Annotated in this window: 56 protein-coding genes and 1 riboswitch (2 of these 57 only partly in view); of the genes, 41 read left to right on the top strand and 15 right to left on the bottom strand. The window is 43.4% G+C overall.

The features are described from left to right. The 15 genes from eutS to B5D59_RS16370 all read left to right on the top strand — a co-directional run. Positions 1-75 carry the end of an ethanolamine utilization microcompartment protein EutS gene (gene eutS, locus B5D59_RS16435; protein WP_009499212.1) on the top strand. It extends 267 nt beyond the left edge of the window, so the window shows 75 of its 342 coding nt (coding positions 268-342); its start codon lies beyond the left edge, outside the window; it ends in the stop codon at positions 73-75. Between the two features lie 12 nt (positions 76-87). Further along, complete coding sequence (locus tag B5D59_RS16430) at positions 88-585, top strand: EutP/PduV family microcompartment system protein (RefSeq protein WP_009499211.1); 498 nt, start codon at positions 88-90, stop codon at positions 583-585. 393 nt (positions 586-978) lie between these two features. Further along, on the top strand, positions 979-2424 hold the full coding sequence (locus B5D59_RS16425) for an ethanolamine ammonia-lyase reactivating factor EutA (RefSeq protein ID WP_040759975.1): 1446 nt from the start codon (positions 979-981) through the stop codon (positions 2422-2424). Positions 2425-2438: 14 nt separating this feature from the next. Further along, on the top strand, positions 2439-3803 hold the full coding sequence (locus tag B5D59_RS16420) for an ethanolamine ammonia-lyase subunit EutB (RefSeq protein WP_009499209.1): 1365 nt from the start codon (positions 2439-2441) through the stop codon (positions 3801-3803). 7 nt (positions 3804-3810) lie between these two features. Further along, positions 3811-4809 carry an ethanolamine ammonia-lyase subunit EutC gene (gene eutC / locus B5D59_RS16415; protein WP_009499208.1) on the top strand — a complete coding sequence of 333 codons (999 nt, stop codon included), beginning with the start codon at positions 3811-3813 and terminating at the stop codon, positions 4807-4809. Between the two features lie 13 nt (positions 4810-4822). Then, positions 4823-5467 carry an ethanolamine utilization microcompartment protein EutL gene (gene eutL / locus B5D59_RS16410; protein WP_078818696.1) on the top strand — a complete coding sequence of 215 codons (645 nt, stop codon included), beginning with the start codon at positions 4823-4825 and terminating at the stop codon, positions 5465-5467. Positions 5468-5543: 76 nt separating this feature from the next. Further along, entirely contained in the window at positions 5544-7016 is a 1473-nt protein-coding gene (locus tag B5D59_RS16405) for an aldehyde dehydrogenase family protein (RefSeq protein ID WP_171805961.1), read from the top strand. A gap of 23 nt (positions 7017-7039) precedes the next feature. After that, entirely contained in the window at positions 7040-7324 is a 285-nt protein-coding gene (locus B5D59_RS16400; RefSeq protein WP_009499205.1) for a BMC domain-containing protein, read from the top strand. A gap of 208 nt (positions 7325-7532) precedes the next feature. Continuing rightward, entirely contained in the window at positions 7533-8414 is an 882-nt protein-coding gene (gene pduL / locus B5D59_RS16395; protein WP_009499204.1) for a phosphate propanoyltransferase, read from the top strand. Positions 8415-8430: 16 nt separating this feature from the next. Continuing rightward, positions 8431-8736 (top strand): EutN/CcmL family microcompartment protein, encoded by a 306-nt coding sequence (locus B5D59_RS16390; RefSeq protein ID WP_009499203.1) that lies wholly within the window; start codon positions 8431-8433, stop codon positions 8734-8736. After that, positions 8711-9046, top strand: a complete 336-nt coding sequence (locus tag B5D59_RS16385) for a BMC domain-containing protein (protein WP_009499202.1) — start codon at positions 8711-8713, stop codon at positions 9044-9046. The genes B5D59_RS16390 and B5D59_RS16385 overlap by 26 nt, the downstream gene beginning before the upstream one ends. Before the next feature lie 171 nt (positions 9047-9217). Then, positions 9218-10165: a malate dehydrogenase gene (gene mdh, locus B5D59_RS16380; RefSeq protein ID WP_009499201.1), complete on the top strand. Its 948-nt coding sequence runs from the start codon at positions 9218-9220 to the stop codon at positions 10163-10165. Positions 10166-10278: 113 nt separating this feature from the next. After that, the gene (locus B5D59_RS16375) at positions 10279-12381 is read left to right on the top strand and encodes a methyl-accepting chemotaxis protein (protein ID WP_078818695.1); all 2103 of its coding nucleotides are present in this window, start codon (positions 10279-10281) and stop codon (positions 12379-12381) included. 407 nt (positions 12382-12788) lie between these two features. After that, on the top strand, positions 12789-12962 hold the full coding sequence (locus B5D59_RS18340; protein WP_171805952.1) for a hypothetical protein: 174 nt from the start codon (positions 12789-12791) through the stop codon (positions 12960-12962). A 347-nt stretch (positions 12963-13309) separates the two neighbouring features. Beyond that, positions 13310-14056 (top strand): IclR family transcriptional regulator, encoded by a 747-nt coding sequence (locus B5D59_RS16370; RefSeq protein WP_078818694.1) that lies wholly within the window; start codon positions 13310-13312, stop codon positions 14054-14056. Between the two features lie 687 nt (positions 14057-14743). Here the strand turns inward: B5D59_RS16370 and B5D59_RS16365 are convergent. Continuing rightward, on the bottom strand, positions 14744-15394 hold the full coding sequence (locus B5D59_RS16365) for a DedA family protein (protein ID WP_078818693.1): 651 nt from the start codon (positions 15392-15394) through the stop codon (positions 14744-14746). A gap of 212 nt (positions 15395-15606) precedes the next feature. Then, positions 15607-15782, top strand: a riboswitch (cobalamin riboswitch). A gap of 173 nt (positions 15783-15955) precedes the next feature. On the opposite strand from B5D59_RS16365, the gene B5D59_RS16360 reads away from it, so the two are divergent. The 15 genes from B5D59_RS16360 (at position 15956) to B5D59_RS16290 (ending at position 31979) form a co-directional block, all read left to right on the top strand. Beyond that, a complete protein-coding gene (locus B5D59_RS16360; RefSeq protein ID WP_176132617.1) occupies positions 15956-17371 on the top strand; it encodes a ribonucleoside-diphosphate reductase subunit alpha in 1416 nt (471 codons plus the stop codon). 77 nt (positions 17372-17448) lie between these two features. Next, on the top strand, positions 17449-18564 hold the full coding sequence (locus B5D59_RS16355) for a CdaR family transcriptional regulator (protein WP_078818691.1): 1116 nt from the start codon (positions 17449-17451) through the stop codon (positions 18562-18564). Positions 18565-18727: 163 nt separating this feature from the next. Beyond that, positions 18728-19852, top strand: a complete 1125-nt coding sequence (locus tag B5D59_RS16350; protein WP_078818690.1) for a YibE/F family protein — start codon at positions 18728-18730, stop codon at positions 19850-19852. Further along, on the top strand, positions 19849-20610 hold the full coding sequence (locus tag B5D59_RS16345) for a YibE/F family protein (protein WP_078818689.1): 762 nt from the start codon (positions 19849-19851) through the stop codon (positions 20608-20610). Before B5D59_RS16350 ends, B5D59_RS16345 begins: the two co-directional genes overlap by 4 nt. Positions 20611-20844: 234 nt before the next feature. Further along, complete coding sequence (locus B5D59_RS16340) at positions 20845-22257, top strand: FAD-linked oxidase C-terminal domain-containing protein (protein ID WP_078818688.1); 1413 nt, start codon at positions 20845-20847, stop codon at positions 22255-22257. Further along, on the top strand, positions 22250-23563 hold the full coding sequence (locus B5D59_RS16335; protein WP_078818687.1) for a (Fe-S)-binding protein: 1314 nt from the start codon (positions 22250-22252) through the stop codon (positions 23561-23563). Before B5D59_RS16340 ends, B5D59_RS16335 begins: the two co-directional genes overlap by 8 nt. 235 nt (positions 23564-23798) lie before the next feature. Then, entirely contained in the window at positions 23799-24848 is a 1050-nt protein-coding gene (locus B5D59_RS16330) for a DctP family TRAP transporter solute-binding subunit (RefSeq protein ID WP_009499188.1), read from the top strand. Between the two features lie 18 nt (positions 24849-24866). Continuing rightward, a complete protein-coding gene (locus B5D59_RS16325) occupies positions 24867-25352 on the top strand; it encodes a TRAP transporter small permease (RefSeq protein WP_009499187.1) in 486 nt (161 codons plus the stop codon). Further along, a complete protein-coding gene (locus B5D59_RS16320) occupies positions 25349-26671 on the top strand; it encodes a TRAP transporter large permease (RefSeq protein ID WP_078818686.1) in 1323 nt (440 codons plus the stop codon). Before B5D59_RS16325 ends, B5D59_RS16320 begins: the two co-directional genes overlap by 4 nt. 18 nt (positions 26672-26689) lie before the next feature. Next, a complete protein-coding gene (locus tag B5D59_RS16315) occupies positions 26690-27448 on the top strand; it encodes an SDR family NAD(P)-dependent oxidoreductase (RefSeq protein ID WP_040759966.1) in 759 nt (252 codons plus the stop codon). Next, positions 27441-27914 carry a PPC domain-containing DNA-binding protein gene (locus B5D59_RS16310; RefSeq protein WP_009499184.1) on the top strand — a complete coding sequence of 158 codons (474 nt, stop codon included), beginning with the start codon at positions 27441-27443 and terminating at the stop codon, positions 27912-27914. The genes B5D59_RS16315 and B5D59_RS16310 overlap by 8 nt, the downstream gene beginning before the upstream one ends. Positions 27915-27920: 6 nt before the next feature. Next, complete coding sequence (locus B5D59_RS16305) at positions 27921-29402, top strand: class I adenylate-forming enzyme family protein (RefSeq protein WP_078818685.1); 1482 nt, start codon at positions 27921-27923, stop codon at positions 29400-29402. Beyond that, positions 29399-30532, top strand: coding sequence for a thiolase C-terminal domain-containing protein (locus B5D59_RS16300; RefSeq protein ID WP_078818684.1), 1134 nt, complete (start codon positions 29399-29401; stop codon positions 30530-30532). Before B5D59_RS16305 ends, B5D59_RS16300 begins: the two co-directional genes overlap by 4 nt. Before the next feature lie 4 nt (positions 30533-30536). Further along, positions 30537-30839: a Zn-ribbon domain-containing OB-fold protein gene (locus B5D59_RS16295; RefSeq protein WP_040759965.1), complete on the top strand. Its 303-nt coding sequence runs from the start codon at positions 30537-30539 to the stop codon at positions 30837-30839. Positions 30840-31016: 177 nt separating this feature from the next. After that, a complete protein-coding gene (locus B5D59_RS16290) occupies positions 31017-31979 on the top strand; it encodes a bile acid:sodium symporter family protein (protein WP_078818683.1) in 963 nt (320 codons plus the stop codon). A gap of 116 nt (positions 31980-32095) precedes the next feature. Here the strand turns inward: B5D59_RS16290 and guaC are convergent, their stop codons facing one another. From guaC to nhaC, 10 genes are all read right to left on the bottom strand, one after another. Further along, complete coding sequence (gene guaC / locus B5D59_RS16285; protein ID WP_078818682.1) at positions 32096-33079, bottom strand: GMP reductase; 984 nt, start codon at positions 33077-33079, stop codon at positions 32096-32098. A 186-nt stretch (positions 33080-33265) separates the two neighbouring features. Then, entirely contained in the window at positions 33266-34030 is a 765-nt protein-coding gene (locus B5D59_RS16280) for an ABC transporter permease (RefSeq protein WP_009499178.1), read from the bottom strand. Further along, the gene (locus B5D59_RS16275; protein ID WP_009499177.1) at positions 34027-34923 is read right to left on the bottom strand and encodes an ABC transporter ATP-binding protein; all 897 of its coding nucleotides are present in this window, start codon (positions 34921-34923) and stop codon (positions 34027-34029) included. Before B5D59_RS16275 ends, B5D59_RS16280 begins: the two co-directional genes overlap by 4 nt. Continuing rightward, positions 34907-35134 (bottom strand): PLDc N-terminal domain-containing protein, encoded by a 228-nt coding sequence (locus B5D59_RS16270; RefSeq protein ID WP_009499176.1) that lies wholly within the window; start codon positions 35132-35134, stop codon positions 34907-34909. Before B5D59_RS16270 ends, B5D59_RS16275 begins: the two co-directional genes overlap by 17 nt. Then, entirely contained in the window at positions 35131-36231 is a 1101-nt protein-coding gene (locus B5D59_RS16265) for a helix-turn-helix domain-containing protein (protein ID WP_040759964.1), read from the bottom strand. Before B5D59_RS16265 ends, B5D59_RS16270 begins: the two co-directional genes overlap by 4 nt. A gap of 193 nt (positions 36232-36424) precedes the next feature. Beyond that, complete coding sequence (locus tag B5D59_RS16260; RefSeq protein ID WP_078818681.1) at positions 36425-37105, bottom strand: DUF3169 family protein; 681 nt, start codon at positions 37103-37105, stop codon at positions 36425-36427. Then, the gene (locus B5D59_RS16255; RefSeq protein ID WP_009499173.1) at positions 37102-37308 is read right to left on the bottom strand and encodes a helix-turn-helix transcriptional regulator; all 207 of its coding nucleotides are present in this window, start codon (positions 37306-37308) and stop codon (positions 37102-37104) included. Before B5D59_RS16255 ends, B5D59_RS16260 begins: the two co-directional genes overlap by 4 nt. A gap of 195 nt (positions 37309-37503) precedes the next feature. Continuing rightward, positions 37504-38100: a GNAT family N-acetyltransferase gene (locus B5D59_RS16250; RefSeq protein WP_009499172.1), complete on the bottom strand. Its 597-nt coding sequence runs from the start codon at positions 38098-38100 to the stop codon at positions 37504-37506. A 404-nt stretch (positions 38101-38504) separates the two neighbouring features. After that, on the bottom strand, positions 38505-39137 hold the full coding sequence (locus B5D59_RS16245) for a DUF421 domain-containing protein (protein ID WP_078818709.1): 633 nt from the start codon (positions 39135-39137) through the stop codon (positions 38505-38507). 213 nt (positions 39138-39350) lie between these two features. Then, on the bottom strand, positions 39351-40727 hold the full coding sequence (nhaC, locus tag B5D59_RS16240) for a Na+/H+ antiporter NhaC (RefSeq protein ID WP_078818680.1): 1377 nt from the start codon (positions 40725-40727) through the stop codon (positions 39351-39353). 391 nt (positions 40728-41118) lie between these two features. On the opposite strand from nhaC, the gene cypC reads away from it, so the two are divergent. Together cypC and B5D59_RS16230 are read left to right on the top strand one after the other, a co-directional pair. Next, on the top strand, positions 41119-42360 hold the full coding sequence (gene cypC, locus B5D59_RS16235; protein WP_078818708.1) for a CYP152 family fatty-acid peroxygenase CypC: 1242 nt from the start codon (positions 41119-41121) through the stop codon (positions 42358-42360). A gap of 88 nt (positions 42361-42448) precedes the next feature. Continuing rightward, entirely contained in the window at positions 42449-43957 is a 1509-nt protein-coding gene (locus B5D59_RS16230; RefSeq protein ID WP_425441361.1) for a DASS family sodium-coupled anion symporter, read from the top strand. Positions 43958-44646: 689 nt separating this feature from the next. Here the strand turns inward: B5D59_RS16230 and B5D59_RS16225 are convergent. From B5D59_RS16225 to B5D59_RS16215, 3 genes are all read right to left on the bottom strand, one after another. Beyond that, a complete protein-coding gene (locus B5D59_RS16225) occupies positions 44647-45906 on the bottom strand; it encodes an erythromycin esterase family protein (RefSeq protein ID WP_078818679.1) in 1260 nt (419 codons plus the stop codon). Positions 45907-45981: 75 nt separating this feature from the next. After that, positions 45982-47496 carry an APC family permease gene (locus tag B5D59_RS16220; RefSeq protein WP_078818678.1) on the bottom strand — a complete coding sequence of 505 codons (1515 nt, stop codon included), beginning with the start codon at positions 47494-47496 and terminating at the stop codon, positions 45982-45984. Positions 47497-47630: 134 nt separating this feature from the next. Further along, positions 47631-48764 (bottom strand): bifunctional cystathionine gamma-lyase/homocysteine desulfhydrase, encoded by a 1134-nt coding sequence (locus tag B5D59_RS16215; protein ID WP_040759960.1) that lies wholly within the window; start codon positions 48762-48764, stop codon positions 47631-47633. Between the two features lie 189 nt (positions 48765-48953). On the opposite strand from B5D59_RS16215, the gene B5D59_RS16210 reads away from it, so the two are divergent. The 3 genes from B5D59_RS16210 to B5D59_RS16200 are packed head-to-tail and all read left to right on the top strand — an operon-like array spanning position 48954 to position 51236. Further along, the gene (locus B5D59_RS16210; RefSeq protein WP_009499161.1) at positions 48954-49799 is read left to right on the top strand and encodes an amino acid ABC transporter substrate-binding protein; all 846 of its coding nucleotides are present in this window, start codon (positions 48954-48956) and stop codon (positions 49797-49799) included. Further along, positions 49789-50505 (top strand): amino acid ABC transporter permease, encoded by a 717-nt coding sequence (locus B5D59_RS16205; RefSeq protein ID WP_009499160.1) that lies wholly within the window; start codon positions 49789-49791, stop codon positions 50503-50505. Before B5D59_RS16210 ends, B5D59_RS16205 begins: the two co-directional genes overlap by 11 nt. Next, a complete protein-coding gene (locus B5D59_RS16200; RefSeq protein WP_009499159.1) occupies positions 50502-51236 on the top strand; it encodes an amino acid ABC transporter ATP-binding protein in 735 nt (244 codons plus the stop codon). Before B5D59_RS16205 ends, B5D59_RS16200 begins: the two co-directional genes overlap by 4 nt. A 55-nt stretch (positions 51237-51291) precedes the next feature. Here the strand turns inward: B5D59_RS16200 and B5D59_RS16195 are convergent, their stop codons facing one another. Continuing rightward, on the bottom strand, positions 51292-51615 hold the full coding sequence (locus tag B5D59_RS16195) for an MGMT family protein (protein WP_078818677.1): 324 nt from the start codon (positions 51613-51615) through the stop codon (positions 51292-51294). Between the two features lie 381 nt (positions 51616-51996). Between B5D59_RS16195 and kynU the strand changes: the two genes are divergently transcribed. The 6 genes from kynU to B5D59_RS16165 all read left to right on the top strand — a co-directional run. After that, positions 51997-53268 carry a kynureninase gene (gene kynU / locus B5D59_RS16190; RefSeq protein WP_078818676.1) on the top strand — a complete coding sequence of 424 codons (1272 nt, stop codon included), beginning with the start codon at positions 51997-51999 and terminating at the stop codon, positions 53266-53268. Further along, entirely contained in the window at positions 53265-53897 is a 633-nt protein-coding gene (gene kynB / locus B5D59_RS16185) for an arylformamidase (RefSeq protein ID WP_009499156.1), read from the top strand. Before kynU ends, kynB begins: the two co-directional genes overlap by 4 nt. Next, positions 53894-54712: a tryptophan 2,3-dioxygenase gene (gene kynA, locus B5D59_RS16180; RefSeq protein ID WP_050804721.1), complete on the top strand. Its 819-nt coding sequence runs from the start codon at positions 53894-53896 to the stop codon at positions 54710-54712. Before kynB ends, kynA begins: the two co-directional genes overlap by 4 nt. Before the next feature lie 66 nt (positions 54713-54778). Then, positions 54779-56422: an S-layer homology domain-containing protein gene (locus B5D59_RS16175; protein WP_176132616.1), complete on the top strand. Its 1644-nt coding sequence runs from the start codon at positions 54779-54781 to the stop codon at positions 56420-56422. Positions 56423-56558: 136 nt separating this feature from the next. Continuing rightward, complete coding sequence (locus B5D59_RS16170; protein WP_009499153.1) at positions 56559-56978, top strand: MarR family winged helix-turn-helix transcriptional regulator; 420 nt, start codon at positions 56559-56561, stop codon at positions 56976-56978. 12 nt (positions 56979-56990) lie between these two features. Further along, positions 56991-57671: the 5' portion of an MFS transporter gene (locus B5D59_RS16165; RefSeq protein WP_009499152.1), read on the top strand. The gene runs 516 nt beyond the window's last position; the window shows 681 of its 1197 coding nt (coding positions 1-681); its start codon is at positions 56991-56993; the stop codon falls past the right edge of the window.

Below are 57671 nucleotides of genomic sequence, written 5' to 3'. Positions count from 1 at the left end.
ATGGCCATGCAGGAGATCAATCGATTTTTATCCGAAATGCTTGGTTATACACCTTCTGCTATTACGAAATCATAAGGAGTGGTGCCGATGAAAAACAAGGCAATGCTAGTCGGTGCGGTTCGAGCAGGGAAGTCTACGTTGACAAATGCCTTGTTAGGTCGTAAGGTCGAAGCGGTCAAAACGCAAACGCTCAATTATTACGATTGGATTGTCGACACTCCTGGCGAGTACACGGAAAACCCGATGTTTTATAAAAATATTATGGCAACCGCGTTAGAGGTGACACATGTACTGTATCTCCAAGACGCGACCAGTGAAAAGCTGATTTTTCCACCAGGTTTCAGTATGGGAATCTCTAAGCTGCCAATTGGTGTCATTACAAAGTGTGATCATCCAAAAGCCGATATTGATCGAGCACTCGGCATGTTGAAAATTGTCATGAATCAAGGGCCGATTGTTGTTACCTCCTCGGTGACAGGTAAGGGGATTGCCCATTTGAGAGAACTGACGAAATTGAACGACCTGGCTGCCATGCGGCAATATGTACAGCAAACAGATGACGAGCACTTATTATTCCTAGGTTGATACTCTTTACACGTATCAGAGAATTTGATATAGTAGGGCTCATACAAGTGAATAAAAACGGCAATGACGCCTTTACGTCCCACGGGTTTTCCATGGGTCTGTAAAGGCGTTTTTTATATCAAAAGTAAAAAGCGTCGTATAATCTTGACAGGCACTGGAGAACTTATCGACAAAGGTGCGTTTTTTTGCACCCTTTCGAAAAGGTCGAAGTGACCCGAGGGACTGGCGCTTTGAACTGGATGGTAAATCAAAAGTGAGAAGCGCCGTATAGTCTCGACAGGCACTGGAGGACTTATCGACAAAGGTGCGTACTTTGCACCTTTACGAAAAGGCCGAAGTGACCCGAGAGACTGGTGCTTTGAACTAGGTGGTAAATCAGAAAGAGGTGTGGGAGTGAGCAATTTCAATAAGCACGAGACAATCATCAGTGCAGGCATTGACATTGGCACAAGCACGACAAAGCTGATTATCAGTCGATTTTCTTTGCGAAATGTCGCAGGGGCGACGCATGTGCCGAGAATTGAAATAACAGACAAAGAAATATTGTACAAAAGCCCAGTCTTCCGTACACCGTTGCAAGATGCGGTAACGATTAACGTTAGAGGTGTCCAGGAGATTATTCGCTCTGAATATGAAAAGGCTGGCATTCAGCCGGCTCAAATAGAGACAGGCGCTGTCATCATTACAGGCGAAACGGCTACCAAACGAAATGCCAGTGAGATGCTTCATCAGTTATCAGATGAAGCGGGAGATTTCCTTGTTGCAACAGCAGGACCTGACCTAGAAGGAATCATCGCGGCAAAAGGTTCAGGCAGCTACGAAGAGTCGGGCAAAGGTGGCCGTGTCATCGCCAACATCGACATTGGCGGCGGGACAGCCAATATTGCGGTATTTCAGGACAAACAGTTGCTTGGCACGTGCACGATGCACATTGGCGGGCGATTGATCGAATTCGAACAAGGCAAAGTGCGAACAATCTCTCCGCCTGTTGAACGATTGCTGGAAGAGCAAGGCTACACTTTGCAAGTTGGTGATCCACAAGATGCAGCAGCAGTTGAATTCGTCACAACGTATATGGCAGAGGCGATGGCGCGCATCTTGAAAAAAGAAGTGCATGCACAAGATCATGTATTATTGCTAGGTCATGAACCGAATTGGAAACAGCCTGTTGATACAATTGTTTTTTCGGGCGGGATTTCCGAGTGTATGTATCGTCATGCTTCAGATGAAGAGCAGGTTGCCCGGTACGATGATATTGGAATTCAGCTTGCAGAGGCGTTATTGCGCAATCAATCACTGCAAATTTTTGAATGGCAAGAACCAATTGAGACTGTGCGTGCGACGGTGTTGGGTGCAGGAACGCAGACGACTGAGATTAGCGGAGCGACAATCCAAGTTGCGCCACATGAATTGCCACTAAAAAATATACCGATCTATCAATATGACTTTGAAGCGGATTTAGAGGCGGGTTTATCTAACTTTGAAAATGCGGTTCAACAAGCGGTTGCTTTATATGACTCCGCGAAAGAAGGACAAAATTTTGCGCTGTATTTATCCAATTTGCCGTATCTCGGGTTTCGAGACGTGCAAACATTAGCAAAAGCAATTGTGCAGATCATGAATCAACGACCACGTCCTGAACAGCCCATCATTTTGGTAATCCAGTCGGACCATGCCAAAGTGCTTGGTCAGACATTAGCGGCGTTGAAAGTAAAACAAAGCATTATTTGCATTGACCAAATCAATGTGGAAACAGGCGATTATATTGACATCGGGAAAGCATTAACTTCAGGTGTCGTGCCTGTCGTGGTGAAGACATTAACCTTCCACACAACGTAAAGGAGGCCTCGAACGTGAATTTATCGACCACTTTAGGCGGGGAACGATATGTGTTCAACGACTTAAAAGAAGTGCTTGCAAAAGCAAATGAAGAGAAATCTGGCGACCGTTTGGCAGGAATTGCAGCGGAAACCGTCCAAGAGCGTATTGCGGCAAAAACAGTTGTCAGTGAGCTACTAGTGAGTGATATTCGTAACAATCCATTGATCCCGATTGAAAGCGACGAAGTCTCACTCATTATTGAAAATGATATTAACGAGAAGGTCTATGGTGAAATTCAAAATTGGAGTATCGCAGAACTTCGTGAGTACATTTTAAGCAATGAAGTCGGCGACCGCGAACTGAAACGTCTTAGCCGCGGTTTGACATCGGAAGTCATCGCAGCTGTCACCAAGCTAATGTCCAATTTGGACTTGGTACACGCGGCAAATAAAATTGAAATCTTGTCGACCTGTAATATTACGATTGGTCAAAAAGGAACGCTTTCGTCTCGATTACAGCCGAATCACCCAACAGATAATATCGATGGAATCATCACTTCACTAAAAGAAGGATTATCTTATGGGATTGGCGATGCGGTTATCGGAATTAATCCGGTAGATGATTCTGTTGAGAGTGTAAAACGTGTCTTGCATGCTACGAAGGATTTCATCAATGAGTGGGAAATTCCCACCCAAAACTGTGTGTTAGCGCACGTTACTACGCAAATGAAAGCAATTGAGCAAGGTGCACCTGCCGATATGATTTTCCAAAGTATTGCGGGAACTGAAAAAGCACATCGTTCATTTGGTATTTCGGCAGAGTTAATCGCTGAAGCAAAAGACTTGGCGATGAAACAAGGAACAGGTACGGGCCCGCAATTGATGTATTTCGAAACTGGGCAAGGGTCTGAGCTATCAGCAGAAGCGCATTATGGTGTGGACCAAGTGACGATGGAAGCTCGTAACTACGGCTTCGCGAGACACTACGATCCATATATTGTCAACACGGTGGTTGGATTTATTGGACCGGAGTACTTGTATAACAACAAGCAAGTAATCCGTGCAGGTCTGGAAGATCATTTCATGGGCAAGCTTCACGGTCTGCCGATGGGTGTAGACATTTGTTATACGAATCATATCAAAGCAGATCAAAACGATATTGAAGATTTAAGCATCTTGCTGACTGCAGCAGGCGTGAATTTCATTATTGCAGCACCGATGGGCGATGACGTTATGTTGAATTACCAGTCCATGAGCTATCACGATGTCGCTACAGTGCTTCAGACATTAGGTAAAACTCCAGCACCTGAGTACTTGCAATGGCTTGAGAAGATGGGGATTTACGAAAATGGAAAACTGAGCAAGCGTGCAGGCGATCTTACTATGTTCAATCGATAGGAGGTGGATGGATTTGAACGAAGAATTAATTCAGCAAATCACAAAGATGGTTGTTGAAAAACTTGAGGCAGCTAGTGGCGGACAAACGTCACAGCAATCTAGCAACGAACAAAAAGTACAGCTCTTTTCACAGGAACCGATTGGCCATTTGGCAGCTGAAAGGCCGCAACAATCACCAAGCGGTGCAGTAACGTTCCATAGTACGACGAATGAAGCGAAGCCGCAACGAAATATTGCGACTGTCAAACCGAAACCTACTACGGCATACGGCAAACCAAAAGCCGAAACGACTACTCCAACAGAAGATCAATTGGCGGAGTATCGTAAAAAGACTCCTGCTCGCATTGCAGTAGGTCGTGCGGGTTCTCGTCCCAAAACGAAAACGTGGCTGCAGTTCCGACTGGATCATGCGGCGGCAGTAGATGCGGTGTACGGAGAAGTGCCGGATGAGCTACTCGATCGTTTGGGATTATTCCAAGTGCATTCAAAAGTAGCGGACAAGGAAGAATATATCCGACGTCCTGATCTCGGCAGAAAGCTTTCCGATGAAGGAAAGGCATTGATTCAAGAGCGTTGTAAAACATCACCGGTTGTTCAAATTGTAGCTTCTAACGGTCTGAGTGCAAAAGCGATTGAGGAAAATCTTGAAGATGTCTATTTGTCGCTTGAGCAATCACTCAACAACTTGAATATCGATATGGGTACAACATTTTATGTGGATAAAGGGCGAGTCGCTGTGATGGATGATATCGGTGAAGTGTTGAAACCGGATGTCGTTGTCATGTTAATTGGAGAACGTCCTGGGCTTGTTTCTGCTGAATCACTGAGTGCTTATTTATGTTATCAGCCAAGACATGGCACGATTGAGGCAGATCGAATGGTTATCTCGAATATCCACAAAGGCGGGATACCTCCTGTCGAAGCCGGTGCATATCTAGGAACGGTTATTCAAAAGATCTTGAAATATGAAGCAAGCGGAGTGGCGCTTGTTCAAAAAGAAGGCTAAGGAGGCGGATCGGATGAAGATTCTTGCGGATATATTGTCGATGCAGGTCATTCCGAACGTCAGCGATGATCTGGCGGAAAAGTTCCAGCTTAAGCCGTATCAACGCAGTTTGGGTTTAGTGACAACCACTATAGATGATGTGGGCTATACAGCGATTGATGCGGCGACGAAGCACACGGATGTAGAAGTCGTCTATGCAAAAAGTTTTTATGCAGGGGCTGCTCATTCATCCGGACCGCTATCTGGTGAGTTTATCGGAATTATTGCCGGACCCTCGCCAGAAGAAGTAAAAAGTGGTCTGGATTCGATTCGGGTTACCATTGAACATGAAGCATATTTTGAAGCGATCAATGGGAATCCTGACCATGCATTTTATGCACATACCATTTCCAGTTGCGGAAGTTATTTAGCTGAAATGGCGGGTATTCCAATCGGACAATCATTGGCCTACTTGATTGCACCGCCAATCGAAGCCATTATCGGCTTGGATGCTGCATTAAAAGCGGCAGATGTAACGCTGTGTGAACTATACGCTCCTCCCTCCGAAACGAACTTCGGCGGAGGCTTATTGACAGGTAGTCAATCTGCCTGCCAGGCAGCTGCCGACGCGTTTAGAGAAGCTGTACAGAACATGGTAAATGATCCGATGAGTTATTGAATTCACGGAATTAACTAGGAAGGAGTGTTTTGGCTTGGTTCAGTTAGTAGATAAAGATTTATTGGCCCTGCAGCAAATGCGCTCGGCCGTTCAAACTGCAAAAGAAGCACAAGAAAAATTCATGAGCTACACCCAAGAGCAAGTCGATAAAATCGTCAAAGCGGTTGCAGATGCAGCCTTTGAACAATCTGGTCGTCTCGCTCAAATGGCAGTAGAAGAAACTGGCATGGGGGTAGCAGCTCATAAGAAAATCAAGAACGAAGTCGGTTCTCGTGACGTTTATGAGAGCATTAAAGATTTAAAAACGGTCGGCATCGTCAAAGAAGACCATTTAAATAAAGTCGTGGAAATTGCAGCTCCGTTTGGTGTGGTTGCAGCGATTATCCCGACAACAAATCCAACGTCCACTGCGTTTTTCAAAACGTTGATTTCTTTGAAAACACGTAACGCGATTGTTGTAAGCCCTCACCCATACGCAGTAAAATGTACACAGGAGGCACTTAAAGTTTGTGATGCAGCAGCAGTTGCCGCAGGTGCTCCGGAAGGTTTAATCCAATGTTTGACGCTCGCCTCTATGGAAGCGACACAGCAATTGATGTCACATAAAGATGTCAATCTGATTGTGGCAACGGGCGGCAGTGCGCTAGTAAAAGCAGCATATAGCTCTGGAAAACCAGCATACGGTGTAGGTCCAGGGAACGTTCCAGTCTATATTGAGCGTTCTGCAAAAATCGAAAAAGCTGTCAAAGATATTGTCGACAGTAAATCATTCGATTACGGCACGATCTGTGCGACAGAGCAAGCGATTGTCGTAGATAAGCATGTTGTCGATCTTGTCACTCGTGAGTTGAAGAAAAACGGTGCATATATCTTAACGGATGAAGAGAAGAAGGTCATGGAAGGCGTTATCTCACCGGCACCGGGCAAAATTAATCCGAAAGTAGTCGGTAAGAGCCCGCAGTTCATTGCGAGCCTTGCAGGTATCTCCTTACCAGAAGGCACTCGCCTGATCATTGGTATGGAAACAAAAGTCGGTAAGGATGTTCCGTTTTCATTGGAAAAACTTTCACCGATCTTTGCGATGTATATCGTGGATGGCGTGAAGCATGCGAAGGAAGTATGTCTCGATTTGCTTAACCTCGGCGGACGTGGACATAGCTTGTCGCTCCATACGGAAATCGACGCGGTAGCGCGTGAATTTGCGATGGAAATGCCAGTATCACGTATTATGGTAAACACGATGTCTTCTGTCGGAGCAGTTGGTGGAACGACGGGTCTGATGCCATCATTTACATTAGGTTGTGGATCATTCGGTGGGAATATTACATCGGATAACGTAACGGCGAAGCATTTATTGAATATTAAACGGATGGCGTACGGCACAAAAGAAGTCCAATTGCCGAAGCATTCCGAAACAACAGTAGCAAGCACGAAGGATGAGCTTGTCTCAGAAGTCATCAATAATGTTTCATCTTCAACAAACAGTAATATTGATCCAGCGTTAGTGCAAAACTTAGTCAGTGAAATTGTTAAACAACTTACAAAATAAAACCCTATTAGGAGGAAACAATTATGAACAGAGAAGGTACAGCATTAGGAATGGTAGAAACTAAAGGTTTAATCGGTGCAATTGAAGCAGCAGACGCAATGGTGAAAGCAGCAAGCGTTAACTTAGTCGGCAAAGTACATGTCGGCGGCGGAATTGTAACTGTATTGGTACGCGGTGATGTAGGAGCAGTTAAAGCAGCAACAGACGCAGGTGCAGCATCTGCACAACGTGTGGGCGAATTGCTTTCTGTTCACGTAATCCCAAGACCACATAACGAACTTGAAATGATCTTGCCAAAAAGCGAATAATTCATCTGAATTCAATAGAATTCAGATGAAGCCTCCGGCGGATGTCACGAATTTTGAAAGGAGTTAAAAGGAACGCAGTCTAAGGTCGCCGCGTCCTGCGGCAACGACTGCATGATCTGCATCATGCAGACCTCAATTCAAAATTCAGACGCAATTACGCCGAGGCGTAATTGATTTTGTTCGGAAACAACAGAAAGGCGTGAACTAAATGAATCAGCAATTGATTGAACAGATTGTCGGAGAGGTTCTCGGACAGCTGGGGAAAAACCCTACTCAATTGCCGGAACGAGCGGTTCCCATTGCGGTTTCCGCCCGTCACGTACATTTACAGCCTGAACATGTGGAAGTATTGTTTGGCGCAGGGTATGAATTGACACAACGGTCCGAGCTTTCACAGCCGGGCCAATTCGCCGCAAATGAAACGGTGATGATTGCGGGACCTAAAAGCAGTATCGAACGTGTGCGGATTTTAGGACCTGTCCGAAAAGCGACCCAAGTTGAGGTCAGCTTTACGGATGCCATGAAGCTCGGCGTCAAGCCCCCACTTCGGGAATCCGGCAACATCGAAGGATCGGCACCGATTACATTGATCGGTCCAAAAGGCAGTGTGCATATTGAGCAAGGCCTCATTATTGCGCAATCGCATATCCATATGGGGACCCAAGATGCGCAGCGTTTTGGCGTTCAAGATGGTGAGTACGTCACAGTGGAAGCGGATGGAATCCGTCCGATTTCATTCCGTAATGTACGGATCCGAGTGAATGAACGCTATCGTTTGGAGATGCATATCGATACGGACGAAGCGAATGCCGGGTTTATTACACAAGGGACGATCGGTCGTCTGGTAAAACCAAACGAGGCGACTGAACCTGTTGCTTGTTCATTACCTGTATCGACGACAGTGAATGCCCCTAGTCCGGCAAAGACAGTTGCTCCAAAATCATATGAATTTACAAAGAAGCTCTTATCCACTGAGGATCTAGCTGCAATTTCAGAAGATGAGATTATAGTTCCAAAAGGTACGATTGTCACAGCGCTTGCAAAAGATACTGCTCGGGAACTCGGAAAAACGATAACCGTCAGAAAGTAGAAAAAGGTGATTATGCATGCGAATGGGGAAAGTGATCGGTAATGTGTGGGCAACTCGCAAAGAAGATGGACTGGCAGGGCTTAAGCTATTGATTGTCCAACCAATTGATGCATATGGCAGTAATATACAGACCCATTTGGTAGCCGCCGATCGGATTGGGGCAGGAATTGGCGATGAGGTACTCATTACAAGTGGAGGCGCCTCACGTTTCATTTTGCCGAAAGAGAACCCGATTCCGATTGATGCGGTTATTATCGGAATTATTGATTCGACAGAAGTAAAGAGAGGTGAGATACATGAGTCAAGCGATCGGAATGATTGAAACAAAAGGTTTAATTGGATCGATTGAAGCAGCAGATGCGATGGTGAAGGCGTCGAATGTGGAAGTAGTATCACAGGAAATGGTCGACGGCGGAATTGTGACGGTCATCGTTCAAGGTGACGTCGGGGCAGTTCAAGCAGCTGTCGATGCAGGACGAGACGCAGCATCACGTGTTGGCGAATTGCTTGGTGCGCATGTAATCCCGCGACCAGACGATTCAGTATATGGCATGGTGAAACCACCTGCGCCGGCTGTTCCAGAAGTGAAGAAAGTAGCGGAACCGAAGGCGAAAACACCGAAGAAAGACTAAGTTGTATTGGCTTATGAGCGCGAACGCGTCTTTATGGGCAGTGATCGTGTACTTATGAGCGAGTTTTTGCTTTTATGAGCGGATAAACATTTTTATGAGCGCTTGCGTTGTCTTTATGAGCGCAAGCGTTTGCTCTACACAATGCATTCTATTTAGAAAGGAGTTATTTCCATGGCTTTCAAAAGACATAAAATTGCAGTTATCGGAGCAGGTCACACAGGTTCGACTGTAGCATTGATGGCTGCCCAGAAAGAATTGGGCGACGTCGTCTTAGTCGATATCCCGGATCTCTCCAATCCGACCAAAGGGAAGGCATTGGATCTCCTCCAAACTAGCCCTGTCCAGCAATTCAACTCTCGAATTACAGGGACATCTAATTATGAGGACATTCAAGACGCTGCCATGGTCATCATTACAGCAGGAGTGGCGAGGAAACCAGGCATGAGCCGGGATGATTTAGTCGCGACCAATGCAAAAATCATGCGTTCTGTTTCCGAACAAGTGAAACGCTACGCACCAGAAAGTACTGTGTTAGTTTTGAGTAACCCGGTCGATGCGATGACTTACGTTTGTTACAAGACGACTGGTTTCCCTAAAAACCGTGTTATCGGTCAATCAGGCGTGCTCGATACTGCGCGTTTCAATGCATTCGTCTCAGAAGAATTAGATATTTCTGTTGAGGATATTTCTGGTTTCGTCTTAGGCGGGCATGGAGACGATATGGTTCCTCTTGTTCGGTATTCCTACGCAGGCGGTATTCCATTGGATAAAATTATTCCTTCTGATCGTCTGGAAGCAATTGTCGAGCGTACGCGAAAAGGCGGCGGGGAAATTGTGGGATTGCTAGGGAACGGCAGTGCATATTATGCACCTGCAGCGGCTTTAGTTGAGATGGCGGAAGCAATCATCAAAGATAAGAAACGAATTTTACCGTCCATCGCGTACTTGGAAGGCGAATACGGCTACCAAAACATCTATTTGGGTGTTCCAACGGTCCTTGGCGGGAATGGAATAGAAAGTGTTATTGAACTTCCACTGACAGTGGACGAGCAAAAAGCACTGGATCATTCGGCAGACTCTGTGAAGTCAGTCATTGAAATTTGCGAACGTCAAATGTAATAACGAGTCAACAAAAAATATCTCTCTAAGTCGAAACTTAGAGAGATATTTTTACGCTTTAATTTAGATAAGAATGAAGAACTAATGAACGAGTTATCAGGAGGTCCTACCAGTTGTCGAAATTTAAAAGTATTGCTTGGAAATTGTCTGGAATTATTATTGGGGTATTTGTGCTTTTATTCTTAATTTACACACTGAGCACAAGCACAATTTTACATAAACAAAGTACGTCGGATGCCGAAGAATATGCAGTGGAAAATACACAGTTAAATGCAAAAAAACTGAGTGAACGATTTAATAAGACAAATGAAATGTTGCACACGACAAAGCATATTTTAGAGACATTGCAGTCACAAGGAAATTTAACGACAGATGAAATCCTTGCTATCATTCAAAATAACTTAAAAAAGAATGCGGATGCAATGGGGATGTCAGCAATATTCGAAAAAGGCTTTATAACGTTAGATGAACAGTTGAATCAAAGTTTAGTCGATTCTCAAAAACGCTTCATACCATATCTATACAAAGAAGGCAGCAGTATTAGCGTAGAGGCGCTTAGCGAGTATGAGACGCCTGGTGTAGGAGATTGGTATTTGATTCCGAAATCAGAAAACCGTGCCATCATGACTGAACCATATGAGTACAAAGTTGGAGGTCAGAACATCCTCATCACGACTTTGTCTGTGCCGCTAGTCAGTGAAAACGGTCAGTTTTTCGGCGTGTTGACAACAGACTTATCTATTGAGTTTTTAAATGAACTCGTAAATGAAATAAAGCCTGAAGGCGGGTATGCTTCCATTATATCCGAGAAAGGGAATTTAACAGCCAGTAGTTTAAAGGATGAACTAGTTGGAACGAACATGAAACAGCTTATCGACTGGGAACCTGTTAAGCAAAAGCTCGACAATTATGAAACTAGTAAATTATATATAGAATCAAGTTTATTGAATGAACAAGCCTTTAATACTTTCGCACCAATCGTACTCGATCAAATCGATGAGAAATGGTCTGTGGAAACAGTTGTGCCAAAGTCAAAAATTCTAGAAACATACAATAAAATTTTATGGATTACCATCGGAGCAGCAATTTTGATGATCATTTTAATGACTACTGTCACAGCAGGATTCATTTTCAAACAGCTAAAACCTTTATCTTCTCTGCAACAGTCCATTGAAGCAGCTGCAAAAGGGGATATGACGCAGAATGTGGGAGAGCAGTTGATCCGCAATGATGAAATCGGCGCAGTATCCATGGCATACAATAATATGCTCGATCAAACCAATCACGCCATTCATGCTGTCCGTGAAGCAGCCACCCGTCTAAATGAATCATCCACACATGTTCATCAGGCATTTGAGGAAATTGTGGCGGCTAGTGAAGAAGTTTCATTGGCAACAAATGAAATTGCACATGGTGCTTCCAAGCAATCTGAAGATACCGAGGAAACGAGCAACCGAATGTCCGAATTGGCTGATCAAATTAGAGCACTGTCTGAGTTGTCCGGTAACATGAATCAGTTATCCGAACAGACTGTTTCCTCAACGGAAATTGGGATGAACGAAGTGATTAAGTTGCGCGAACATAATGCATCCGCAAATGAAATGACAGAAAAAGTTCAACTTCAAATGGAGACGCTGTCGAATAAAATTGGTGCCATCAATCAAGTAATCATTTCGATTCATGATATTACTGCACAAACGAATCTACTCGCGCTAAACGCCAGTATAGAAGCGGCGAGAGCGGGTGAGCATGGTAAAGGATTTGCAGTTGTGGCAGAGGAAGTACGGAATCTCGCTGAACAGTCACAAAAAGAAACAAGTGTTATCCAAGGGATCGTTCAGGAAATTGTAGACGAATCTAAGCATACGACAGAAGTGATCGCAACAAATATGCAAGTGATGGTAGAACAAAACCAATCCGTCACGAGTACAGAAGCATCCTTCTCGCAAAATGTCGAATTGACGAACCAAATGCGTCAAGCGATTATGGAATTGAGTGCGGAGTTGGAAGAAATGCTTGTACACAAAGATCAAGCAATGCTGGCCATACAAAGCGTCTCTGCAGTATCAGAAGAAACCGCAGCGTCCGCTGAACAAGTCAGCGCCTCGTCCGCCGCTCAGCAAACCGAAGTAGAGCGTGTAGCAGACTCGACTAATCGAATGAAAGAAATTGCTGAAGAGTTGCAGACAGTGGTAGACCGCTTTCGATTAGAATAGGAAGTAAATAAATTTAAAAAACTGTTCACTATCCATGAATTTAGGTAGTGAACAGTTTTTTATTCTTCTGTAGGAAAGGAAAGTAAGTAAACTCCCATTTAGCAGAAGCCTAAAAAATATGCTAGTGGTAATTTAATTAGGTAATTTTCTTGTGGACTTTTAGGTAATTCTTGAGTATAATAGACTGAATAGGAAGAATTAAAATGTGCAAGTGATTATGCAAGCAGAAAAACAAGGAATTCCATGTATCTTTATTTTTTAATGTAAGCGCTGTCATTTCGGGTATGTTTAGGAAGACTGAGTATTTTAACGAGTGTGGAGCTACATTAAATAAAGATAAAAGTGGTTTTCAAATTTACTGTTCTTGCATATACTATGCAAAATACAAAAAAGCAGGAGGTCATCCTATGAAAAACAACAACAACTCTCACCAAGCATCTTCACTACCCGAGCAAAATGAGCAATTTTATTTAATCACAGGCTATTCGGAAGGTGGCTTCATCCATGGCATTACATGGGAAGAAGCTTACATTGAAGGACTAGCGGAGTGTGGCTATTTATGCGATCAGCAGATGATGTAAGTGGCAGTATAGAAAGCTCCATACAGGGTGCCTAGCAAGAAACAAAGGTGTTTGTCCAAACATTCACGTTTGTTTTGCGCATAGGCATCCTTTTTATTGTCTCTTCATATACCAAGTCTCCTCATTCCTCAGTTTTAAACTCCCTTTTTCACTACTCCAAATCCTTAAAATGCCCCGTGGAACAGGCAACCTAAATTTCCTGACATCACCGAAAATCCTTCTGTTCTCAAGTAGTAAAAAAATTATAGTCTCTTTACCATAATGTGAATTTTCACACTATGAAAAACTTTAAATTTGCTATACAATGAATAATAAAATTCCGACATAGTTGATGAGGAGGAATATAGATGATTGCATCCATAAGAAAAGCTTGCCAAGTAATTAGCTGTTTTTCAAATGACGATCCAGCTCTTGGCGTTGGAGAAATTGCTGAGCTACTAGATATGCCTGTCAGTACAACGCATCATATTGTCAGTACTCTGTGCAAAGAAAATGTTTTAATGAAAGACCATCAGAAAAAGTATCGATTGGGCTGGAGGTTGCTTGAATGGAATAATCATGTAATGTTCCAGCAAGACGTTTACGACAAGGCAATGCCTTTTGTGAAAGACCTCATATCCCAGTATAAAGGTACTGCCCATATTGCGATGTTTGATAAAGGGACAGTTGTATTTGTGTTGCGTGTGTCCTCCCATGACGCTTCCTCTATCCAAACGTATTTAGGATCAAGAAAACCATCTTATGCAACGAGTTCGGGGAAAGTACTCTTGGCAAATAACCCCGCTTATTTAAAAGAAACAGTGGCTCAGGGCTTGGCACATGATGGCCCAAATACAATTACAGATATAAGCAATTTAAAGAAAGAGCTAGCAGATATACGCACAAAAGGATATTCAATTAGTGACAGTGAAAACTCTGACGGCATGTACGGCATTGCTGCACCTATTTTTTCTTACTCTGGCGGAGTAATAGCAGCCGTGAATTTAGTAGGGTTATCCTCTTATATGCAAGGAACTCAGCGCACACAGATGATCCAAAGCGTTATGAACACAGCGCAATTGATTTCAAAGGAATTAGGATATATTGAAATTTGATAATTCTATTGCTAAGTCTATTGTAAAAGTTATTTGTATTTCTAAATGGAGAGAATACAGTAATGTCATGCGCTCTTAAAAGACATTAAATATTCTGTCTATTCCACATTATGAAAAAACACAAGGTAAACCACTCCGGTATTCTGTTAAATTTAATTTATAAATTTAGGATAAGGAGTGAGGAAAGTGGAAAGTACGAAACAAGCAGAGCAGGTAATGAGGGTAAGAGATACTAAAATAGTAAATTCTGAGAAGCAAGTAGAGGGAAAAAGCAAATGTGGAAATGAATGTGAAAATTGTAAAATTTGCTTCTACCAAAGAGAACGGGAGAACGAAGTATAGATATAATAATTGTTGATATGTAATAGAAATTTAAAAGTTCTCGCTGCATCATTGTTCGGTATAATAAAATATGTTAATACGTTAGAGTTATTCAGCGAAAAAATAACTCGGTATTTAAGGTAACTATTTCGCACCGTAGGTAACCAAAAGACGATTGGAAAAAATAGACTCCAACAACCACCATTCTTAAGGCAGCGGTTGTTAAGAGTCGTATAGATGGTTATAAAGAAGTAGAGAAATTCACGATTATCAGTAACGACCATTCTCTGTTAGAACCAATCTGTACTGCTCCATCGTTCAATTTTTGGTGTGCACTATTTACACAGAACTTGCTTCAACGATTGCTCAATTCTTTTGTATTTGGAAACGACTCTTTGCAAAAGAATAGAAGACTGGCAGAACTGAGAGAAAAATTACTGACAGAATAATGGTTGAGAAATTATTTTTAACAAACGGGATATTTCCAAACAGGTAACCAACTGTTGTAAATAGTCCCACCCATAGTACAGCACCAATTACATTGTAAGCGAAGAAATATCGATAGTTCATTCGACTTGAGCCTGCAATAAACGGTATAAACGTACGGACAAATGGCATGAAACGAGCAATGACGATCGTTTTACCACCATGCTTATTAAAGAAATCCTCAGCTTTTCTCATCTTTTTCTGGTCAATAAATTTACCCATCCGTCTATTTTGAGTGATTGCTGTTCCTACTGCTTTACCGATATGATAATTTATTGTATCCCCTAATACTGCGGCTACAAAGAATACTAAGATTAATAGGACAATATTAAATGCATCCATCGCAGCGAGAGCACCAGCTGCAAACAAAAGTGAATCACCCGGCAAAAAAGGGAAAATAACAATACCTGTTTCAACAAACACAATTAAAAATAGAATAACATAGGACCAATTTCCAAAGTTTTGAATAATTTCAATCAAGTGTTCATCAATGTGTAAGATAAAGCTTATTATGTTTTGGATGAATGTCATTCCTATTCTCACTTTCGAGTAGATTATTTTTTTCTCTTAAACATACGAGTCAACCATAGATATTATACTTCTTTTTCGCATGCTTGTCATGAATAACTCAATTGTGATGCAGCCTCCAAATGATCACACTCCTTAAACGAAAGGTAAGGCAACAACTATTTCTACCACCTCTCCGACTATTCATGGTAAACTAGAATAAATAAAATACTAAATGAGTTTGCACGATGCGTTGGTACCTATCAAGGTGTAAAAGGGAATCCGAAAATCGGAGCTGTCCCCGCAACTGTACACACGGACGACCGCTGAGAAAAGCCACTATGGAGACATGGGAAGGCTTGGCGGAAGGATGAAGTGAAGCCAGGAGACCTGCCAGACATCGTCAAAGCAACACTTTCTTCGGGGGTTGAGAGGTGGGGGCAAAAGGGTCTCTGCGGTTCATGCGATTTGCATGAAGTTCTTTAGAGCTGCCTATTTTTGTTTCCTCAATCACAACTATTACAATCATCCTGCCGAAGAGCCAGGATGATTGTTTTTTTGTTGTATAGGAAAGGAGACGGCGAAATGAGAGTTCTCGAACAATCAGACGAACGTACACATGAACGTGCGTTGCTCGAAGTTTTGTATAGACAAGCGGAACAATTGCACAAAAAGCCAGCATACCAAGGATTTCATCAAGTAGTGCGGAAGCTGGTGAGTGACGGTTTATATGGAAGCTGGATCAATCACTATTCATCCAATGAAATCAAATGGCTAGGATTGCAAATTATGCCGGAGCGAGATCAATTGCTATCCGCTAAACAGCTTCTTCAGTATATGAAAGAATTTGTCACTTGCAATCATTATGATCGAAGACTGGGACTGCCGCAAGAACGGCTGATGCTTATTGCGATGGCAGCCATGCGGGATGAAACTGTGCAACGGTTGCAAAAAGTACGAGAAGCCTATTGGGTCTTGAGTATGGGGTATGTGACGTTACCGGATGATATCATGGCGTTTTTCGGCAAGACATTCTATCCAGGGCAACCTGTACGTCGTCTTCATTCAATGAATCTCTTGGATTCACGGATTCCATCATTTTTGGCCAGTCAAGTGAAGGAAAAGCACGTCCGTATTCCTACTACATTTATGGAACAGGTGAAGGCATGTGGATCTTGGCTCGTATTTGATATGGAGGAAGTACGTCGCGTGATGAATGGTTCTCTGCAGGACGTCGGCAGTGAGTCGTTCCGTCGGGCCGTTGCGAACCCATCCATCACGCACAAAAGGCTTTCCGCTATCGGACTGATGAAGCAGCTGTTAGCTAGTGACGGCATCGTTTTCCATTTTGACGATGACTTTCAGCGTGGAACAAAAGGATTGCATTCGCATATCCAGCTGTCGAAAGTGCTACGGAGAAACATCTTGGCTCGTGTTTGTGGAATTCATGTCCGTTTGCTTAATGGCATCTTGGATGTATGGGAACGAGAAGACAATAGACGAGATCTGCAAATTGAAGCAGCCGGATGGGAAGAAGCGCTTGCAGATCAACGAATTAGCTTACATTCGGAACAGGCAGTGTCATTCATTGAAGAACTATCTGAAGAAATTAATCTACATGTGATAAAAACTTCATTGCAACTGGCGAAGGAAAAAGGTCCGTATCTTCAATTTGAGGGCTCAGATTGGCAGAGTGGAAGCTACTTTGAACAACGTAGTTATACAACAGAAGAGTGGCAAAAAGTAAGGAATGAAATTGCAGGGAACGGAATCCGGAACGGCTGCTTACGGAAGGCGTCAGATACTGAAAATTTGTCTGGATATTCCTTAACAAAGCACCAACAATTGTCGATGATTAACCGGCTTGCGGTGCAACAGAACCACACGGATGTCGGCGGCTCAATCACATTGGAGAAGTCTGCTTTCATAGAAACGGCAGAACTTTTGCAGTTGCTCATGAAAGCGTGGAACTGCGGAATCAAAGAAGTTTATATAAAGTAATGGTCCCGCCTATTGAGATGAAGACTGAACTGGCGTAAAGTTAAGATAACTAGCAGTTTTCATCCGAGGTGAGGTAGATGTTCCAGTTTGATACACTAGGGCAGGAAATGGTGAAGGAATTTTCGAATTTAATACAGCAAGAAGTGATTTTAACGGATCGGAGAGGCTTCATTCAGGCCAGCACGGACGTTACACGGCTCAATCAGTTCCATGAAGGCGCATTACTATGCATTCGCCAAAAGGAAATGCTCTATATGGCAGATGAGGAAGTAGAACGGTTGCGTGGTGTACGTAAAGGTATTGTGCTGCCAATCCTCATTGAAGGTGAGCCGATTGCCGCGCTTGGTATCACAGGCGAACCTAAGATGATCCGTCCGCAAGCACAGTTGATCTTACGGGTGGCAGAACTATTTATCCAAGATTCATTGAAACGAAAGCAGAAAGATGAAAAAGTACGGGACATGGAGTTTTTCGTATTTGATTGGCTGACGGGTACGAGAAAAGATGAACGGTTTATGGAAAGAGGTACACTGCTTGGAATTGACGTTACGCTTTATCGGCAGGTAGCGGTTCTGGAAGTGGTCGATTTACTAGAGCAGTTTTCGGTTGAGGAAATGGAAACATTTGCGTCCATTCAGAATATCCATGATTCCATGAAAATGATCCGCTGGGCACAGAATAAAATCTTGTTGTTGCTTCCAGAAATGAATCAAGAGACGCTTGAGCATGAATTGAAGTTCTTATTGCTTCATATGAAACGACGCAAAAAAATACAAGTTGTTGCAGGGATTGGTGCGCCAACACATTATTTTGACTTAGCCAAATCATTCGCACAAGCAGAACGTGCAGTCAATGCCTCCAAAAAATCGGGCGAGATTGTCTTCGAACATGAGCTGCGTCTCGAAATTATTTTGCAAAGCATCCCAGAAGCCGTGCGTGCGGATTTTTTGGGCCGCACGGTAGCTCCACTTATTAAAGAAGAAGAGCTGATGAACAATTTGAAAATCTGGTTTTCAGAGAATCAATCTATGCAAAATACAGCACAGCGTTTGCATATCCATAAGAACACATTGTCTTATCGTCTGCAAAAAATCGAGCAGTTAACGGGGTTATCTGTATGGAGTACACATGATGTGTTTTTACTGTACTTGGCATTGTGTTTGATGGAAGAGCAATTGTCAAATAATGAATGAGTGAAAAGTTTGCTTCATTTCCTTTATGGGAATGGGGCTTTTTATCGTTGGCAGCCTACTCATATAGTCTTTTAAGAAACAATGATCGTTTTTGTGAATTATACGTCCTATACATGGTAGGCTTACTATGTGCTCTATCCTTTAAGCAGTGGAGGGATTGTGGATGATAAATAAAACTAGAAACAGGACGACTAAACGCTGGATCCTATATATCCTTCTATTATTTTGCTTGGCCTCTTCCCTTCTATTTGTGAATGACAACTATTCATTTTATGATCGTCCAATTGCTCAAGTGGTTCAAACGACATTGGAAGATACAACGAAAACGAAGGATATGCATGGCAATGAAGATACTCTGTTTACTCAGCATATCGTAGCTATATTAAAAAATGGGGAAGAGAAGGGTCAGCAAATTCATTTAACGAATCAGTATTCCACTTCAGGAGCATATGATCAGCAATATCATATAGGAAATAAACTGTTTGTCTCCATTGATTCGGAGACCGGAGAGAAAATAGCAGGCAGTATCACAGATGTAAAACGTGATCAATATGTGCTGGTTGTTGCTTGGATTTTTATCTTTACGTTATTGATCGTTGGACATAAGCAGGGCCTGCTTGCGATTGTCAGTTTTGTGATCAATGTCCTGCTGCTGTCTTTCGCCTTAGATATTTATGTACATTATTCACGGGTCAGTCTGCTGCTGATTTGTGGGATATGCATTCTTTTATTTACCGCCATATCGTTATTGCTCGTTAGTGGCTTCAATGAAAAAACGTATGCAGCGATTGTGGCGACGCTCATCGCAACAGTGGCATCGCTGTCTATTACTTCTCTTGTCATCTGGCTCACGTCGGGAAGCGGTCTGCGCTATGAGGAAATGCAGTTTTTGACGCGACCGTATCATACAGTGTTCATGGCAGGACTGTTCATCGGTTCGTTAGGCGCCATTATGGATGTTGCGATTACGATGTCTTCCTCGATCTTTGCCTTATATGAAAGAGACCACGATATATCGATCAAATCGCTGAAGACTTCTGGAATGGATATAGGGAAAGATATTATGGGAACGATCACGAGTATTTTATTTTTCGCTTACATCAGTGGTTCGATTCCAATGCTGATTTTGTATTTGAAAAACGCCTCTCCATTGGGTTTTGCTCTTTCGATGAATCTTTCATTGGAATTGGCCCGTGCACTGGCTGGCGGAATAGGGATTGTTCTTACGATACCGATTGGTCTGTATACGACAGTATTTTTCGTTAAGCGAAAGAAGGCGAGAGTATGAACGTATTGGTATGGCTCGCAGCGATTTTACTTCTATTGATGGTATGGGTGGGTGGAAAACAAGGAGCTAGATCTTTTCTCTCTTTATTCTTGAATTTTGGGGTCATATTTCTAACTGTGATGTTTATGATGGATCCGGCTGTCAATCCGATTTTGATCACATTCATTGCGAGCATATTGATTGGCTGTGTTAGTCTATTTTTTATTAATGAAGTGAACGGTAAAACGACGATCGCGTTTATTTCTACTATGGTCACCATCGTAATTTTATTGGTTTTCATTGTGATCGTATCGCAGAAATTAATGATTCAAGGTTTTGGTGAAGAGGAGGAAGAGGCGATTAGCGGTCTGTCCCTTTATATTGGTGTGGACTTTATGAAGATTGGAGCTTCCGTTATTATCATGAGTACAATCGGTGCCATTATGGATGTGGCCATTTCGATTGCTTCGTCCATGCATGAAATATTTAAACACAATCCACTCCTCAGCAAAAAAGAGCTGTTCAAATCTGGAGTCAGTATTGGCAGGGACATATTAGGAACCGATACAAATACATTGTTCTTTGCGTTTTTCGGAGGATATTTGGCATTGCTTATTTGGTTTAAAGATCTGAACTATTCCATTGGAGAAATCGTCAATTCGAAAATATTTAGTTCTGAGATGATCTTGATACTTTGTGCAGGAATGGGGGTCGCCTTGGTGATACCGATTGCTTCCTGGATCAATGCGTATTTTTTGGTCAAGACAAGAGAAAAGTAGGAAGAATTAAAGCGAGAGAAGCCCTTAATAGCTTCTCTTTTTTACATTTGAAAATGTAAGCGTTTACTGTCCGTAGGTGGAATGATTTAGTTGTTTTCATGCTTATATTTGTACCTTTGCACAAGAATCCAATGAAAATTAAATACAACATTGTACTTTTGTCTATATGAATTAAATAGTTAGACTATTAGAATTAGACTAATAAGTTGGATTTTTTGAAAGGGAGGGGGTTGGGTGGATACTCACGTGCTGGAGCGATTGGTCGCCATTACAGGAACCTCGCATGCCAAAACGACGGTTGCGCAGAAGCTTGCTTACTCTTATGATGCGACTGCAAACTTTCAGGCCATGCCGGATATCGTATTGTCGCCTTCTTCAATTGAAGACATAAAAGAGATCGTCAAAGTTTGTGCGAAGCATCAGATACCGATTGTCTCTCGAGGATCCGGAACCAATTTGGCAGCAGGCACGACACCGACATCTGGCGGAGTGGTACTTCTATTTAACCGGATGAACCGAATCTTAGAGTTGGATCAAGAGAATCTTACAATTACAGTGGAGCCCGGTGTCATTACGCAGGCGATCAATGAAAAGGTCGCGTCGAGCGGTCTGTTTTACCCGCCTGATCCGAGTTCGATGAGTATTTCCACGATTGGAGGCAATGTCAGTGAGAACTCAGGGGGGCTGCGAGGGCTAAAGTATGGCGTGACACGAGATTACGTCAAAGCCTTGAAAGTCGTCTTGCCCACTGGTGAAGTGATTACGACGGGCGGTAAGTTAGCGAAGGACGTAGCGGGTTATGATTTGACGAGTTTATTTGTCGGATCGGAAGGAACGCTCGGTGTCATTGCGGAAATTACGCTTGGTTTGATTCCTGAACCTGAAACGAAGAAGACGCTGCTGGCATTTTATAATGAATTGGAACAAGCCGCCGAGACCGTGTCTTCCATTATTGCAGCGAAGATTGTGCCGGCGACTCTTGAATTCATGGATAAAGGGACCATTCAAGCAGTGGAGGATTTCATGCATATCGGCCTGCCGGCGGATTGTGAAGCGATGCTGCTCATTGAACAGGATGGTGATCCGGCAGTAGTCGAAAAGGATATGGCGCTCGTCCATCAGCTCTGTTTGGAACTTGGCGCCACGTCCGTGCAAATGGCAAAATCAGCTGAAGAAGCGGCACAACTCAGTATCGCACGTCGGGTTGCATTATCTGCACTTGCTCGATTGCGGCCGACGACGATTTTGGAAGATGCGACGGTACCACGTTCCGAGATTGCCAAGATGGTTAAGACAATTCAACAGGTAGCGGTCAAATACGACTTGCTAATTTGTACGTTCGGACATGCAGGGGATGGCAACTTGCATCCAACCATTTTGACAGATGAACGAGATGAAGAAGAGATGAGCCGAGTGGAAGCTGCATTTGCTGAAATCTTTGATCGTGCTATTCAGCTGGGCGGCACGATCACAGGTGAACACGGTGTAGGCGAAATGAAATCCCCGTATCTTGAGTGGAAGATTGGTTCTGAAGGTATGGCGGTCATGAAAAGCATCAAGCAGGCAATGGATCCGCTTAATATTATGAATCCAGGAAAGATGTTTGCGAAGGATACGAAGAAAAGGATTGTGGTGCAACATGAGTAACGCACAACCCGAAGCAATCCGCCAAGCGTTTGTCACCCACGTAGATGAAAATCGGCTGATGGACTGTATGCGATGTGGGTTTTGTTTGCCTGCCTGTCCTACATATATTCATTCAGGGTATGACGAAACACAATCACCGCGTGGACGTATTGCTTTGATGAAAGCCGTACGAGATGGAGTCATTGCGTGGGACGGTTCAGTTGAGGAGGCATTTGATCTCTGTCTTGGTTGCCGCGCGTGCGAACCAGCTTGCCCGGCGGGTGTCCAGTACGGTACGTTGATTGAAGAGACGCGTGATGCAATCGTCTCAGCTAAGCAGCTTTCTGTGCAGGAGAAAGTCATCCGAAAAGGCGCGTTTGATCATTTATTCGCCGACCAGAAGCGAATGAAGCAGGCAGTGGGGCTTGTAAGGTTTTATCAGAAATCCGGTTTGCAAAGCATTGTCAGAAAAGTTGGTTTTCTGGATCTTTTTCCATCTATGATGCGAGACATGGAAAAGGTCCTGCCTGATCCACCGAAACGGCCGAAAGTGCTCGTTCATTCAGAAGAAAAGAAGACCAAGGTGGCATTTTTTACTGGCTGCTTGATGGATACGATGTTTCAGGAAACGAATCGACATACGATCGATTTGCTGGAGTATTTAGGCTGCGAGATTGTTATCCCGAAAAACCAGCAATGCTGTGGTGCGTTGCAAGGTCATAGTGGGGAGATGGATCGTGCGAGCCGCAATGCGCGAGTTAATTTAGAAGCATTTGATGCTGACAATGTAGACTACATTGTCAATAATGCAGGCGGCTGCGGGGCATTTTTAGCGGAGTATGATCGTTTATTCGAAAAGGACAAGGTGCTCTTGGAAAAAGCCGAAGTGTTTGTTGCAAAACAAATCGATATCTCCTCCTTGCTCATGCAATTGGGCATTGTCGAGAAACTGGCTGCGCGTCCAGCTTCCGAAATAAAAGAATTGATCACCTATCAAGACTCTTGCCACCTGTGTAACGTCAATGGTGTCATCCATGAACCAAGGCGGATTTTACAAGCAATTAACGATACAATATTCGTGGAATTACCCGGCGCCCGCCTATGTTGTGGCTCCGCCGGTATATATAATTTATTGCAGCCCGAGATGGCGATGACGATCCTGGATGCCAAAATGGAAGAAGTACGAGAAATCGAAGCAACCACCATCGTCACAACCAACCCCGGTTGCTTGCTGCAGATGAAAGTAGGTGTGGAGAGAGAAGGGTTAGCACAAACTTCGAGAGCTGTACATATCGTTGATTTAGTACATGAGAAGCTATTTAAGTAAGTTAAATAGACTAAATTTTTTTGCAAGGACAGATACTAGTTGATTGTAGTGGGAGGCAGCCTAAAATCGCCGCGTCCTGCGGCAAAACCGACTCCAGCGGGAATAGCATGAGTCTTGAGACCCCGCAGGTAGCGAAGCGGACGAGGAGGCTCAAGCCATGCCCGCGGAAAGCGTCCGTCTGGAACGGAAATCAACGGTGTTTGGATGACTGTACTTAGATAAAAACTAGGGGGAAATGAAGATGAAAATGAAGAAAAAAAGTGTATTGGGAGCTATCGGCTTATCGGCTATGCTCATGTTGGCGGCTTGTTCGTCGGATAAAGAAGGGTCAACTTCCGCTGACAGCAGCGGTGCAGATTCAGATGGGAAATCCTACAAACTGAAAATGTCTGTAACGGTCAATGACTCATCCACTTGGTATCAAGCGGCAGACAAACTGGCGCAAGATTTAGATGAAGAGACAGATGGCCGAATTAAAATCGAAGTCTTCCCGAACGAACAACTATCAAATGGAGATCAAGGCAAGGGTGTCGAGCTTCTGACAAAAGGGCAGACCGATTTAAGTCTTCACTCCACAATCATTTACTCCATTTTGGATGACCGTTTCGGAGTAGCGAGCGCACCATTCCTATTTAAAGATAAAGACGGCGTTGACAAAGTGTTTAACGGTGCAGGCGGCGAAGCTATTGCAGAAATTCTGAATGAAAAGAACGTAGAGTTACTAGGGTTTGGTGAAAATGGTTTCCGTCAAATTACGAACGGTAAACATGAGATTAAGACACCGGCTGATATGAAGAGTCTGAAGATTCGAATTCCTGGAATTACGATGTATACCGACTTGTACCGTACATTAGGTGCTGACCCGACGACTATGGCATTTTCAGAAGTCTTTACGGCTTTGCAGCAAGGAACAATTGACGGACAGGAAAATCCAATCGACGTTATCCATTCCTCTAAATTGGATGAAGTACAGGATTACTTAACGACTTGGAATTACTCTTACGATCCATTGGTGCTTGGAATTAACAAAAAGTTGTTTGATTCCATGAGTAAAGAAGATCAAGAGCTAGTTAAGAAGTTAGGTAAGGAAGCAGCGGAATATCAAGTAGAATTGGCACGTGAAAAAGAAGCGAAGCAAATTGATGAACTGAAGGATGCAGGCATGCAATTTTATGCACCGACTGATGAGGAGTTGGCGCAATTCGCAGAAGCAGTACAGCCTGTTTACGATAAATACGAAGACATTTGGGGCAAGGATCTGTTAGACAAGTTCCGCGACCAATAAAAACTGGAGGGTGGATGTATGGGAAGAATACTCAATAGATTAGAAGAGTGGATTGTTGTCATCGTGTTGTCCATCATGTCCACCATTGCATTCGTAAATGTGCTTTCCAGAGGATTTGCCAATTATTCATTTTCCTTTACAGAGGAAATCACGGTCAATTTGTTTGTCATGTTAACATTCGTCGGAACGGCCATTGGTGTGCGTGAATACGCGCACCTTGGTTTTACCTTACTTTATGATATGGGAAATAGATTGCTGAAGAATATTATTACGATCTTGGTAGGTTTAATGATGGTATTATTGTTTGTTATTCTATTATATTTCGGGATTAAGATGGTGCAGTATCAGGTGGATATGGGTCAGAAGACACCTTCACTTGGATGGCCGCAATGGTGGTTCTCGACATCGATGCCAATTGGGGCACTGTTTTGTTTGATTCGTTCAATCCAAGTAACGATTACTGAATTCCGTGAGCAAAATGGGAAGGGAGAGCAGCCATTATGACAGCTTTAATTTTATTCGGCTTGTTTTTCATTCTCGTCATGCTTCGAATGCCGATTGCTGTAGCCCTTGCCATCTCGTCCATTGCGGTGCTATTTACGGGAAGCGGCTTGTTTGGCTTGGAATTGGTAGCGGATATTATGTACACGAGTGTAGCAAAGTTCACGTTGCTTGCAATTCCATTTTTTATTTTAGCGGGCGTTATTATGGAATACGCGGGGATTTCCAAACGTTTGATAGATTTTGCTCAAGCGTTGGTCGGTCACCGGAAAAGTGGAATCATCTTTGTGACAGTCATGACCGCAATCTTTTTTGCGGCTATTTCGGGTTCTGGACCTGCAACTGTAGCAGCAATTGGTGGCATTCTCATTCCCGGCATGGTGAAAAATGGATATAAGGTAGAAACAGCTGCTGGCTTAGTTGCAAGTTCGGGAGCCATTGGAATTATTATACCGCCCAGCATTGCATTTATCGTTTTCGCAGTGGTAGCTGGTGATCAGATTCCGGTTTCAATTGGCCGTCTGTTTATGGCGGGTGTGATTCCTGGATTACTTTTAGGTCTCGGTTTCATCCTCGCAGCAATGTTTGTCAGACGTGGTCAGGAAAAACAGGAAGGTCCAGTGGCGGCTCAGCAGAAAACTGAACCAGCGACAGGCAAAGAACGTTTTCAAGCGTTTATAAGTGCGATTTGGGGCTTGTTGATTCCGGTAATTATTTTGGGCGGAATTTACGGCGGATTTTTTACACCGACAGAAGCTGCGGTTGTTGCAGTCTTTTATAGCTTATTCATTGGATTTTTCATCTATCGTGAATTGACGTTGAAGAAACTGTACGATATTTTGGTTGCGGCGGGTGTTCAGACAGCAGTTGTCATGTTCATCGTTAGTGCGGCCAGTGTCTATGCGTATATTATTACGACAGAGCAGATCGCCAGCCAAGTTTCTGACGTAATGTTAAGTTTTTCGGATAATAAAATTATTATTCTACTATTAATTAATATGATTTTATTGATTGCTGGAATGTTTATCGATGCAATCTCTGCGTATTACATTTTCGTTCCAATTTTATTGCCGATTGTGTTGATGTTCGATGTAGACCCAACCGTGTTCGGTGTGTTTATGACCGTCAACTTGGCGATTGGGCTCTTTACACCACCTGTAGGTCTCAATTTATTTGTGGCCGCCGGGATATCGAATACATCGATTGGGCAAATATCGAGAGGGGTCTTTCCTTTCGTTGTCTCTTCCGTAATCATCTTGTTGCTCATTACGTTTATTCCGCAAATATCAACATTTTTACCAGACCTATTAAATATTAAATAGAGTAGTGGAGGGGTGCTTGTGAAACTGAAAGGACAGACGGCAATCATTACAGGGGCGGCTAGTGGAATTGGTGCCCAGACGGCCCTCCTTTTTTCGCAAGAAGGGGCCAATGTTGTTTTGGTGGACTTGAATAGCTGCAGTAAAACGCTTGCAGCTATTCAAGAAACTCGAAAAGATGCAGTCTTTTTGGAGTGCTTAGGAGATATAAGAGATCCGGAGTTTGTCAGCGCGACCATTGCCAGAGCTTCTGATAAGTTTGGAGAATTGCATATTTTAGTGAACAATGCGGGAACTTGCAGTCGGCTAGGATTGGATACGATGACGCTGGATATGTGGGATCGCGATATGGAAACGAATGTAAAGGCTGCGTTTTTATTCATTCAATCGGTTGTCTATCCACATATGATCGAGCAGAAATACGGGCGCATCATTAATATCAGTTCCGTTTCAGGGCTTAACGGAGGCGTGACTTCAGGAGGTAAGAAGGACGGCAGATCTGGACCAGCCTATTCCGCTTCAAAGGGTGCAATCATCGCATTAACTAAATGGGTGGCCAAGGAGCTCGGTGAGCATGGCATCACATGTAATTCTGTAGCACCTGGCGCAACGGAAAGTGCAATTACAGCAGGCGTGGAATACGATGTCGGCGGACAAGCGATTAAACGGATTGGTACACCTTCCGATATTGCTGAGGCTATTTTGTATTTTGCAACATCCGAATCAGGCTACACAACAGGACAAGTTTTGAAAGTAGACGGGGGATACAGTTTTGGATAATCGCATTCAAGCGGTGTATGACAACAAAACTCATCGCATTATTGGCCGTTTGAAGAAAGAAATCGATTTATTTGAAGGCATTATTGAAGTATGTAAGGAATATGGAGTCGAGGCAGCTCAGTTTCAATGTATGGGTTCCCTCGCACATGCGACAATTGTACAACCGCATCAAAATGAGGATAAGAGCTTACAATACTCCGATCAAATCGTGACAGATACACCTGTTGAGTTGCTGTCTGGTACAGGGTTTCTCGGTTATAGTGCGGAAGGGGAGCTAGACATCCATTTCCATGGCATATTCGTTGACTGTGATAAGAAGATTAACGGCGGTCATTTCATCCGAGGCAATAATCCAGTTGCGATTACGGTAGAGTTTATTGTATTTCCAGTATTCGACGTAAATATGCAGCGGAAACCGGATGAGATGTTGGGCATACCACTGTTTCACTTTTTAAAGAAGGAGTGAGAAGATTTGGAAACAATCGGAAAACTGGCAATGAAATCGGCAGCTGCGTATCCGAATAAGATAGCGGTGAAAGATGAGCAACGATCAATTACGTATAAAGAAATGATGGACCGAGCATTTGCGCTTTCTGCGTATTTCGAGAAGATAGGATTAAAAAAAGGAGATCGTTTTGCAATTCTGATGTCGAATCGTCTGGAGCATATTGAGCTAGACGTAGCGGCAGCCATTTCTGGCGTCATCAAAGTCCCGTTAAATTATCGGCTTCACCCGAAAGAACATGAGTATATGCTGGAAGATGCCGATGTGAAATTGATTATCGGAGAAGAGCAATTAATCCGATCAATTGATGTGGTATTGGAAGTGTTGCCAATTGGAGAGGTATACGAAAAAACGATTGAGAGCTGCCAAGGCGCTCATTCAATTGCCGAAGTAGATGAAGATGATACATTTGCCATCATGTATACCTCGGGCACTACAGGAAATCCGAAAGGTGTTATGTTGAGTCATCGTAACGTCATTTCAGGTGCATTGTCGCTCGCGTTGGCATGTGAAACGGATTATGACGATGTCATTGGTCACGTTGCTCCATTGACGCACGGCAGTAATTTCCTTTCGCATGTCGCTTGGCTGTATGGTCTGACGCAAGTGGTATTCAGTAAGTTTGAACCGGAAGAGTTTGTACTGGACCTGAAGAGAGAGAATATCACCGTTATCTTCTTAGTGCCAACGATGGTAAATTTGATGGTCCAACATCCAAAATTTGAACCGAAAAATCTTTCCACGCTGAAATCGATCAATATGGCAGGATCGGCAATAGCCGCGAGTAAACTTGAGCAAGCACTCGCTTTGACGGGACCTATTTTCGCGCAGACATTCGGACAGGTGGAAGCACCGATGTGCATTACGATGATGCCGAAACGGGAACTTGGTGAACATTTGGAATCATGCGGGCGCACAGGACCGTTCGTAGATGTGAAAATCGTCGATGATCAAGGAGCTCAACTGCCGGCGGGAGAGGTCGGAGAAATTGTCTGCAAAGGTTCCCTTGTCATGAAAGGCTATTGGAACAATGAAAAGGCGACGAATGAAACGCTGATTGACGGCTGGCTACAAACAGGGGATCTAGGCTGGCAAAGTGAAGAAGGTTACGTGCATATTGTCGACCGCAAGAAAGATGTCATCATCTCAGGCGGTGTCAATATTTACCCTAGAGAAGTCGAAGAAGTCCTCAACAAGCATGCTGGAGTCAAAGAGACGTGTGTCATCGGTGTGCCGGATGACAAATGGGGTGAGAATGTCATTGCTTATGTAGTCCCGAACGGAACGAAAACTGTTACAACTGAAGAATTGACTCAACTATGTCTAGATCATATGGCAAGTTTCAAAAAGCCGAAGGAAATTCACCTGGTGGAGGAGTTGCCAAAAAGTTCATACGGCAAAATATTGAAGCGTGAGTTGCGCAATCAGCACGAGGGGGTGCAGTCGTGACGAATGTCTATATACAAGGAATCGGGATGACCAAGTTCGGGAAGTTTGTGGATCAATCCATGAAATCGCTGTTACTCGAAGCCTCCATTCAAGCGCTGGAAGACGCAGGGAATCCAAAAGTCGATGCGGTATTTGTCGGAAATTTCATGGGCGGCTCAATATCCAATCAAGAAATCCTTGGTGCAATTGTCGCGAATGAACTCGGACTTGGCTATGTTCCGACAGCCAAAGTGGAAGGTGCCTGTGCTTCAGGAGGAATTGCGTTGCGCCAAGGAATTATGGGCATCTTAAGCGGTGAGTATGACACCGTGTTAGTAGCAGGTGTGGAGAAGATGAAACACGCTTCTACCGCAGACGTAACCCAGGCCATTAACGCAGCGATGGATACCGATTCCAATGAAAAACAGGCAGGTCTGACCTTCCCTGGGTTTTTCGGAGTACTGGCGAATCGCTATTTCTATGAGACAGAGGCGACCAAAGAACATTTGGCGATGATTGCAATGAAGAATAGAGAAAATGCTTTAAACAATCCATTGGCCCAGTTCCGGAAGCCGACAACGATGGAAGAGATCATGGAGGCACGAATTATAACGTCGCCACTCGGTTTATTCGATTGTTCACCAACCACTGACGGAGCGGCTGCATTAATTATTTCACGGAAAAAAGGAGGCGTTCATATTCGAGCGTCTGCACAAAGTTCGGGTCCTACGCAAATGCAGGACGCTGCTGATTTGTTGTCGCTTCCAGCAGTTCGGGAATCTGGTCGTTTGGCATATGAAAAGGCGGGAGTTAGCCCGGACGATATCGATGTAGTCGAAATCCATGACTGTTTCTCCATGACGGAGATGTTAGCGATTGAGGAACTAGGTTTCTTTAATAAACGGGAAGGCTGGCTCGCAATAGAACAAGGTCAGACGAAAGTGACGGGCGGCAAACCAGTGAATACAAGTGGTGGATTGCTATCGCGTGGCCATCCTATCGGGGCGACAGGCATTGCCCAGATTTATCATCTCGTCCAGCAGCTGCGCGGTACTGCTCCGAACCAAGTTGAAGGCGCTCGGCTTGCATTGGCGCAAAACTTAGGCGGAACCGGTTCGTATTCTACCGTTCATATACTGGAAAGGTTGTGAAGAGATGAAAGTTTATCAATGCGCTCATTGCGAGTATGCCAGTGTGTCGAGCAAATATCGATGCCCGAGCTGCGGAACCGGCTCGTTGCAGGAACAGGAAGTTTCTTCGAAGGGTAGTGTCTATAGCTATACGGATATCCACATCGCACCGGCTGAATTCGCACATCTTGCCCCTTACACAGTTGTACTCGTTCAGCTCGACGAAGCCAAAGTAAAAGTGACCGTGCGAATGAATTCGGAAGTGTCGATAGGGGATGCAGTTGACTTGGATCATGTGGAGAATGGCGCGTATGTTTATACGAAATAATAGGGGGGGATGGTTGCAAAGTGGGCCGCGCTCATAAATAGCTCGTTTGCGCTCATAAACTCCGGTCAGCCGCTCATACGCATATGTGTTAAGATCCAAGTAAAGTGTCAACGGCTTGTGCTTGGCATGAACTTACTTGTGCCAAGTACAAGTTTTGCTCGTTAGGGAGAGTTGTGTGTGAAAACGATTCAAATCATTTCAAAAATTATTTCGAAATACTTGCCAATCTGGATTGTACTTTTATCCATTATTGCTTACGCTACCCCAGACGCATTTGTTTCTATCCGACAGCTTACGGGATTCGGATTAGGAACAATTTTCTTCCTGATGGGGTTATCCCTATCGTCAGAAAAGTTGCTAGAAGTTATTAAAAACCCAAAATATGCACTGCTTGGCGTCTTCCTGAAATGGACCATTATGGTGGGTGTATCGATTGGTATTGCGTATCTATTCTTTAGCAATCAAGCTGAAATCGCAACAGGCATCATTTTGTCGGGGACCGTACCAAGTGGGACATCTGCGAATATTTATACATTTATCGCAGGCGGAGAAGTCGCCCTAAGCATTACGATGGCGACATTGGATACATTTATCTCGCCTGTGTTGACACCTGTTTTATTGCAAGTTTTTGCAGGACGCTTCATTCCAATTGAATTTTGGCCATTATTCCTTAATATAATTTATATTGTATTTTTGCCCTTGTTGGCAGGATTATTTGTACAGTGGCTGTGGCAACGGCAGGTGGAAACAGTGAAGCCGTATACGCCGGTTTTATCGCAACTCGCTTTATTCATTGTTATCCTGTCCGTTATTTCCAACGCACAGCAGGCACTTTCTGAAAATCTGTCGGTGTTGCCGCTTGTTTTCGTGGCGGTTACTTTGCAAGTCTGTATTCCGATGATGTCGGGATATTTCATTGCCAGATGGATGGGCGTAGCCGAACGCAACGCGCGCGCAATTTTATTCCATACAGGGATCTGTAACTCGGCTTTAGCTGCGACACTCGCAATGGAGCATTTTGGATCGCTTGCTGCAGTTCCTGCAGTCGCTAATATGGTGATGAACTTGACGATCGGTGCGTTGATGGCGAGTTTGTTTGAGAATAAACTTCGGATTGAAGAAGAGGATGTGCAACCATAACGAAAACACTCTCTTCGTCATTGGAAGAGAGTGTTTTTACTTAGATAATGTATGAAAGGCTGGCCTGGTTATCCGGAGAGCAACCTAGAGGATAGTCTCCGAACAGTTATGCTCATTTAAAACACTTTATCCCCATTGAAAATTGAGTTCTTCACAATCACGTAATCCACATTGCGAATGGCCTCAAGTTTTTTGCCGCCTGCGTATGAAATAGAGGACTGCAGATCTTGTTCCATTTCAATCAAAGTGCCTTTCAACGGACCTTTGTATTCCACAAACATCTTTTTACCTTCGACGTTCTTCTTCTCACCTTTTTGGAACTCTGACGCAGAACCGAAGTACTCTTTATACTTCTGTCCATCCTGTTCCACGGTTTGCCCTGGTGACTCTTCATGTCCAGCAAATAACGAGCCAATCATGACCATGCTGGCACCAAAACGAACAGATTTTGCGATGTCCCCATTTGTGCGGATACCGCCGTCTGCAATAATCGGTTTAGACGCCGCTTTTGCACATAAACGAACTGCCGCCAATTGCCAGCCGCCAGTACCGAAGCCAGTTTTAATTTTCGTGATACATACTTTTCCCGGTCCAATTCCCACCTTCGTTGCATCCGCTCCAGCATTTTCAAGCTCGCGAACTGCTTCTGGTGTACCGACATTTCCTGCGATGACGAAGCTCATTGGCAAATGCTTTTTGATATGCTGGATCATTCGGATGACTTGATTGGAATGACCGTGCGCAATATCGATCGTGATGAATTCAGGAACGAGAGCGTCGATAGCGAGCTGTTCAACAAATCCGTATTCCTCTTCTTTGACGCCCACGCTAATAGAAGCAATTAAACCGCGTGCGTGCATATCCTTAATAAAATCTACACGCTTTTCCGGGTTAAAACGATGCATAATATAGAAATAGCCTTCTTCTGCAAGTTGAATCGCAATCTTTTCATCAATGATGGTCTGCATGTTGGCAGGTACGACAGGCAATCTGAAAGTATGTCCGCCTAACGTAACTGAAGTATCGCATTCCGAACGACTCTCAACCACACATTTTGCAGGAACTAGCTGTATATCTTCATAATCAAATACTGTATCCATTACAATCACCTCTATAAACGAATATTTTCATTTAAAATCACTGGATTGTTCGTCCTTTAGTAATTTACCTGAATCTATACTAAATGTCAACAAAAGTGGAAAGCGCCGTCTAACTTCGAAACGTCCCGAGAAGCTGGCGCTTGCAACTGGATGTCAACGTTTTCAGAGAGGTTTTTGGAAAATAAATCACAGCAACTTTTTCTTGAAATGGGTAGTCGTTAACCAGACAAAAAATAGAGTCAATCCGATAGTTAAGACATAAGGAATTACTAGATCTGACGGTATCACGTCACCAGTTAGTATTTCCGGAGGAGTGGCCATTAATTCAAGCGGACTCCATGAATGAGATTTCGGAAAAATAGCAAAGATAAATAAGCTGATCATGAAAAGTAGAGTGACCAATATTCCGCCGGAGGAAGTCGCGAAAAATGTGTTCCCCCATAATGTGATGGCGAGAAGCAGTAAGCCAAATGCATAAAGGCAGCTGACAGCAAAGAATAGATGATGCAGGCTGTTTTGATCCCAATAGTAAGCTGTATAGGCGTATGTGATACTGAACGATAAAGCGATAGCGAGCGTCCAATAACAAAGTGCGATAAAAAACTTCGTTGTAATGACTGTACTTCTATGCAATCCCTTTGTAAGCAAAATCACAAGTGTACCTTTTTCCAGCTCCTTCGACATCATCGTGCTGAATAATAAAATGAAGACGATCAAGCCCATTTGCGGTACATTTTTGTAAAACTGCAGCCAAGAGTCAAGCGCAGCAGGCTCAGGCAAATTTAGCACAGCTCCTTCAGGCATAAAATTCTCCATTAGGACGGGGGTAATTTTAGCCGTGAAAGGATTCAGCACACCAAGTATCGAGAAAATGACCAGCACAAGCAGGAGTTTGTATGTCTTCACGCTCTCGAACCATTCTTTCTTGAAAAATCCAACCCAGCTATTCATCCGAGCACCTCCAGTACGACTTGTTCCAACATTCGAGTTTGTGGATGTATGGACTGTACGATGAGTTCTCGCTGTGTCAGCTCACGCATGAACACCAAACGTGCCCTGTCATTCGGTAAGCTGACAATTAAAGTATCATCTTCAATATGCATTTTGGCTTGAGTGGATGCAAGTTGTTTCATAGCTTCCTTCGCAGGAACTGTGAATGTATAGACAAATTGGTCGTGAAATTGCTGTTTTAATTTTGCCAGTTCTTCTTGAAAAATAATTTCTCCTTTATGTAGCATCGCGACATGATCACAGATTTGTTCCGCGTCAGATAGGATGTGTGTAGAGAAAAAAACAGTTGTTTCAGCTTTCGCTTTTTGCAATATCGAAAGAATTTGTGCGCGACCTGCCGGGTCTAACGCAGAAGTCGGCTCATCGCAAATGAGCAGCTTTGGCCGGTTAAGCAAGGCCTGCGCGATACCGAGACGCTGTTTCATACCCCTTGAATAGGTGCGAATCAAGGAAGTTACATCTGCTAGTCCGACTAATTCCAACAGCTCATCAATCCGTTGTTTCCATTCCTTTTTCGGCATGTCAGTAACCACCGCGCAAAGCTCTAAATATTGTCTCGCGTTATAAAATGGATAGAATTCCGGAACGTCCGGTAAAAAGCCAATATGTGCGTTTGATTTCGTTTCTCCGAACGTCACCTTTTCACCCGCGATCGTAATCGCTCCACCAGTGAGTGGGAGCAGACCAAGCATACACTTCATCAAAGTGGTCTTGCCGGCTCCATTCGCACCGACAAATCCGAAAATAGAATGCTCAGGAATATGCATATGAATGTCATGCAGTACGTCCCGACTTCCAAAGCGTTTTGTTACACCTTCAATTTGCACGACCATGATCATCACCTCTTCCGAAGACAAAATAAACTAATGGACCGATAAACTGAATGAATAACACAATTAGCAGCCACATTACCTGATTACCAAAACGATAGTGGGGATTTCGGATGACGTGGACAGCTGAAAATATCCCGAGTCCGATTTGTAATAGGATAAGAGGAATTAGAAAAGGCAAATACTCGATTAGAATCTCTACGTCCGTATTCATTGAATGCCCTCCAATCCCCAGCGTAATTTTTCAATTAATTCCTTCATCTCCTCCTCATTTTGGAAAGGTGCGAAGAAAGGTGCCTCGATAGCTTCCAAAGCCGATTGCTTAATAATACTCGTATTGCGCAGGGCATTGGGACCTAAATCCAATTGTGCCAACCAGTCTTCCAATAAATCAAAATAGTCGTCGCCCCGCAGTTTAATGGGAAACAAATCTTCGATACAGACTTCAACAAACTTCTTCAAATACGAATACATCAACTCGCGTTTCTCCAACGCTGCAGCACATTGAGCTACGCCAAAATAAAATTGCAGACAAATATTCGGATGCAGTTTTCTTAGTGAATACAATTCGATCAATCCATTCATTCGGCGAATCGTTTCTTCAAAAGCATTCGAATCGGCTGTAGTCAGTCGTAAGTAAATCGGACTGCTTCCAACTAGCTGGATGATGTTTTGGTACATCATAACTTGGATCACACGCAAGGCTTCGTCTTGCTTTTCCACTTGTTCATAAGCAGTCGCCAGCAAAATTTCATCACCAATACTTGGTTTAATTACGCCATCCAATAAATGAAGTGTTGTGTTTGGATCAGCTTGCATGAGCGCGATGGTTGCCTGCAAGGAATTGGCTTGGCGCAACATCCAGACGTCTTCGCTTAATTGGCGGATACGCTCGAGCCATTGGTTAGTCTTTTGCAAGATATGAGGGCTTTCATCACTTAGCATATGGTGATTAAGCATTAAAATACTCATTTGCAATAGAAATGAAGGATCGTGATAGAATGACTTCACCTGTTCGTCTACTTCATCATAAACTTGTTCAAACGGTTCTATCCCAAAGCGTTCAGCAAATTCGTAATACTGTTTCTGAATTTCTGCTTTTGACAATTGACGTTCATAGCCAAGTAGCTCATCCACTGTTAGTTTGAAATAAGAAGCCAGCTTCGGCAACAACGTGATGTCAGGATAACTTTGTCCTTTCTCCCACTTGGATACCGATGCTTTTGAGACCTGGCAATAGGCAGCCAGCGTATCCTGTGTTACCTGCAGCCGTTTTCTCTCTTTTAATATGATCGACCCGATTTGCAGCATTTTTTCACGTCCTTTCTGCTTTATAATTAGTGTAAGGTCAATCATTCGGTGATTCAATCAACTATTAGGTTACTTATTTAGAGGAAAGTCAACTAGAAGGAAATAAAGTAGTCTAGAAATAGAAACCATAAAAAAGAGAACTTAGGAGTGCTATATTTTTCCTAAGTTCTCTTAAACGATTCATCACACTACATTATTTACTTCGTACTTTAAACATATATTGTGTATTAACGGTAACTAACACGATTGCAATGACAAGAATAGCAAATAGTTGTGAGTTACCTGATCCGACAGAGTAGATAATGAACAAACCCATCGCGCCAATTAATAATATGTTTGTGCTGTTGTATGCTGAATAGAGTCCTTCCAACATAACGTGCCGTTCTCCCTCGTCAGTTGCAGCCAGCAACTTTTTCGCATAATTTTTATCTGAGGCTTCTGGCAAGTTACGGTCAGGATATACAAATTTTATTACTGATAATCCCGCCGTGTTACAGATAAGGGTTGTGATCACTAGCAGTAATGCGCCAATAATCAGTGCCAAAGATTGTTTTGTCACGAGTGCGATTCCTAATGTGCTGATAGCAAAGATGAGACTGCTATTGCCAGCCAATGTCGCGTCGCTATATTTTTTATATTGCCATTCATCCCGTAAATCTTCCTCTTCTCCGGTTAGAGAAGCAGTTGCTTTTTTCTTAATTTGCCAGATGTTCATTATACATAGCAGCCCCAGAAAAAAAGATACTCCGCCAAGCACTACAGTCATCTCCAACCCGATACTTTCCATTGTCTTTTCAAAATCCGAGGCTAGCAGCGTGTATGTTGCAAAAAAACCGATCATCGCCCCGACTAACATTTTTCCTATTGTTTTCATGATAATTCCTCCTCATCGAAAATAAAAATCTTTTCAATTGGTTCATTAAAAATATGAGACAGACGTACAGCAATCAGCAAGGAAGGCATCAGGTCTTCCCGTTCGATTAAACTGATCGTTTGCCGGGAGACTCTAGCGCGTTTAGCCAGCTCGGTTTGATTGAATCCTTCTCTTGCACGAAGTTCCTTCAGTCTCGTCTTCATCACATCATCCCACCTTTTTTATTCAATTAGATTATAAATCAGATTCTAAATACGTTGAATACATATTATACTTTACAATTTGACTAGTATAATTGTCAAGTTGATAAGCAAAATAGTCAAAACAAGTAAATGAAAGCCAAATAAAAAGCGCCCAGCATGTTAGCTTGGACGCTTGATTGGAACTATTTTTCTGCCTTATACACTGACGGCATCAAAATTTTCCAAAATATTTATTTTCGGTTTCATATAAAATTGAAGCACTTGTGCTGTAGGTTCGTATGAGGCTCCATAAAAGTGCTGATCTTTGTAAGTGTGAATTTCTTCGTAGGTGGTTTTCATCGCGTTGAAGATGACCTTTTCATCCACTTTGGCAGGTGTTGCGGGTGACCAATAAAGAATCTCGAGGTTGTTTGTTTCTCCGGTTGCCAGTGAACGACGCACATAACTAATTTGTTGTGCGTGAGAGAAGTCTTCTCTAGCATAGAATTTGAGTCGTTTACCCGTATCGGGTTCTTCTTCAACAGCAGGCTCAACTTCCAATAAAATCGGCTTATTTTTGGTCTTCAACGAATCCAGTAGTTTTTTTCCGAGACCTTCGCCGCGCGCAGCAGAAGATACGAAAAGATAATCCACGAAAACAAAATCCTCCGTCTCCACGTACATTAGTACATGTTTCGGTCCTTCTTCCTTATGATAGACATTTCTTTTATCAATCAGCAATGTCTCCATATGTTCTTTTGACTTCATCTCTTCAATCGGAAAATACTCTTTCAATTTGTTGTACCAATGCATGTGGTTAATTCTCCTCCATAGGTAATGTGGTGTACCTGGAGCTTTTTGTTTGGGGATCAAACATAGAGAGGAAAAAAGAGGTCAGAAAAAAATCCTCAACACTAGTATACTCTTTTCAGTAAGAAAATAAACCAATTTGAACAAAATACTTTATTTTTTTATCCATATAAAAATAAAAGCACTGACAAAATACAGTCTGTCAGTGCTTTTCATATATCATTATCTTGCGTTCTTTCCGCGTGAATAATCCTCTTTCTTATTTTTTTCATTCATAATCTTTTTTATGACAGGATACAGCAGAGGTCCCCATTTTATTACGCTTTTTATTAATCTTTTCATATAGAAAACTTCCTCTCATTATGGAGTTGTTATGGATAAATTCCCTTTATCTACATACTCTAAACTTATTCTAGACGCTTTGGCACGGGGTGAGAATGACCTTCTACAATTTCAGAGAACAAGTTAGTGGTTTCTGGGATTGGAGGAGGACTTTGCTCGGAAGCTAAGTGTAAATTTAGCTGACGACTCATTTCCTCTAAGGTTAGTTGAATACGATCAATATCCTCTTTTGTTGCATACTTTTTTCGGTCAATTAACGAATAGCCGAGCTGTCCGCTCATCTCGATGGTGGCATACTTAACATCTTCTGCCTTATCTATGCCCTTTTGGCGGAGATGCATTTCTAGTTCGTCGACTGTCATTCGTAATTTTTTCATCGTTTGTAGCTTCAGTATGCCATTTTCAATGATTACTCTTGAACTTCCCCTTGCCAGACGTTCGAATACATTAATTTTTAAAGATAGGTATTCGATTACCAATAACGTTAACACAAGAACGAGAGCGGTCAATAATGTGTGCCAAAGGTTCTTGCTGACTACTGGCTGGATCAAGAGTGTTCCAACAGCGACCATTAACACGGTTTGTCCGATTGTCATTTGCGAAATGGATTTTCGTCCTGAGATGTGCAAGAGAACGATACCTGCAACGATGATCAGCACAGCTTGCCAAATAAAATTGAAATCCACGCCTTCATTCACCGCCAATTCAAGATTTCCATTTAGTATTGGTCAATCAAAAGGTCTTATGCATGGTCATCGGGAATCTTTATAAGGATACGTGGTAATGGGGTGTTGGAAAGCTTGCTTGATAATTTCGATAATGAAAACGCAAAAAAAGCTGTATAGTGTTCTGAAAGATGTTCCTTAAAAGCAGAACAACTCATTAGAACCCATACAGCTTCCTTTAAAATCTTAAATACGTGTCAATGTCTTCCCTAAGTATCCGAAGAGCACTGTCAGTACAGGACTCAATAAGCAGAAAAATGTAAACGGTAAATAGGCAAGTGTCGGCACGCCAAGCACAGTAGTAATGAAAATTCCCGCCACACTCCATGGAACGAGAGGGTTGATGACCGTTCCGGCATCTTCCATAACACGGCTCAAGTTTTTATTGGCCAGTCCGACTTTTTCATAAGATGACTGGAATGCTTGTCCTGTCAGTAAAATGGATAAATATTGCTCACCAATCAGTACGTTGATACCGATTGCTGTAAGTGCAGAAGCCATGATAACTGAAGACACTTTACGCAGTAAGCTTTCGATCTTTGCAAGCAGACATTGTACAATTCCCAGCGTAAACAGCATACCGCCCATACTTAAAGCTAGCAGTACAAGTGAGATGGTGAACATCATGCTTTCCATGCCTCCGCGAGAGAGTAGTTCATCTACTTCGGTTACGCCAGTTAATCCTTTATAACCGCTGAATAAAATCTCTAGTACTTCCGAAAAACCATATTGAGTATGGAAAAACGCAATGATCACAGCGACAAACGAGCTGGCTGCAAGCGTTAAAATTGCTGGTACCTTTGCAAATGTCAAGACGAATAGGACGATAATCGGAATGACAGTATACCAATGAATCATATTTGTACCCATTAATGCATCGCGAAAGGTCTCAATCTTTTGAAAATCACCAGATGCTGTACTGGGAGAGAGTATGCCGAAAAGTATTAGGGAGATGAAAAAAGCAGGGAACGTCGTCCACCCCATATTTCGTATATGTTCAAATAAGTCCACGCCAACAATAGAAGAGGCTAAGTTGGTCGTATCGGAAAGCGGCGACATTTTATCTCCGAAAAAAGCGCCTGACACAATTGCACCCGCAGCAAGTGGCAAGGACAAGTCCAGTACGTGAGCCATCCCGATAAACGCCACCCCGACTGTTGCAACTGTTGTTAATGAACTGCCGACGGATAGACCGATGATTGCGGTAACGACAAAGGCGATGGCATAGAAGTAGGCCGGTGTAATGATTTGAAACCCAGCATAGATCAAAGTAGGAATGGTCCCGCTCATCATCCAGCTACTGACAAGTACGCCAATAAAGAAGAATAAGAACACGGCACTCATACCTGAACTAGCGCCGTTTACTAGCCCTGTTTCAAGTTGTTTAAACGTAAATTTATTCCACATTCCATATCCAAACAACAATAAAATGGCCAATAAAATAGGTAAATGTGGTGCAGATTTAAACTGCACGATACAGATACTGATAAGTGCGACAATGGCAACGGACAAACTGACAGAAGCCTTAAAAGTTGGTTTATGAATCGCTTTGATTTGCAACATGCTGACTAGATGCCTCCCCTATAAATACGAAAAACCCCTGTCGCCCCCATAAGGGACGAAGGAGTTCTCCGCGATACCACCCTAATTGATAGCCTGAGCTATCCTCTCCATTGCATGTGAAGACAACTCGTTGGTGTAGTTCATTTCATACGTCGCCTGAACTTGCACCTACCGTTCAGTCTCTTGTTGCTGCCGCGAATGAAATTACTGAAGACAACGCTTCACTTTATATAAGACCTTGTTTTGTTTACAGAAAGATATACCGTTTTGAATATAACCACTTCTAACAGATAAGTCAATAGCTGAATGGAACGATTATAGAAAGACTGAAATGGGTAGAGAATAAAGAAGCAGCAGAAAGGACGTGACGGGTTTGCGGGAAACTAAATCTATGCCGAAGTTAGAAGGGAAAGATCACACAGCGAGTATGTTGAGGGAAGGCTATCAGTTTTTGCGAAATCGAAGAAGAGGACTGCACTCTAACGTATTTGAGACTCATTTACTTGGTGAACAAGTGATTTGTCTGTCGGGAGCGAAAGAAGCCGAACTATTTTATGATACGGATAAATTTATTCGCAAAGGGGCAGCACCGAAACGTGTCCAGCAAACATTGCTTGGTGAAAAAGGAGTCCAGACGCTGGACGGAGAGGCTCATTGTGTACGCAAGGAAGCATTCATGTCGCTAATGGGACCGGAGCAGATTCAGCAACTGAAAGAGATGGCCGCTGGGCAGTGGGAAAGAAAGTTACGTGACTGGGAACAGCAAGGGGAAGTGAATTTGTACGAAGAAGCTCAAGAACTTCTGCTTCGTCTTGCATGTCAATGGGCGGGTGTTCCATTGAAAGAAAAAGAAATTAAAGAGAAGCAAGAGGCAATCGTTCAGTTGTTTGAAACCCCTGCAACACTGGGCTATACGCATTGGAAAGGTAAGAAAGCACGTGAAGAAATGGAAGAATGGATCGGTGGCTTAATCAAATCTGTCCGTAAAGGAGATTTGATTCCTTTTGAAGGAACGGCTATGCATGTTTTTTCATTCCATCGTGATGAGAAAGGCAAGCTGCTTAGTGAAAAGATTGCCGCTGTTGAAGTGCTGAATATTGTCCGTCCAATAGTAGCAATTGCTATATATATCGCATTTACAGGACATGCCTTAATCCAACATCCTGAGGAGGCCAAAAAGCTCTCTTCTGGTAAGGAAAAAGATCTGCAGGATTTTGTTCAGGAGGTTCGTCGTTTGTATCCTTTCTTCCCATTTAATGCGGCACGTGTAAAAGAGAACTTTAAATGGGAAGACTATGAGTTTAAGAAGGGAACGCTGACGATTCTCGACTTTTACGGAACGAATCACGACCCGAAATTATGGAATAATCCAGAAGTGTTTAATCCGTCAAGATTTGCAGAGGAGTCGATCACGCCATACAACTTAATTCCGCAGGGTGGTGGGGATTACATTCAAAATCATCGCTGCGCAGGAGAATGGGTAACGCTTGAGGTGATGAAGGTCAGCTTAGATTACTTGGCAAATCGAATGACATTTGAGGTGCCGGCGCAAGATTTAAGTTACAGTTTGGTGGATATTCCGAGCATTCCAAAGAGTGAAGTTATACTGAAACATGTGAAACGAAAAAATTGATCGATGCCCGGCCATTCATCCGCGAAGAGGTGGCCGGTTTTTAATGGGTAACCAAAAGCAGTATGAGGTAAGTGAACAGAATTATGTTTTGGAAAGGAAGGGGCAGCTTGTGAAAACATCTGAAGAAACAGCACCAAAGCCTAAACGAAACCTGAACGGATTGTGGATTATCCTAGCATTTGTCGTCCTTATAACAATTGTATTGCTTCCGAATCCCGCAGATTTGCCGGTAACGGGGCAACGTGCATTGGCCATCTTAGCATTCGCGGTCATCTTGTGGGTGACAGAGGCAGTACCGTATCCTGTGAGTGCAGCTATGATTTTAGGTTTGGCTGCAGTGTTGTTGGGTTTGGCACCCGATATGGCAAATCCGGATGAAATGCTTGGAACGAAAGAGGGCTTGAAAATGGCGTTGGCGGGGTTCTCCAGCCCAGCAGTGGCGCTTGTGGCAGCTGCCTTATTCTTGGCTACGGCAATGCAAGCGACCAATTTGCATAAACGTTTGGCATTGTATATCTTATCGAAAGTCGGTGTAAAAACAGGCGCCATTATTTTTGGTTCGATTGTAGTGTCTATCATATTAGCGTTTTTCGTACCGAGCGCTACAGCGCGAGCAGGAGCGGTTGTTCCGATTTTGCTTGGTATGGTGGCGGCTTTCGGACTTCCGGCAAACAGTCGATTAGGCGCGTTACTCGTCATAACTGCTGTGCAATCTGTATCGATTTGGAATATCGGTATTAAGACAGGCGCTGCACAAAATATGGTGGCACTTGGATTTATCGAGAAAGAATTTGGTGTTTCCGTTGCCTGGAGTTCTTGGTTCCTCTACGCCGCTCCTTGGTCGATCATCATGTCGATTGTTCTATACTTCGTCATGCTTGCAATTATAAAACCCGAAACAAAGGTAATAGAGGGCGGAAAAGAGTTGATCCAAGGTCAATTAAAAGAATTGGGTAAAATGAAGTCTTCCGAACTCCGCTTAATTATCATTTCTTTGATATTGCTGTTTCTATGGGCCACGGAGGAGAAGCTTCATTCATTCGACACGACAACAGTGACGATAGTGGCAATCGCTATTTTATTGACACCGAAGATTGGTGTATTTGATTGGAAAACTGTGCAGCAGATGATTCCGTGGGGAACGATTATCGTGTTCGCAGTCGGTATTTCCTTAGGGACCATTTTATTGGATACGACAGGTGCACAATGGCTGTCAGATAAAGTATTTGGGGCGATGGGCTTAAATAATATGCCGTTGCTCGCAACAATCGCGCTTCTGTCGCTATTTAATATTCTAATTCATCTAGGATTCGCCAGCGCCACGAGCTTATCATCTGCGCTTATCCCAATTTTTATTGCTCTGACTTCAACCATTGCATTGGATGTCAATGAAGTTGGTTTTGTCTTAATCCAGCAATTTGTCATCAGTTTCGGCTTTTTATTACCAGTGAGTGCGCCACAAAATATGTTAGCATACGGAACAGGCGCCTTTTCAGTGAAGGATTTCTTGAAGTCAGGAATACCGCTGACAGTTATCGGTTATTTGCTGATCCTACTGTTCAGTGCAACCTATTGGAAATGGATAGGACTGTTGTGAAAATTTATAGAAAGAACAAAAAGCAGAGGCAATGTGCCTCTGCTTCAGCTTGTAGACAAAAACTAAATTAATTTAGATAATCTAACAATAAAAAATAAGTAAGCACTACAGGCTTGTATTCCGGTATTTGCGCTACTGAAGGGACGCTTTCCGTGGGGCGCGGCTGATCCGCTTCTCTTGCTACGCTCAGTCCAGGGTCTCGTCATTCGCGCTAGATTCCACAGGAAAGGCTGTCGCTAAGAATGGCCTTTGCGAACATAAGCAAAGCGTTGGGAGCACATCTTTGCATTTCACTCGTCTTCCGCTCCAATCACTAAAAAAGTAAACTAATATACAGAGTAAACTCACTGTATATTGCTAACGATCGGGTTATTACTTCTTTAAACAGAAAAATATCTTTACTTTAATTGAAACTTTCTCTACTCTACTTATAAAGTTCTTCAGATAGATAATCAATTCACTCAAGCTGGGGGAGTGGGCTAGTTGATCGTAGTGGAAGGCGGCGACTCCTGGGGGATCAGCGTGCGCCTTGAGACCCCGCAGGAAGCGAAGCGAACGAGGAGGCTCAAGCCACGCCCCCCGGAAAGCGCCCGCCTGTAACGTAGATCAACGGTAGCATAACCACTTACCATTCCATTTTTATACAGTCTGAAGCAGAGGCAATGTGCCTCTGCTTTTCTGATGACTCTCTACTCAGACAATGGAGCTAGCGCAGACGATTGGTCAATGTATATAAATGCATCGTATCGCTGACTGATACGGGAAGGGACAAAATTTCCGTACGCCTCAAATTCAGGATTATAGACGACGCCAATTGCGCGGTGACCGATCCATTCATCAAATTGCTGTCGATTTTGATCGTTGAAAATCAACAGCTTGTCCTCCGCACCGGCGGCATGCAATTGTCCCTCCCACGTGTTGAATTTGGCAGGCGGCACCGTCATCCTTTCATACGACTCACCCCAACTGCTGCCCGCAATAACTGTTCCTTCGTAAGTACCGAATCCTATAGCCAATGTATTCTCTTTACCGTATTGCTCTCGAATTAATTGACCTACGTTGATCAATTGCTGGTCAGCCATGGATGTGGCCGTTGCGTCCCCGATATGAGTATTATGTTCCCAAACAATAAGTTTCGTGTCTTTTCCATAGTAGTTGTGAATTTCTTTAATTGCTTCTGTCATATGTGTGTCACGGATATTCCAGGACAGAGCATCGTCTTGGAGCATCGCACGATAATATGCCTCGGCATTTTTTGCTACCAGCGCATTCATTTCCAAGTTCAAGTCCTGCTCATGTGCGTGTGGATAGCGCTCTTCATTGGAACGAATGGACTGCAGCAAGTTTGTGACTTCGCCTATGCATTCATCGGTGAAATGGGCAGATGAAAGTGCATAATGCTCGGGCATCCGGTTATAGGGCTCGAAGCAGGAGAAAGCTTTTTTGGCAAGTTCTAAATCAACACCATACGAGTCATTGCTTTCTAAAAACCCTAACACTTCATCGATGGATTCGTATAAGCTATATAAATCAATCCCATAGAAACCAACTTTCTGCTGAGGGGCACGCAGCTGGTTTACCTCTTGCAACCATCTTGCGAACGACTCGATTTCTGTGTTCGCCCACATCCAGGAGGGCCATCTGCTGAACGATCGAATCAATAAATCTCGTAAGTTCTCTTGTGCACTTTCGTAACCTTTAACATAATTATTGACAGCTTGAACGGAAGGCCAATCACCTTCTATGGCAATGGCAGAGAAGCCTTTTTCCTGAATCAGCCGTTTGGAAAACTCTGCGCGCAGCTGGTAGAATTCAGAAGTTCCATGAGAAGCTTCACCGATCAGAACAACTTGCGCATCTCCAGCTTTTTGCAACAATTGATCGAAAGCTATCGGATCCTTTAAAGGAATAGATTGCTCGCGTATAGCAGTTACTAGTTTTCTCGACATATCAAAACTCCTTTCCGTTTACCCAAGTATACCCGGGAATTATCCGAATTAACGGTGGAAAGGAGTGTATATATATTAGGAGGAAGCATTGAATAACGGTACTCGGTCATCCTTTTTCGGCTCGTCTGTTGTATCCATCACCTCGGATTCAATGGTTTTACCGAGCACATAATATTCAGTTTCCTCCTGTGTCAAGCTATTATAACGCTTACGGATAGCTAGATAGAAAATGCCGCCGACTACAGCCCATGCCAACAATAAAATATAAGAGGGTGTAGAAAGTGCAGCGGGAGAATTCGGTACGAGCAATAGAGCTAAGAAAGCTCCGCTGGCGATCATCCCAATCAATGCTAGAAATTTTTTCATTGGCGCTATCTCACGGCCTGCTTTTTCCTTATTCCAAGCAAGCACCTTATAAGCTGCTAGACAAGTGAAGAAATAGGCGACTGAAACGCCAGTTGAGGACATATCGACAATCCATGTGAGCGCCTGGCGTCCGAACCACGGAGTCGGCAATGTGATCAGGGCCACAAACCAGATTCCCCAGACAGGTGTCTGGTTTTCCTTTGTCATGGTACGGAAAAAGTTAGGCAATGCACGAGCGCGGGCCATAGAAAACAGCAAGCGGCTAGACGACATGAAAAATCCATTGAGTCCTGTGAAGATTCCCATGACAATTGCCACTGCCATAACGGCTAGCCCACCAATTCCTAATGCGGAACGGACTACTTCTCCTGTCAACCACAAATCACCAGTCCCGACTGCGGTTAGAGAAGGGAATGTCCAGCCGGTTAAACCAATCATAATTGCGTAAATCAAGAATGATGTAAATAAAGATGCGACGATAAGCATTGTAGCTTTTCGAGGAGAAAAATTAAATTCTTCAGCTGCTTGAGGCACATTGTCAAATCCAACATACGCCCAAGGAGCGATCGCCAGAATGACGAGTACCGAAGTTAAAATAGATTGGTTGCCTTTAAAGAAAGGTTGCAAGTTTGTAAGTGGCTGATCGGCGACGCTGAATGTGAAGAAACCTAGTAGCACCACGCCTGCCACAAGCAGCACACTGAAGTAGAACTGAATTTTTCCTGAAACACTGGTTCCTGTAGAATTAATGAGAGCGAACAGTAGAATCAACACACTGGCTATCAGTATTTCCGGCACATAGACATCCCATCCCGCTACCGAGTATAAATAGCCTTGCTTCATGAAACCTGGTGCCAAAAACTTTAACAACAATGTCAGCGCTGAGGCGTTCAATGCTACAATCGAAATATATCCGAGTGATAAAAACCAGCCGCAAATGAACGCCCATACTTTACCAGCCGCGATAAAAGCATATGTAAATCCGCCTCCGGATACCGGAAACTTCTTGATCATGACACCATAACTCGAAGCAATGATCATCAAGATAAGGGCACCGATCCCTAGACCGATGATCGCACCAAGCGGTCCTGAATCGCGAATCCAATCACCGGGTAAAATGAAAGCACCCCAGCCTACTGATGAGCCAAGTGCAATCGCGAATACCCATGATGGTTTTAATGTTTTATGTAGTTTCCTTCGTGCATTCTCAGATCCTTGTTCCATATGAATCAATCCCTTATCAGTTGTATAGCGATTGTTTCCCCCTTTTAATTTGGTTTAAAACTTGTAAATAACTAGAAGGATACATAATGTGAAAAAACCAGGAAGATTTCAGTCTCCCTGGCCCTCGGCTTCAGTCATTCAAATGCCTGCTGCAAATCTTCTAACAAGTCTTCCACATCTTCAATGCCGACAGATAATCTTACTAGTTTAGGCGTGATGCCTAATTTGGTTTGTTCTTCAGTGGGAATGGTTGCATGTGTCATTTTGGCTGGTACAGAAATTAGACTTTCCACTGCTCCCAGACTAACAGCAAGCTGGAAAATCTTCACTTTCTCAATAATTTGCTCGGCCAGTTCTTCACTATCCACTTCAAATGATAAGACACCACCGAAACCTCGTGCTTGTTGTTTGGCTAATTGATGCCCTGGATGGCTCTCGAGTCCGGGGTAGTAGACCTTTTTTACTTGTGGTTGCTCCGTCAGCCATTCAGCGATACGTTTCGTGTTCACTTCATGTTCTTCCATTCGTATGCCCAATGTTTTCATCCCACGCAACAACAGATAGGAGTCTTGTGGACCAAGTATGGCGCCTACGGCTTTTTGAACCAAATGAATATCTTCTCCGAGCTGCTCATCTTTCACGGCAACGAGACCTGCTACGACGTCGCTATGTCCGCTTAAGTATTTCGTGGCGCTGTGGAACACGACATCAGCTCCGAGCTCCAGAGGATTTTGCCAATAGGGAGTCAGGAATGTGTTATCGACAATCAACGTCAGGTCATGCTCTTTCGCTACTTTTGAAAGAGCTGCAATATCGACTACTTTTAAGAATGGATTCCCTGGCGTTTCGATGACAATCGCTTTCGTATTTGGCTGGATTGCCTCTGAAATATTTTCGATAACAGTTGGGTCGACAAAAGTTGATGTTAAATTCAGTCGATTTAGTACTTGATTGAGAACACGGTATGTACCGCCGTATACGTCATTGCTAATGATGAAGTGATCACCGGCGTTAAATGTCATAAGAACAGAGGACAAAGCGGCCAATCCAGACGCGAATGCAAGTCCGCGTTTTCCGCCTTCGATATCGGCAATGTATTGCTCCACCGCATTTCGTGTGGGGTTACCGGCTCGTGAGTAATCATAGCCTCTGTTTTTGTCGGGTGCATCCTGTTTGAACGTACTGACCTGATAGATTGGGACAGTCACCGCTCCTGTCAGTGGATCACCTGAAATCCCTGCGTGAATCAATTTCGTTTTTAATCTCAACATAATTCCTCCTTATTTCCAAGTGGTTTAATAGGTTTTAAACTAACGATAGATTAAAGTAATTTGTTTAGTTTGTCAATTCTATATAGTATAATTACTTGCATGAAGAGTTTTGAATGTTGACAGAGTCTGCACAATCTCTTATGATTCTAAACAACAAATACTTATTAGAATAGTGGGGTTTAAGAAATGAAGAAGATTTTATTACCATTTCTATTAATTTTATTGTCCGCAGTTTTGGTTGCTTGCGGCACGAAAGAGGACGATAAGACGAACGGTTCCAATGAAAAACCTACAGAAGAATCGTCGGGTGATTCCGCTGCAAATAATGGCCTGTTAGAAGAAGTGTTAGAAAAAGGTGTACTAAATATTGGAACAGAAGGAACGTACGCACCGTTTTCGTTTCACGATGAATCCGGAAAATTAACGGGCTATGATGTGGAAGTGACTGAAGAAGTCGCAAAGCGTTTAGGCGTGGAAGCGAAGTTTTTTGAAACGCAGTGGGATGCTATTTTTGCGGGGTTGGATGCCAAGCGCTTTGACGTCATCGCCAACCAAGTCGGCATCAATGATGACCGCAAGGCGAAGTACGAGTTCTCTCAGCCATATACACGCTCTCATTCTGTACTGATCATTCATGCAGATGAGCAGATTGCATTTGATGGAATGGAAGGTAAGAAAGCAGCACAAACATTGACGAGTAACTATGGTGAGCTAGCCAAGTCGCATGGTGCAGAAATCATCAAAGTAGACGGCTTTAATCAGGCGGTCGATTTGATCGTCTCCAAGCGGGTGGATGGTACGTACAATGACAAAATTTCCGCTCTAGACTACCTGCAGCAAAAACCAGACGCTCCCATTCAAATAGTGGAAGAGGAAGATACTTCAGCTGAAAATGAATCGGAAAACGCGTTTTTATTTAGACAAGGAAATGAAGATTTAGTTGATGAAATAAACAAAGCGTTAGATGCGATGCGTGAAGACGGTAAGTTGAAAGAGATCTCCGAAAAATGGTTTGGTGAAGATGTTTCTTAATAGTATTGCGTTAAGTCCCGAACGGATACAGAGACTCCAAGAAATCGCATCAACATCCATCGGGCCGTTGATTGAAGGGGCTATTAAGTTCACAATACCTTTGGCGATCATTACATTCATCATTGGGCTTATCATTGCGATCTTTACAGCTCTGGCACGGATTTCTTCCAGCAAAATATTGCGCGGGATTGCACGGGTATATGTTTCCATCATCCGAGGTACTCCATTGTTAGTGCAATTATTTATTATCTTCTACGGACTGCCGACGATCGGGGTTGTTATCGATCCATTCCCATCGGCGGTCATCGGATTTTCATTGAATGTGGGCGCATATGCTTCTGAAATTATTCGGGCTGCGATTCTATCCATTCCTAAAGGCCAATGGGAAGCGGCCTATTCAATCGGCATGAATTATTCTCAGGCATTGCGTAAAATCGTGTTACCACAAGCCGCGCGGGTCTCTGTTCCGCCGCTTTCCAATTCATTTATCGGATTGGTTAAGGACACCTCGCTGGCCGCGACAATTTTGGTGGCAGAGACGTTTAGACGAGCACAAGAAATTGCATCGATGAACTACGAATTTTTATTCGTCTATACCATGGCTGCACTTGTCTACTGGGTGATCTGTTTCATCCTATCGATTATTCAAGGTAGAATTGAAGGGCGACTGGATCGGTTTGTCGGCAAGTCAGGAGGTTTATCATGATTTCGATACAGGGTTTAAGAAAGTCTTTCGGGTCGATGGAAGTTATCAAAAATGTAGACTTGGATATTGAGCAAGGGAAAGTGGTTGTTATCATTGGACCTTCGGGCTCTGGTAAATCTACATTACTGCGCTGCCTAAATGTACTGGAAACCCCGAACGGTGGAATCATTTCCATCGACGATCAGCAGTTGGATTTCAACAAGTCCGTATCTAAAAAAGCAATTGGGGCGTTTCGCCAGCTCACGGGCATGGTGTTTCAGGGCTATAATCTATTCCCGCATTTGACTGCAATGGGCAATGTCACTGAAGGATTGACGACGGTCAAAGGGCAGTCCAAGAAAGAAGCAGAGAAAACTGCGGGACAATTGCTGGCGAAAGTGGGATTGGCTGATCATAAAGAAAAATATCCGTACCAGCTTTCGGGTGGCCAGGAACAACGTGTGGCGATTGCACGAGCTCTTGCAATGGATCCGAAAGTGATGTTATTCGACGAGCCGACGTCTGCACTTGATCCGGAGTTGGTCAATGAAGTGCTGCGCGTTATGAAAGACTTGGCTCATGAAGGAATGACGATGGCTGTCGTGACACATGAAATGCGATTTGCACAAGAGGTCGCAGATGAAGTGATCTTCATTGATGGAGGCGTCATTGTAGAAAGAGGAGCGCCTGCGGATATCTTTAACAATCCACAGCATGAGCGGACGAAGAAATTTTTGAGTTTATTGCAGTGATATCAAAAATGCTTGGCTGAGATTCATTCAGCCAAGCATTTTTTATGTCTGATCTTTAAGATTGCAGAGGAGGGTGCCAGCGATAGGTTTCCAGTGGGATTCGGCTGTTTGCATCAAATTCTATTCCTTCCGATTCCAAACGTTCTCGCTGCATCTCGCCTTTTGATTCGGCGTTTTCTGGAGTAGAGATTGTTCCCTTTGCATTGATAATTCGATGCCACGGTAAATCATACTTGGCACTCATTGAATGCAGTATGCGTGCAACTTGTCGGGCACCGCGTGGATTTCCTGCTTCTGCGGCTACTTGTCCATACGTCATGACGTGGCCTGGCGGGATTTGTTGGATGATCTTCACAGTGTTTTCCGTAAATGTTTGCAAGATATTGCTCCTTTTTAAAAAAGCGTAGCATAAATTATAGAAGAAGTCACATGAGCCATAGTCATCTGCAAGTTCTATCTTGGTAGTTTCCTCTTGTTCTCCAACTTACTTCGAGCTAATCGCTTTTTCTTCCGTGATCAAGTGAAAATGGCAGGAGGCCGCGCCAAAGTCTCGCTGTACCGCACCAAATTTTCATTGGTCCGAACCAACCTCATCGCGTACCGCGCATTTGACAAGTTGTACCGAACCAAACCCCTCTCCAAACGAGCCAAAACAGCCGTACACCGCACATTTCCAACGCCTGTCGAGCCTACCCGGGCGCTTTCCACTTTTGATAAATGATGTGCTATTATTTATGTACGGTTAGAAAGGGGAATGTAAATGGACATTAACACATTAGAATATGCCCAAAAACTTGATTCACAAGATCAATTAGCTTCATATCGGCAGGAGTTTTATTTGCCAGAACAGAAAATCTATATGGATGGAAATTCTCTTGGCCTGTTGTCGGGCAGGGCGGAACGAACGTTACTGGAACTGCTTGATTCATGGAAGACGTTAGGCATTGACGGTTGGACGGAAGGTGCGAACCCATGGTTTTATATGGCGGAGCAATTGGGAGAGCGGATGTGTACATTGGTAGGTGGAAAAGAGTCTGAAGTAATCGCAACGGGTTCAACGACGACGAATTTACATCAGCTCGTGTCGACATTCTATAAGCCGTCAGGTAAGCGAACGAAAATATTGGCGGATGAATTGAATTTTCCTTCTGATATTTATGCACTGCAAAGTCAGATACGATTGAAAGGCTTGGACCCTGATGAGCAATTGGTTCGTGTGAAAAGCGATGATGGGTTGACACTCGATGAAAAACGGATCATTGAGGCAATGACGGACGAGGTGGCGTTGATTGTACTGCCGGCTGTGCTTTATCGAAGCGGACAAGTGCTGAATATGAAGGCGCTTACAGAAGCTGCGAATGAAAAAGGTATCCCCATCGGTTTTGACTTATGTCATTCAATCGGAGCGATCCCTCATGAACTTCATGACTGGGGAGCAGACTTCGCATTTTGGTGTACGTATAAACATTTGAATGGCGGACCGGGTTCAGTGGGTGGATTATTCATTCATGAACGGCATTTCGGAAAAGCAGCTGGACTCGCAGGTTGGTTTGGCTCAGATAAGACGAAGCAATTTGACATGGATCATAAAATGACAGCGGCTGCTGATGCGGGGGCATATCAGATTGGTACGCCACATATATTGAGCTTGGCGCCGCTGATCGGTTCGTTGGAGATGTTCGAAGAGCTTGGAATGGAGCGGATTCGGGAGAAATCTCTTGCGCTCACGAGCTATATGCTGGAATGCATCGAAGGCGAATTGAGCGATTATTCTTTCGGCATCGGCAATCCGATTGATTCCACACGCGGCGGACACCTTTTATTGCTGCATGAAGAGGCGGCAAGGATTTGTCAGGCATTGAAAGCGGAAGGTGTCATTCCGGATTTCCGAGCGCCGGACGGTATTCGCTTGGCACCGGTTGCGCTTTATAATTCATTTGAAGATGTATGGCACACAGTGCAAATCTTAAAAAGAATTATGAAGGATGAGACGTATAAACAATTTCCGAATGAACGAGGTGTTGTAGCATGACGAACGAATGGATTGATATTACACAACCGCTGACTAAAAATATTGCAGAATGGCCGGGAGATACTCCGTTTTCGTATGAAGTAGCTGTGTCGAAGGAGCAGTCTGGGTCGGTCAATATCGGCAAGTTAACGATGAGCACCCATATTGGGACACATACCGATGCGCCGTTTCATTATGACAATGAAGGGTTGCGGATCTTGGATTTGCCTATAGATCTTTACATCGGCAGCGCTTGTTTGATTGATGTGGCAGGGGTGGATTGTGTAACGCGGGCAGACTTGGAACATGTGAACTTCGAGGGGGCAGAACGGATTTTATTGAGAACAGGCAGTCATCCGACATCAACGAAATTTCCGGAACGTTTCACGGTAATTGGCGAAGATGTAGGGCCCTTGTTGAAAGAGCGCGGTGTGCGGTTACTTGGAGTAGATACACCTTCCGTTGATGCGGAGGATAGTAAGGAATTGCTTGCGCATCATTCCCTATACCGCAATGATGTCATCATTATAGAAAATTTAGTATTGCATTCATTGGAGCCTGGTCAGTATGAATTGATCGCTTTACCTTTAGCACTGGCAGAAGCAGATGGCAGCCCGGTTCGTGCAGTCGTTAGGAAGTGGGAGTCATGACGGAAAAAGGCATTCATACAGATTTTCGCGAATCGATGACATATGGTGAGTATCTAAACTTAGATAAAGTGTTGTCGAGCCAAGAACGTTTATCGGGGCACCATGACGAAATGTTGTTTATTATTATCCACCAAGTGAATGAACTGTGGATGAAATTAATTTTGCATGAGCTTGAAACAGCGATTGATTCGATTCAGAATGATGAGTTGCCGGAAGCTTTCAAGATGCTTGCCCGTGTGTCGAAAGTCCAGACCCAGATTATTCAAGCGTGGGATGTGCTCGCTACACTGACACCTGCAGAATATATGGAGTTCCGCGACAGTTTGGGGCGTGCGTCTGGTTTTCAATCGTATCAGAATCGGTTGATCGAATTTGCACTAGGTTATAAGCAACCGCAGATTATCCAAATTTATGAGAAGGATCCGAAACTATCCGAGGCGTTAGAAAAAGCCTATCATGCGCCGGGTATTTACGACGTGGCGATTCAAGCTTTGGCACGTACAGGTTTCCCGATCAACCCTGAATTGCTGAAGCGCGATTTCTCTATTACGTACGCAGGTGATCCAAGTGTGGCAGCTGCCTGGCTTGAAGTGTACCGTGATGTGGATCGTTATTGGGATCTTTATCAACTTGCAGAAAAGTTGGTGGACATTGAAGACAGTCATCAGCAATGGCGATTCAGACATATGAAGACTGTTGAGCGTATCATCGGTTTTAAAACAGGAACTGGCGGTTCATCAGGCGTTAGTTACTTGAAGTCTGTACTAGATCATCGCTTCTTTCCAGAGCTGTGGGACGTGCGTACTAAAATTTGACAGACTGGCAAGCTAGCAACTATGATAGAAATTAAAATAATCAGAAAATTAAAGGTGGTCGATGTATTGAAAAAGAAATCGTGGGGTCATCTGTTGCTAGCATTCGCTCTACTGTTGCAGCTTGCTGTGCCTCCATTGCAAACCGTTGCCGCAGAACCTGAAAAGTCACCAACTTGGATTGCTCCAATCAATTATTTAGCACTTGGGGATTCATTGGCTTTCGGTATTAATTCCACGGGAGAGCCAGGTAAAGGGTATGTGGACTTTTTGGCGGAAGAGTTAGCAAAACAAGAAGTCTTGCAAACGAGTAATAAAGGTTTTTCGTTTCCCGGCTATACGTCTAGTAATGTGCTAGAAGACTTGCAGACAGACATTTCAAAGCCCGTAATTGGTACAGGCAGTCAAGATAAAACCGCGGCTCTTCATCAGTCAATCAAGGAAGCCGATTTAATTACATTGACCGCTGGCGCCAATGATGTGCTTCCATATTTCAAGTTTGATGAAAGCACGGGGAAACCAGACTTCGACCTGGAAGAGATTCAAGCTGCTATGACGAAGGTTGGGGGAAATATTCAGCAGATTTTGGCGAAAATCTATCAATTGAATCCTGAAGCACAAGTATATGTGATGGGGTATTACAATTCATTCCCGCATATGCCTGCTGAGCTTCAGCCTCAAATTGCACAGCTTGTAAAGGGATTAAATGGTGCAATTCAAGGTGGAATGCAAGGTACACCAGCTAAATTTGTTCAGACAGATGAATTAATTGCGAAGGACTTTTCAAAGTATTTACCAAACCCTAAAAATATTCATTTAAGTGAGGCAGGCTACCAAGTAGTAGCAGGTGCATTCCAAGAATCATTGATGAATAATTATCCATGGTTTCCGAAAGATGTACTGACAGCGGAAGCAAAAGATCAATCCACTGTCGTATTGAATTGGGGGCCGGTTATTGATACAGGAATGATTATGACGTATCAAGTGTACAATGGCGACAAAATGGTAGGCGAAGTAATGGGCCCTGTTTTAACTTATGAAATTGGCGACCTGCAGCCAGACAAAGAATATCAATTCTCTGTCCAAGCTGTAGATCAGCATGGTAAAAAGAGCATGCATACCATCAAAACGTCGTATACACTAGAAAAGGTACCAGTAGAGCCATCTGTCACTTTTACAGATATTTCGAATCATTGGGCGAAAGATGTGATTGAACTGGCTGCGGAGAAAGGTATTGTAGGCGGCTACTCGGATCTTACATTCCGTCCTGACAAGTCTTTGACACGCGCTCAGGCTACTTCCATTATCGTACGTGCATTGGATTTGAAGCCAAAGAGCAACAACATGCCATTTGAGGATTTGGCATATTATGCAGATAGCACAAAAGCAGATATTCAAGCCGCTTACGATCACGGACTGATTAACGGGGTAAATGGGCAGTTCATGCCAAATCAATCGATCAGTCGTGCACAATTGGCATTATTGCTCAGCCGTACCTATGAAGCGGCTACTGGAAAACCATTCACACCTACAATCGCTGCACCATTTAAGGACATCCAGAACTTTGCAAAAGAAACGCAAGGGGCAATCGCAGGATTGTATCAGCTAAATATTGCAACAGGAGATCAAGGGAAGTTCATGCCGAACGCTCCAACGACTCGAGCACACGCAGCGAAGATGATTGTTAATTCCTTGGAAGCGATCGGACAATAATAGAAAGGAAGGGCTTGGATACACCAAGTCCTTCCTTTTTTTAGATTTCTTCTGATTCTTACTTTACAAACAAAGGAATATATGGTTTACTATAATGATTAGTTAGCCTAACTAATCATTGAGAGGAAGATAAAATATGAAACGTCAACAAACGTTTTTTACAGAGTATTTTCAAGTCTATCGTCCTGTGCTGAATCGATTGAATATGCTACTTGCGCCGCACAATTTATTTCATTCTCAATGGGGGATATTAAAGCTATTGAAGCTGGAAGGTGAAATGACTTCGGCAGAAATTGCCTTACGTCAACAAGTAGAAAAACCAAGTGTCACAAAGATTGTTCAACGTTTAGTAGAAATGAATTTAGTCAGTGTACGTCCTGGAACAGATCGCCGTGAAAAGTGGATTGGTTTGACAGCGACTGGTCAGAATACAGTGGAGACAATTATGGCGGAATTAGAAATATTGTATTGTGAACTATTGAATGGAATTGAACTTGAAGAGCTTGAATCTGCAATTCGAGTTATGGAGTCCGCGAGAAAAAATCTGAACAACTAAGAGAGTGATTAAATGGACAATAAAACTATATGGACAAGGGACTTTATCGTCACTTCTATCATAAATTTCTTTTTAATGCTAGTCATGTATTTGCTAATGGTGACCATTGCGCCGTATTCAGTAAAAGAATATGGTGTATCAACAGGCGTGGCGGGGTTGGTCTCAGGCATATTCATCATCGGAACTCTTATGTCCCGGCTAGCTATCGGTGGACTAATTGAAAAAATCGGCAGCAGAAGACTTTTATTGATCGGATTGGCGATCATTGTTCTGGCTTCTGTCTTTTATTTTGGAGCTGATAACTTGCCTTTACTGATGGCGAATCGATTTTTCCATGGAATCGGTTTAGGAATTTCATCTACAGCTACCGGTACGATGGTTGCGCAGATGCTGCCGCCTTCGCGAAGAGGCGAAGGAATTGGATATTTCAGCCTTAGTGCAGTTTTGGCAACGGCAATTGGTCCGTTCTTTGGAATTTACCTTAGTCAACACTATGACTATCAAGTGTTATTTTTGTTCTGTTTAGCGCTTAGTATATGTTGCGCAGCGATGTTCTTTTTCGTCAAGAAATCGCCAATGGTCATGCCTGCAAAGAATATCCAAGCAAAAACAGAAAAGTTGGGGATACATGGTTTATTGGAAAGAAGGGCGTTGCCTATTGCATTTGTGACGTTATTGGCTGCCGTTGCCTAT

Origin of the sequence: Sporosarcina newyorkensis (genome assembly GCF_900167515.1) — a bacterium.
In the GTDB taxonomy this organism is placed as follows: domain Bacteria; phylum Bacillota; class Bacilli; order Bacillales_A; family Planococcaceae; genus Sporosarcina; species Sporosarcina newyorkensis.
Note: the sequence above shows the minus strand (reverse complement) of the source record. Positions and strands in the feature narration are given on the sequence as shown.

What these genes read in the sequence shown, in the direction of transcription:
- B5D59_RS16430 (WP_009499211.1), top strand. Translation starts at nt 88, where the DNA reads ATGAAAAACAAGGCAATGCTAGTCGGTGCGGTTCGAGCAGGGAAGTCT.
- eutC (WP_009499208.1), top strand. Translation starts at nt 3,811, where the DNA reads ATGGATTTGAACGAAGAATTAATTCAGCAAATCACAAAGATGGTTGTT.
- eutL (WP_078818696.1), top strand. Translation starts at nt 4,823, where the DNA reads ATGAAGATTCTTGCGGATATATTGTCGATGCAGGTCATTCCGAACGTC.
- B5D59_RS16405 (WP_171805961.1), top strand. Translation starts at nt 5,544, where the DNA reads ATGCGCTCGGCCGTTCAAACTGCAAAAGAAGCACAAGAAAAATTCATG.
- B5D59_RS16400 (WP_009499205.1), top strand. Translation starts at nt 7,040, where the DNA reads ATGAACAGAGAAGGTACAGCATTAGGAATGGTAGAAACTAAAGGTTTA.
- pduL (WP_009499204.1), top strand. Translation starts at nt 7,533, where the DNA reads ATGAATCAGCAATTGATTGAACAGATTGTCGGAGAGGTTCTCGGACAG.
- B5D59_RS16390 (WP_009499203.1), top strand. Translation starts at nt 8,431, where the DNA reads ATGCGAATGGGGAAAGTGATCGGTAATGTGTGGGCAACTCGCAAAGAA.
- B5D59_RS16385 (WP_009499202.1), top strand. Translation starts at nt 8,711, where the DNA reads ATGAGTCAAGCGATCGGAATGATTGAAACAAAAGGTTTAATTGGATCG.
- mdh (WP_009499201.1), top strand. Translation starts at nt 9,218, where the DNA reads ATGGCTTTCAAAAGACATAAAATTGCAGTTATCGGAGCAGGTCACACA.
- B5D59_RS18340 (WP_171805952.1), top strand. Translation starts at nt 12,789, where the DNA reads ATGAAAAACAACAACAACTCTCACCAAGCATCTTCACTACCCGAGCAA.
- B5D59_RS16370 (WP_078818694.1), top strand. Translation starts at nt 13,310, where the DNA reads ATGATTGCATCCATAAGAAAAGCTTGCCAAGTAATTAGCTGTTTTTCA.
- B5D59_RS16365 (WP_078818693.1), bottom strand. Translation starts at nt 15,394, where the DNA reads ATGACATTCATCCAAAACATAATAAGCTTTATCTTACACATTGATGAA.
- B5D59_RS16360 (WP_176132617.1), top strand. Translation starts at nt 15,956, where the DNA reads ATGAGAGTTCTCGAACAATCAGACGAACGTACACATGAACGTGCGTTG.
- B5D59_RS16355 (WP_078818691.1), top strand. Translation starts at nt 17,449, where the DNA reads ATGTTCCAGTTTGATACACTAGGGCAGGAAATGGTGAAGGAATTTTCG.
- B5D59_RS16350 (WP_078818690.1), top strand. Translation starts at nt 18,728, where the DNA reads ATGATAAATAAAACTAGAAACAGGACGACTAAACGCTGGATCCTATAT.
- B5D59_RS16345 (WP_078818689.1), top strand. Translation starts at nt 19,849, where the DNA reads ATGAACGTATTGGTATGGCTCGCAGCGATTTTACTTCTATTGATGGTA.
- B5D59_RS16335 (WP_078818687.1), top strand. Translation starts at nt 22,250, where the DNA reads ATGAGTAACGCACAACCCGAAGCAATCCGCCAAGCGTTTGTCACCCAC.
- B5D59_RS16330 (WP_009499188.1), top strand. Translation starts at nt 23,799, where the DNA reads ATGAAGATGAAAATGAAGAAAAAAAGTGTATTGGGAGCTATCGGCTTA.
- B5D59_RS16325 (WP_009499187.1), top strand. Translation starts at nt 24,867, where the DNA reads ATGGGAAGAATACTCAATAGATTAGAAGAGTGGATTGTTGTCATCGTG.
- B5D59_RS16320 (WP_078818686.1), top strand. Translation starts at nt 25,349, where the DNA reads ATGACAGCTTTAATTTTATTCGGCTTGTTTTTCATTCTCGTCATGCTT.
- B5D59_RS16295 (WP_040759965.1), top strand. Translation starts at nt 30,537, where the DNA reads ATGAAAGTTTATCAATGCGCTCATTGCGAGTATGCCAGTGTGTCGAGC.
- guaC (WP_078818682.1), bottom strand. Translation starts at nt 33,079, where the DNA reads ATGGATACAGTATTTGATTATGAAGATATACAGCTAGTTCCTGCAAAA.
- B5D59_RS16280 (WP_009499178.1), bottom strand. Translation starts at nt 34,030, where the DNA reads ATGAATAGCTGGGTTGGATTTTTCAAGAAAGAATGGTTCGAGAGCGTG.
- B5D59_RS16275 (WP_009499177.1), bottom strand. Translation starts at nt 34,923, where the DNA reads ATGGTCGTGCAAATTGAAGGTGTAACAAAACGCTTTGGAAGTCGGGAC.
- B5D59_RS16270 (WP_009499176.1), bottom strand. Translation starts at nt 35,134, where the DNA reads ATGAATACGGACGTAGAGATTCTAATCGAGTATTTGCCTTTTCTAATT.
- B5D59_RS16265 (WP_040759964.1), bottom strand. Translation starts at nt 36,231, where the DNA reads ATGCTGCAAATCGGGTCGATCATATTAAAAGAGAGAAAACGGCTGCAG.
- B5D59_RS16260 (WP_078818681.1), bottom strand. Translation starts at nt 37,105, where the DNA reads ATGAAAACAATAGGAAAAATGTTAGTCGGGGCGATGATCGGTTTTTTT.
- B5D59_RS16255 (WP_009499173.1), bottom strand. Translation starts at nt 37,308, where the DNA reads ATGAAGACGAGACTGAAGGAACTTCGTGCAAGAGAAGGATTCAATCAA.
- B5D59_RS16250 (WP_009499172.1), bottom strand. Translation starts at nt 38,100, where the DNA reads ATGCATTGGTACAACAAATTGAAAGAGTATTTTCCGATTGAAGAGATG.
- nhaC (WP_078818680.1), bottom strand. Translation starts at nt 40,727, where the DNA reads ATGTTGCAAATCAAAGCGATTCATAAACCAACTTTTAAGGCTTCTGTC.
- cypC (WP_078818708.1), top strand. Translation starts at nt 41,119, where the DNA reads ATGCCGAAGTTAGAAGGGAAAGATCACACAGCGAGTATGTTGAGGGAA.
- B5D59_RS16225 (WP_078818679.1), bottom strand. Translation starts at nt 45,906, where the DNA reads ATGTCGAGAAAACTAGTAACTGCTATACGCGAGCAATCTATTCCTTTA.
- B5D59_RS16220 (WP_078818678.1), bottom strand. Translation starts at nt 47,496, where the DNA reads ATGGAACAAGGATCTGAGAATGCACGAAGGAAACTACATAAAACATTA.
- B5D59_RS16210 (WP_009499161.1), top strand. Translation starts at nt 48,954, where the DNA reads ATGAAGAAGATTTTATTACCATTTCTATTAATTTTATTGTCCGCAGTT.
- B5D59_RS16205 (WP_009499160.1), top strand. Translation starts at nt 49,789, where the DNA reads ATGTTTCTTAATAGTATTGCGTTAAGTCCCGAACGGATACAGAGACTC.
- B5D59_RS16200 (WP_009499159.1), top strand. Translation starts at nt 50,502, where the DNA reads ATGATTTCGATACAGGGTTTAAGAAAGTCTTTCGGGTCGATGGAAGTT.
- kynU (WP_078818676.1), top strand. Translation starts at nt 51,997, where the DNA reads ATGGACATTAACACATTAGAATATGCCCAAAAACTTGATTCACAAGAT.
- kynB (WP_009499156.1), top strand. Translation starts at nt 53,265, where the DNA reads ATGACGAACGAATGGATTGATATTACACAACCGCTGACTAAAAATATT.
- kynA (WP_050804721.1), top strand. Translation starts at nt 53,894, where the DNA reads ATGACGGAAAAAGGCATTCATACAGATTTTCGCGAATCGATGACATAT.
- B5D59_RS16170 (WP_009499153.1), top strand. Translation starts at nt 56,559, where the DNA reads ATGAAACGTCAACAAACGTTTTTTACAGAGTATTTTCAAGTCTATCGT.